Below are 54369 nucleotides of genomic sequence, written 5' to 3'. Positions count from 1 at the left end.
TTAACGGTAGGTTAATACTATTTTTGGTTTAGGAGTTTCGCTCATGAGCGAGGCAGGAAAGACGCTCGGAAACGCGACAAATGTTCGTAGCCTTGCCGACGCTGTGCGAGAAATGAAGAACGCCGCCGCAGACCGCTCCGACGTGGTGGTCGATATGCGCGAGGCGAGCCGGGCGCGCCTCGACCTGCTCGTTCAGGAGCTGGAGCCTGTCTTTGCCGAAGTGCCGAAGGACGACCCGTTCTTCGATCTGGCTATTTCTTCCGGCGAGCAGCCACGCCTTTGGATCGATGTCGTCGCCCATGTGACCATGGGGCGCGACCGGCGGACCTACCGTTTCCTGCGCGATACCCGCCTCGGGCGTGTCGTTCTGGCTGAAAGCACGGAGATCAAACCGGTGGCCGATCAGGTCACGCGCTATATCGCCGAGCGCATCGTTGAAAGGCAGCGTGCGGTTGAAGGCGAGGTGGAGGCTGTTCCACGTTCGGCGGTGGAGGAGGCCCCGGTCGAGGACACCGCGCAGTCTTCGCTTGCCTCCCTGGAGGAGAAAAAGGGCAGAACCGGCGGGGCCAAGGCCTTCTGGAGCGGGCTTTTTCTGGTGCTCCTGGGCGGTCTGGTCGGCGCGGTCGGCGTCGTTCTGGCGTTTCTGGATCGGTTGCCGGGGCTCGGAGCGATATTCTCCGGATCCTGAGGCCACTGCCAGTTGTGCTGGCGTGCCTGCTATTTGCCGGGGGAAAGAAGCGCCCCTGAAACCTCGCCGATCTCGCCATGCGGATCGGTTATGCCGCGGCGCGAAAACCTTATCTGCCAGGCTCCCGGTTCCCCTTCTATCTCGAAGAGATTGTAGTGGGCAGGCGGTTTGGCGCTGCCCAGCGCCTGACCGGCGGCGGCAACGCCCACAACGGGAACGCTCATGCCGTTTTGTCCTTCGATCCTGTGGACAGTGGGCTTGTGCGTGTGGCCGTGCAGGATGAGCTCAGCGCCATGTTTGCGGATGATCTTCTGGAAACGGCCGATACCGTAGAGCCGTTTGGCTGCGTGGGTGGCTCCGCGCACCGGCGGGTGGTGTATCATCACCACCCGAAACAGGCCGCCGGCGGCTGTCCTGTCCAACAATGCGCCGAGGCGTTTGGCCTGGGCCTTGGAAAAATGCCCGCTTGCCATGAAGGGAGCGGTGGCGCGGGCCGAGGAGACGCCAATGAGTGCAACCCGATCACGCACCCGCAGATAGGGAAAGGCTGTCCTGCCGGTTGGCGCACGGCCATCGTCGCCGGTCATGTAATCTGCCCAGGCGCGGCGACAGCGGGCAAGCGCGCCGGGTACATAGGCGTCGTGATTGCCCGGAACGACCGAAACCTTTTCACCGGGGCCCAGGCTCTCAAGCCAGAGGCGCGCGCGTTCGATCTCTTCGCGCAAGGCCAGATTCACCAGATCGCCCGTCAGGGCGATGTGATGCGGGGCGGCAGCGAGCATGTCATCCGTGATCCGGTCAATAATGCCGTGATCGAGGTTTAGCCTGCGGTTGCGTTGCCAGTTGATGTAGCCCGTTATGCGCTTGGAGGCGAGCTCCCGATAGCTTATTGCAGGGAGAGGGCCAAGATGGATGTCGGAGAAATGTGCGAGCCGGAACATATGCCGTGTGTAGAACAGGCCGAGGGCGCTTTCCAGCCCGTGGAGCCCGGTAAATGAGCCCTTCTTCCAGTTCCTCGCAGCCATATCCGCCCAGGAAACCTGCTCTGCAGGCCCGGCTCTTCCACATGTGGCTGCGCTTCAGCCGACCCATGACACTAGGCATGCGGGGTGTTGTTTTCGATGCGGCAGCGCGTTCGGTTTTCCTGGTGCGGCATACCTATGTGAAGGGCTGGCATTTCCCGGGCGGCGGGGTGGAACCCGGCGAAAGCACGGAAGCTGCCCTTGCGCGCGAACTGCTTGAGGAAGGGAATATCGAGCTGACCGGTCGCGCGGCGCTGAAATCCTTTCATTTCAACCGGATGGCCAGCAATCGCGATCATGTGGCCGTCTATTTCATCACCGATTTCAGGCAGACCCATCCGCATGTGCCGGATCGCGAAATAGCGGAGGCCCGCTTCTTCCCGCTGGACGCGCTGCCGGATGGCATAAGCGAGGGAACGAAGCGGCGCATCGACGAAATCTTCCACGGGGCGCGGGTTTCCGACGAGTGGTGAGACACGGCCTTGATACGGGCGGGGATGGGAGACAAACGCGATACGTTGGTCGGAAGCAGCTCCCCGTTTCCCCGCCTAGATCTCTAAAGCATGTCGCGATTTTTCAGATCCGCTCCCTACGCTTTAAGTTCTTGATCTTACGCAGGCCTTTATCCCGGAACCGGTTCCCACGTCCGGGAGACATGCGTTAGGCGGCCCTTGCCAGCCTCTCACGGTTGTGCGGTTCGGTGAAATCGAGTTCGGGGCCGAGTGGCACGATGCCCGTGGGGTTGGTGGTCTTGTGGCTGCCGTAGTAGTGCGCCTTGATGTGGAGCATGTCGACGGTGCCGGCTATACCGGACACCTGATAAAGCTCGCGCAGATAGTTCGACAGGTTGGGATAGTCGTCGATCCGCCGCAGGTTGCACTTGAAATGACCGACATAGACCGCGTCGAAGCGGACCAGTGTGGTGAAGAGGCGCCAATCGGCCTCCGTCAGACGGTTGCCGACAAGATAGCGCTGGCGTGAAAGACGCTCTTCGACATCGTCGAGTGCGGCAAACAGCGTCTGAAATGCTTCTTCATAGGCTGACTGGGTGGTTGCGAAACCGGTCTTGTAGACACCATTGTTGATGTCGTTATAGATGCGGGCATTGACGGCATCGATCTCTTCGCGCAGGGCCTGCGGGTGGAAATCGACCGATGCGTCGCCCCATTCGTCGAAGGCTTCGTTCAGCATCCGAATGATTTCGGCGGATTCGTTCGAGACGATGGTTTGGGTCTTCCTGTCCCACAGGACCGGCACGGTCACCCGACCCGAATAGTGCGGGTCGGCTTTGGTGTAGATCTGGTGCAGGAAATCGAAACCGTAGAGGTCGTCGCCCGTGGCGCCGTCTTCCTTGAGGAACGTCCAGCCATCCGCGCCCATATGGTGGTGCACGACGGAAACGGAAATGACGTCCTCGAGCTTTTTGAGCGTGCGGAAGATCAGCGTGCGGTGCGCCCAGGGGCAGGCAAGCGAGACATAGAGATGATAGCGGCCGGGTTCGGCCTTGAAACCGCGCTCGCGTCCCGCAGCGGGTTTTCCGTCTACCGTCACGAAATCGCGGAACTGCGAGGCGGAGCGCTCGAAACGTCCACCGCTCTTTGCGGTGTCATACCATTGATCGCGCCAAACGCCGTCGACCAGCAAACCCATAGCAATATCTCCTTCGTTCGGATCGGATGTAGGGCAAGGAAGGCGAAAACCCAACCATTCGGACCGTGAACGCATCGTCAACAATTTTCCTCCAGCGTAAATACGAGGTGGACGAGCCGAATTTTTGCTGGTAGCGGAGACGTCGCAAATTGGAGATGCGCCTGATGATCCGGTTCCTGGTGGAGCGACGACGAAAGGACTGAAGGCCCCTGGCTTGGGGCAGGCGGGCTTTTGCTTGCCGTTCACCTTTCGACACCACCGGAATTTGCCGATCATGTCCTCTGCCGACATTCTCTACCTGCCGGAACAACCGGCACACGATGCCGAAATCGACCTCATCAATGAAGAAGCTTTCGGGCCGGGGCGTTTCACGCGCGCGGCCTACAAGATTCGCGAGGGTGGGCCGCATGAGCGCTTGCTTTCCTTCGTCGCTCTTCACAAGGACGAAGTTATCGGCTCGGTGCGCATGACCTGGATCGCGGCGGGCAAGGGCAGGGCCCTCCTTCTGGGACCGCTGGCGGTGCGCCCGGCCTTCAAGAATATCGGCATCGGGCGCAAACTCGTTCACATCGCCATGGATGCGGCGCGCGAGGCCGGGGCTGGCGCCGTCGTGCTCGTGGGCGATGCGCCCTATTACGGGCCGCTCGGTTTTCAGAAAATCCCCTATGGGCAGATCGTCATGCCGCGGCCCGTCGATCCTGAGAGGCTTCTGGCCGCGGAATTGCAGGACGGCGCTGTGGCGGAGCTTCGCGGCGACGTCGTTCACGCCGCGCTGGCAGGCTAAAAGCATTTCAGCAGTCATGTGGGATCGTCTGGCGCCCGCATGATGCGGAAAAGCAAAAAACTGAGCGTCCAAAAGGACGCTCAGCGCTCTAGATCGGTTCATCGTTTCATGGAAACGCTTCTCCGCTCAATATCCCTGTTTCCGCATTTGTGCGGACGTCAGATGATTCCATCTGACTGAAGAATGCTCTAAGCCGCCGGTCTGTCCGGATGCTTTAACGTCCCTCGCGATACCACATCGCCCCGAAGGCGAAGAGCATCAGGCCGAGGGCCAAGAGGCCCGTGAAGACGGGGACACGGCGGACGGATTTCAACACGCTGTCATTGGTGGTGCGCAGGCCTATCCAGTCATTGCCGGAAGCGGCGCCGGTGCGGCGCACCGGCACGATATTGGGCAGGCCGCCGGCAAGGCGGCGTACGGACCCGCCCGTCGCACTGGCCACGGGGGCCAGCTTTTCCTCGGTTGAAACCATGTCGCCGAATTCGGGTGCGTTGACTGGGCCGACGTGAGCAAGTGTGGAAAGATCACCATTGGCGATGCGGTAAATCCCGATTTCATCCGTTTCCATACCTGCCGAGAAGCGGCCGGGGCCTGCCGCGCCCAGTTGCGCCGCGAAGGTCTTGCCCGAAGGTGTGGTTATCTCGGCAGGCGGAGCTTCATCGGCCATGGTCTGGCGGGTGATTTCCAGCCGCATGCCGCGTCCGGTTGCCGACAGGCGTTCCTCCTCCAGTTCAGGCTCCTTCATCAGCCAATGGGCGATGCGGCGATAGAGCGCCACATGCGGGCCGCCCCCTTCGAAGCCCCGCGCCCAAAGCCAACCTTGATCGGAAAGAAACATGCCGACACGCCCTTCGCCCTTGCGGTTCAGGATGAGGAGCGGCTGGTCGTTGGCACCTTGCATCACGACCTCGCCATCCGGGCGGTCGATGCCGATCAGGCGGAACCACCGGCTCCAGTGGGGAGGTTCGGACGCGGACCCTTCCAGACCGCGGGTCACCGGATGGCGCTCGCCGGTTTCGGTCAGGCGGGGATAGAAGCCCTGTTCGATCACCTGTCCGTTGGGAAGGGCGGGCAATGCCGAGATCAGCGGGGTTCTGGCAATCGACTGGTTTCCGGCGAACTCGGGGCCGGCGGCGATCAGCAGGGCGCCGCCATTCTCCACATATTCGGCGATGTAATCGTAATAGAGGATCGGTAGCACGTCGCGGTGCTGGTAGCGGTCGAAAATGATAAGGTCGAAATCGTCGATCTTCTCCACGAACAGTTCTCGCGTGGGGAAGGCGATGAGCGACAATTCGTTGATCGGCGTTCCATCCTGCTTTTCGGGTGGACGCAGGATCGTGAAATGCACGAGATCGACCGAAGCGTCGGATTTGAGCAGATTGCGCCAGGTGCGCTCGCCCGAATGCGGCTCGCCTGAAACGAGCAGAACACGCAGGTTTTCCCGGATACCGTCCACCAGCGCGATGGTGCGGTTGTTGACGTCGGTGAGCTCGCCGGGCACGGGATCGATGGCCAGTTCGACGATATTGCGCCCGGCGCCCGGAATGTCGATCTCAAGGGCGGTCTCGCGGCCGATGCGCGCTTCCTCGATGAATTTCTCCTCGCCATTGATGATGACGCGGACGTCCACCGTTCCTGTTTCATTGCCGGTCGACAGGACGCGATAGGTCATTTCGAGCGGCTTGCCGACGATGCCGAAGCGGGGCGCGCGTTCGAAACGGATGCGCCGGTCCTGCTCGTCCGGCTGGCCGGTGACGAGGCTGTGGATGGGGGCACCGAGCGCGGCGGGGGTTTCGGGAATATCGTGAACTTGACCGTCGGTGATCAGCACGGCGCCGGCAACGCGTGAGGGCGGTACATCGCGCAATGCGCCGTCGAGCGCATCGAAAAGTCGGGTCTGGGCGTTCTCGGCGGCGGAGGAGGCGCGGCCGGTTTTCACCACGCGCGTTTCAAAATCCTTGAAGCGGGCAAGACGCGCTTCCAGTTCGGTACTCGCCTTTTGCGCGGTGTCGGCGCGGTCGCCGATGGTGGTTTGGCTCTGGCTTTCGTCCACGACGACGGCGACGACGCTTTTCAGCGGCTCGCGTTCCTCGTCGAGCAGCACCGGATTTGCCAGCGCAGCCCCAATGGCGGCAAGCGCGGCAAGGCGCAGCCATGCGCCGCGTTGCCGCGTCCACAGGCCCGCCAGAGCCAATAGCGCAACCGGAATCAACAGAGCGATCAGGACGGGCCAGGAGAAGAACGGCTCGAAGCTCAGAGACCAGTTCATGCGTCAGGCCTCGCTGCGGCATTGCGGGAGGTGTCGGGGAACATCATTCCTGCCATCATCGCTATTGCCCCAGCCGCTCAAGCAGTACAGGCACATGGACCTGATCGGATTTATAATTGCCGGTCAGCATGTACATCATGATGTTGACGCCCGCGCGCAGCGCATAAAGCCGTTGCAGCGGATCGTTGGGAACCGTCGGCAGAAGCGGTTGACCGTCGGCTCCTATGGCCCAGGCCCCGGCAAAATCATTGCCCGTGATCATGATCGGAGTGACCCCGTCGCCAACGCGCACCGGCCGGTCGGTCTGGGCGGGGGCATTGAGCGAGGCCTCGACCCAAAGCGGGCTACCGCGATAGCGGCCGGGAAACTCCGGCATGATGAAAAAGGATTTCGTCAGAACGTGGTCTTCCGGCACCGGCTCCAGTGCCGGCACGTTGAGGCCAGCGAGGATTTCGCGCAGGCGCTGGTTGGACGGGCTCGTGGAACCGGAGCCGAAGCCCGTATCGTACTGGTCGCGGGTATCGAAAAGCACCGTTCCGCCGGCCTGCATATAGGCATCAATGCGGGCGACGGCTTCTTCTGACGGTATGGGGGCTTCCGGATCGATCGGCCAATAGATCAGCGGGTAGAAGGAAAGCTCGTCGGTCGCGATGTCGACACCCGCCGGATCGCCCGGTTCAAGGGCGGTCTTGGCGGCGAGGAAGCGCGACAGACCATCGATGCCGGCGCGCGTGGTGGCGTCGAGCGAGGAAAGCCCGGTCACGACATAGGCGATGCGGGTTTTGGAAATGGCCTCGATGGCCTCCATCTCGCCGGAACGTTCGGGCTGTTGACCCCTTGATTGTTGGGCCCCCGGTTGTTGGGCCCCCGGTTGTTGAGCATTGGCGCGGTCCGGTGCGGTGAATGCGAGCGCCAGTGCCACCAGGAGAAGCGAGACGGTTGCTGTGGTACGCCGCGGCTTGCGGCGCAGACCGCCGCCGAGCCACAGCACGGCCAGTGTATCAAGCGCCAGAAGCAGGAGCGCGGCAGCAAAGAGCGGGCCCTTGAGCGGCGTCTGCTCGTCGAAACCGTAGGACAGCGTGGTCATCGGGGCCTGGGCCTGCGGGCGGGCGAGGGGAGCGAGCTCGGCATCCGGCGGCAGGAGATTGTGCGCCACCACCCCCTCCTCGCTGCCATAGAGGCCGGGAGGGTTCTTGAGCGTGACGGCGGCGCTGCCCGCAGCAAGAGGTTCTGCCTCGGAAGACGGCGGCACGAGCAGGCCGCTTGCCGAGATCATCCGGTAAGGGGCGAGGGTGCGCCCGCCTTCAGCATTAGCCTCACTCGCCGCGGTGCTCTGATTGCGGGAAAGCTGCACGATCCGGCGGAGCATCTCGACGAAACTTCCTGAAATCGGCAGCGTCGACCATGTCGCCTCCGGCGTGACATGGAAGAGGACGATCTGACCTTCACCGCGCCGGACGCCGGTCACGAGTGGGGTGCCGTCGGCAAGATTGGCCCAGCTTCGCTCGACGGTGTCGGGCGAGGGTTCTGCCAGAACCTGCCGGTTCACTACCACGTCGCGGGGCGGGGCTATATCCGAGAAGGGACCATTGGCCGGAAACTCGGCAACAGGCTGAGGTTCCGTCCAGGAGAGCGATCCGCCGAGCGAACGTTCGCCCAGGCGGAGCCTTACCGGCAGAAGGTCTTCGTCATTCTCGGCGGCCGCGAGCCTCGGGCCGGCGAAACGCACGAGCGTGCCACCGCCATTCACCCAATCGACAACCGCGCGACGTGCGGTATCCGGCAGAGTGCCGACATCGGCCATGACGATGACGGCGGGCTTCTGCTCCAGAAGTTCAGGAACCGCTTCGGTCAGTTCCAGGCTTGAAGGTTCGATGAGATCGGCGAAGGGAGAGAGTGCGCGCTTGATGTAATAGAGCGGCGAGAGAAGCGGCAGCGCCTGATCGGCCTCGCTTTGCGACAGGAGCCCGATGCGCCGGCGGCGTGCATTCTCGTCAAGCACCCGCACCGCCGCAGCCTGACTTTCGCCTTCGATGCCCACGGAGACGAAGTCGTTGCGCAATTCGAAGGGAACGCGCATTTCGCCGGTGGCGCGGGTCTCGCCGGGACCGAAGGTTATGGGTGTTTCGGCCACGCGCCGGCCCCGGTCGTCGCTGGCAAAGGCAACCACCTGACGGGGAGCGTTGTCGCCGGACGCCCTTGTGGCGGTAATCTCGAAAGCGTTGGCATTGTTCTTCGCATCGGTTGCTGCAATCAGCGAGAGACGTTCGGGCGAAGCCCAGAGAACTTCGCCGGCTCCCGTGGAAAACAGCGTGTTGAAAGCGGCCTCGTCGCCTGGGGACGACAGCCCGTCCGAAAGGATCGCGACAGCTGCTCCGGGCAGATTTTCAAGGGCGCCGGCAACGCGGCCATAGATGGCCGGGCGGTTGACCGGCACGGGACGCGGTTGCGCGGCGTTCAGGCGTTCGAGCGCGGTGTCCGCATCATAGGGGCCGATTTCCTGATTCTGCTCCTCTGCCGTCAGTGCGAGGACCACCGGCTGGTTGTCGGCGCGGGCATCGGCGATGAGGCGCGCTGCGGTCGCCACGCGTTCATCCCAGTCGGGGGCGGACGCCCAGCCATTATCCATCACGATGGCGAGCGCGGCATTGCCGCTTGCCGCCTTCTCGCGTGGATTGAGCACGGGATCGGCAAGGGCGAGGATCACCAGTCCAGCCAGAAGCAGGCGCAGCAGCGTCAACCACCATGGGCTCTTGTGCGGCGTTTCCTCCCGCTTCATGACGCGGGCAAGAATCTTCAAGGGTGGAAAGGTTTCGGCCTGCGGGCGCGGAGGCGTCAGGCGCAGCAGCCACCAGATCACCGGTAGCGCGATCAGCCCCCAGAGGAGGAAGGGTTGCATGAAAGAGAGCGAAAGGAAATTCAAATCCCGCCCCCCATCGCGTGGTCGGTCGGCTCGCTCATGGCCAGATGCACAGAGACCAGAGCCTCGGATGCCGGCCTGTCCGTATGATGAACCGTATAGCTCCAGCCGAGGCGCTTGCACCATGCGGCAAGTTCCTCGCGGCGCGCGACATAGAGACGCCGGTAATCATCGGCCAGCGTTTCGGCACGGCCGGCGGTAAGTTTCTCACCCGTTTCGGGGTCGGAGAATTCGGTACGGCCCGTATAGGGAAAGCTTTCTTCTGCGGGATCGGCGATCTCGATCAGATGGGCGCGGACACCGCGTCCGGCGAGCGTGTCTAGCCAGGCGAGGGTTTCCTCCACGGGATCGAGAAAGTCGCTTGCCAGAACCATGTCGGAAAAGCGCCTGACCTGGGTCAGCTCGGGGCGTGCGGGAAGGGCCGGGACATGCATGAGCTGCGTGGCGAGACGTTCGGCACCGTTTCTCGCGGAAAACGGGTCGGTCACGCCGGGCCAGGCGATGCGTTCGCCGCTGCGCGACAGAAGTTCGCCGAGAGCCAGGACAAGCACCAGCGCGCGCGCTTCCTTCGACGTGGAGGTGAGCGATGACTGATAGAGCATGGAGGCAGACGGGTCGGACCACAGCCAAACCGTGTGAGCAGCCTCCCATTCACGGTCGCGCACATAAAGATGCTCATCGCGGGCCGACCGGCGCCAGTCGATGCGGGCGATGGCCTCGCCTTCCACATAGGGGCGAAACTGCCAGAAATTCTCGCCTATGCCGCGCTTGCGGCGGCCATGCCAGCCGGCGATCACGTTGTTTGCAACGCGATGCGCCTCAGCCAGAAGGTCAGGCATGAGTGCGGCGCGCGCACGAGCCCTGACCAGTGCATCGCCAGATGCGACCGGAGTGGAGACCTCGCCGACCCGGGCCATCAGACTTCCGTCCGCGACGGCCCGGCCATCAGTCGATCGCCTTTGCCAGGCGGCGGATCACGTCGCGAACCGTCATGCCTTCCGCGCGTGCGGCGAATGTCAGCGCCATGCGGTGCTGGAGCACGGGTTCGGCAAGTGCACGCACATCATCGACAGAAGGCGCGAGCCGTCCGTCATAGAGCGCGCGGGCGCGGGCGCACAGCGTCAGCGCCTGGCTGGCGCGTGGGCCGGGACCCCAGGCGACATGGCGGTCCGTATCCGGGTTGCCGACGCCGGGACGCGCAGTGCGGACAAGCTGCAGGATGGCGTCGACCACGCTTTCAGGCACGGGCATGCGGCGAATAAGAAGCTGTATTTCCTTGAGGCGCGCGGGCGTCAGTACATTCTTCGCTTCCGCCTCGTTGACGCCCGTCGTTTCCAGGAGGATGCGCCGTTCGGCTTCGAGCTCGGGATAGAGAATATCGACCTGCATCAGGAAGCGGTCGAGCTGCGCCTCGGGCAGGGGATAGGTGCCTTCCTGCTCGAGCGGGTTCTGGGTGGCCAGGACGTGAAAGGGCAAGGGTAGGTCATATCGCTGGCCGGCCACGGTTACATGATATTCCTGCATGGCCTGCAGAAGCGCGGACTGGGTGCGCGGGCTCGCACGGTTGATCTCGTCGGCCATCAGAAGCTGCGAGAAGATCGGGCCGGGCAGGAAACGGAAGGCGCGCTTGCCCTTCTCGTCCTGCTCCATGACTTCCGAACCCAGAATGTCGGAGGGCATCAGGTCGGGCGTGAACTGGATGCGGCGCGCATCGAGGCCGAGCACGATGCCAAGCGTTTCCACGAGCTTGGTCTTGGCAAGGCCGGGCACGCCGACCAGCAGCGCATGGCCACCGGCCAGAAGAGCGACCAGCGTGCGCTCGACCACGGCTTCCTGGCCGAAGATCACCTCGCCGACACCTTCGCGCACCCTGGCGATATCGGCCAGTGCGCGTTCGGCCTCGGCGACCATTCCCGCCTCGTTCGCCGGTGCTTCACCGGAAACGCCGTTTCTGGAAACTATGCTCATGCCGTCTCGATCCTCGCCAGAGCGCCCTGCGTCCCGCCGGGATGGCTTGGGGACGCTCTACTTGTTTGAATCCGGAGTATCTTTTCCATGCCCGAATGGTTCGATCCGGACATGGGATACCCGAGTTTTCGGGACGGCTCCTGCTGGCATGTGTATGAAACGAGTCGCACCTGCACGTCCCTTTGAGCAATGTAAAACACTGTTCTAGGCTGACAAGCGAAACAACAGTGACTATTTCGTGACCATGGACCCGAAAACAACCGACAAAGCCACAGGTCTTGCCACGGCGGCGGATGCCGCCGGATTGGAGGCGCTGATTGCGCGCGCGCCGCGCGCCGGCAGGGGGGCTGCGCCGGTCGAGCGCTGGAACCCGCCTTTTTGCGGCGATCTGGACATGGAAATCCGGGCGGACGGAACCTGGTTCTATCTCGGAACGCCGATTGGCCGGCCGGCTCTGGTGCAGCTCTTTTCATCGGTGCTGCGCAAAGATGAGGACGGCAGGACCTATCTCGTTACTCCGGTGGAAAAGGTTGGCATCCGGGTGGAAGATGCTGCCTTTGTTGCCGTCGAGATGGCGCTGACTGAGGAGAACGGGGAACCGGCGCTCACATTCCGCACGAATGTCGGGGACGTGGTGGAGGCTGGTCCCGATCATGAACTGCGGTTTGTGATCGAAGAGGAAACGGGTGGCCTGAAGCCTTATCTCCATGTGCGGGGGCGGCTGGAGGCGCTGGTTTCACGCGCTGTCATGTATGATCTGGCGGAACTGGGCGAGGAAGCCGTCGTGAATGGCGCGAACATGTTTGCGGTGCGCTCGCGGGGCATTGTCTTCCCCGTGATGCCGGTGGACGAATTGCACAGGCTTTCGGAGGGCGCATGATGGACCGGTTGCATGGCCTGGAAACATATGCCTCCTTTTCGGCCGAGGATTTCAGGCGCCGCGCCGCAGTCCAGACGGGTCCGACAGGGCCTGAGGATTATGGCGATCACCGGCTCAATCCGGATCTTCGCGACCTCATCCTGCGGCCCGGATTGCGCGAGGCGGCGGTGCTCATTCCTATCGTGGATCATGAGTTCGGCGCCTCCGTGATCCTCACCCAACGCAATGTGCATCTTCGCGATCATTCCGGTCAGGTGGCCTTTCCCGGCGGACGGATCGACCCGGAGGATGTGTCGCCCGAGGCTGCGGCGCTGCGCGAGGCGCAGGAAGAGATCGGGCTCGATCCGCAGCGGGTGGATGTCATCGGACGCATGCCCGACTACACCACAGGAAGCGGTTACCGGATCGCGCCGGTGCTCGGCATCGTGCGCCCCGGCTTTGCGCTGCACATCAATCCAGACGAGGTGGATGCTGCCTTCGAAGTGCCGCTCGCCTTCCTCATGGATCCCGCCAATCACCGGCGGGAGAGCCGGCTTTTCAAGGAGCGCGAGCGCTTCTATTACACCATGCCCTTCGGCGAGCGTTTCATCTGGGGCATTACCGCGGGGATCATCCGCACGCTTTACGAAAGACTTTATGCTTGATGGACAAGCGCCTGATTTCAGAATCGGAATGGCTCGCCGACAAGGATCTGCAAAAGCTGCTCGCAGTGCTGTCGCAGGATGGTGAGAAGGCCCGGATCGTCGGCGGAGCCGTGCGCAATACGCTGCTTGGCGAGGCCGTGTCGGATATCGACATCGCTACCACCACCCTGCCGCGCGAGACCGTGAAGCGGGCGCGCAAGGCTGGCTTTCGCACGGCGCCCACCGGCATCGACCACGGAACCATAACGGTGATCGCGAAGGGGCGTGCCTATGAGGTGACGACGCTGCGCTCGGATGTGGCAACCGACGGCCGCCGGGCAAGCGTGACCTTCGGGCGTGACTGGCAACGCGATGCTGAACGGCGAGACTTCACCATTAACGCGCTCTATGCCGAGGCGGGTGGCGAGATCGTCGATCTCGTCGGCGGCGTCGCCGATCTGGAAAGCCGGACGCTGCGCTTCATCGGTGAGGCCGAAACGCGCATTCGCGAGGATTATCTGCGCATCCTGCGCTTCTTCCGCTTTTTCGCCTGGTATGGCCGGGGCAGGCCGGATGCGGAAGGGTTGAAGGCCAGTGCGCGGCTGAAGGACGGGCTGGAAAAGCTGTCTGCCGAGCGCGTGTGGAGCGAATTGCGCAAGCTGCTCGGTGCCCCCGATCCTTCTCGCGCGCTTTTGTGGATGCGCCAGACAGGCGTTTTGACCAAGATTCTTCCAGAGACGGAGAAATGGGGGATCGACGCCATTCCTGCACTTCTGGAGAGCGAAGGCGCGCTTGGCTGGGAGGCCGAGCCGCTGTTGCGAATGGCTGCGATGCTTCCGCCCGACGCGGTGCGCATGCGCAAGCTTGCCGCTCGCCTGCGCTTTTCACGGGTGGAAACGGCAGCCCTTGTGGGCTGGGCGCTGGCTCCGGCCATCGATGCGGGGATGGATGAAAAGAGATTCAGGAAAGTCGCCTATCGCGCTGACACGAAGGGACTTTCATGGCGTTTGAAGCTGGCGTTCGCCAGTGCCCGCTCGCGTGCTGTCGGCGATGATGCTGCGCTATCGGAAGCGGCGGGATTTGCGCGCCTTCTGAAGGAGCTCGAAAGCTGGCGTAAGCCATCCTTCCCGGTCAGCGGCAAGGATTTGCTGGGAGCCGGGTTCAAGCCCGGCAAAGCCATGGGAGACAAACTCGCCGCTTTGGAAGAACGGTGGGTTCAATCCGATTTTCTGCTTAGCCGTGCTGAACTTCTTGAGAAAGCCGGGACCGTCAAAGAGGTTTGAGCGAGGGGAGGGTGGAACTTCATGTTCCACCCGACCGGTTTGCCGGACTGGTTTGTCAGGCGGCGTTTTTCGCCTCGCCGATACGCGAACGGATGGCCTCGACCATGCTTTCGCGGATCACCGTTTCGCCGTGAGCCTCACGCATATGTTCGGTCGCACGGCGGATCACTTCCGCTTCCTCATCGTGGCGGGTGTGCCAGTCGCAGCCGGGAACGAGCGAGCCGCAATGAAATTCCTTCATGGGATCAGTCCTCCTGTTCTCTCGTTGCAATGAAGCCGCACTATAACATGGAATGCGGCGATAGGTTGCCTTAACGGGTAAATGTGATCGTAATTCTACGGGCTCTCACGGCCCTGAAACTGTGAGCTTTCGGCCAGCATCGCGTCGATCTCAGCACGTATCCAGGCCTTGAAAACGCGAACCTTGGCAGGTTCCGGCCGGTTGGCTGAGGTCACCAGCCAATAGCTGAAGCGAGTGGTGGCGCGTTGCGGAAAGGGTGCGACCAGCCGGCCCGCCCTCAGCGCGTCATGGGCAAGCGTGTGCCAGGCAAGCATGACGCCCTGGCCGGCGATGGCAGCGTCGAGGCATAGAGCGGCGTCGGTGAAGGTGTCGCCTTCGGCAAGCTCCTGTTCGTCGAGGCCAAGCGGCTTCAGCCAGACATTCCAGTCGATGTTCGAATTGATGTCGCGAATGACGGGCGCTTTCAGAATATCCCGGGGGGCTTTCAACCTGTCGGTCAGCGCTGGCGCACAGACAGGGAAGATCTCCTGGGGCAGGAGCATCTCGCTGCGGACATTTCGCCAGCCGCCTTCGCCGACACGGATCGCCAGATCGATGTCCGAACTGTCGGGATTGACGAGGTCGATGGCTGCTTCCAGGCGCAGTTTCGTTTCCGGGTGTGCGCGCGCATAGGCGGCAAGGCGTGGCACGAGCCATTTCGAGGCAAAAACCGGCGCGACGGAAATGGTCAGTACCGAATCGTCATTGTGAAGCGCCATGGCGACAGCGGTGTCGAGTGTCTGAAAGCCGATGGTGAGCCGGTCGAGAAACCGCCGGCCGAGCGGGGTCGGGACGACCCCGCGTCCGCTGCGTTCAAAAATGGCGCTGCCGAGCTGGGCTTCGGTCTTGATGATCTGCTGGCTCACCGCCCCCACCGAAACGCCGAGTTCGGCGGCAGCTGCGCGCAAGGAGCCGAGCCTTCCCACCGCCTCCAGGGCGCGCAAGCCGTTCAAATGGGTGCGGTGCAGATTTTTCATATAGTTTTTCTATATAATTACACAGGCAATCTCCATTGAATTCGAGCGAAATCCTGAGAAATTTGCGCCTTAGCTGATTGTGCACTGAAAGGACGAGGCATCATGATGCAGTTTTTCTGGAATATGATCCGCTCCGTTCGTGACAGCTATCGGCAAGCTTTGGAAGCGGAGAGGGAAGAGGCGTGGCGGAACGATCCGCTGTCGCATCCTGCCCTTTCCACCATGAGCATGCGCGAACTGGCCGATTTGCCGATGCACTATCTGAGAGAGGGAACAGAGATGGAGGAAGGCGCTTCCATATCGGATGTTTCCGCGCTGGCCGCGCCTTCCCCAAAGACTATTCCGCTGCGAGCTCACCGCCCAGGAAGCCGCCCGACTGGCGTTTCCAGAGGCTTGCGTAAAGCCCGTTGCGGGCCACCAGCGCCGCGTGGGACCCTTCCTCGACGATCTGGCCCCGATCGAGCACGATAATGCGGTCGAGGGCGGCGATGGTGGAGAGGCGGTGGGCAACGGCGACCACCGTCTTACCCTCCATCAGGAGACCGAGATTGTCCTGAATAGCTGCCTCGATTTCCGAATCGAGCGCGGAAGTCGCCTCATCAAGGATCAGGACCGGGGCGTTTTTCAGCATCATGCGCGCAATGGCGATGCGTTGCCTCTGGCCGCCGGAAAGTTTTACGCCGCGCTCACCGACAACGGCGTCATAACCGGTTCTGCCCTTGGGATCGGTCACGTTCTGGATGAACTCGTGGGCCGAGGCGCGTTTTGCAGCAGCAACGATGTCGGCCTCGGTGGCTCCAGCCCGGCCATAGGCGATGTTGTCGCGGATCGAGCGGTGCATCAGCATGGGCTCCTGGCTAACGACGCCGAATTGAGCACGCAGCGAAGCCTGCGTCACCTGGGTGATGTCATGTCCGTCGAGCAGGATGCGACCGCTTTCGGCCTCGAAGAGGCGCAGCATCAGGTTGATGATCGTGGTCTTGCCGGCGCCCGATGGGCCGACGAGGGCTACCCGTTCGCCCGGTTTGATGTGCAGGTTCAGGCCTTCGATAATGCCGCTCTTCTTGCCGTAGTTGAAGGTGACGTTCTCGAAGCGTATGTCGCCTTTGGCGCGCGGCATGTCCTCAGCGCCCGCAGCATCGCGGATGGAAGGCTGCACGGAAACGACCGTGGTCGAATCCTGCACGGTGGCATAGCTGCGGATCAGGCCGTTGATGTTGAACATCATCCACCCGGACATCTGGTTGAGCCGGAAGACAAGCCCCATGGCCGCCGCAATCTCGCCGGTCGTGATGGCGTTCTCCATCCAGCGCGAGATGGCGAGCGCGAAGACCGCGGCCATCATGACACCGTTGACGAGAGCGACGGACACGCGCACGCGCGTGATGGCGCGGGTGAGCATCGTCACGGCCCTGAGGAAACCAGCCATGGCATCGCGCACATAGGCATGTTCGCGTCGTCCGCTGTCGAACAGCTTCACCGCAAGAATGTTGGTGAAGGCATCCACCATGCGGCCATTGAGGATCGAGCGCTGGTCGGCGGTCTGCCGGCCCGCATTGCGAAGAGGCGGCAAGAGGAACCAGACGATGGCCGCATAGAATGCGAGCCACACCAGCATCACGACGCCCATCATCGGGTCCAGAACGGTCAGGATGGAGGCGGCCAGGACGACGAAGGTAAGAAAGCTCCACATCGTCTGGAGAATGTTGATGATGAAATCGCCCGCCGCTTCACCGCCCTGCAGGATCTTCGTGGCGATCCGCCCGGCGAAATCGTTCTGATAGAATTCATAGGGCTGTTCGATCACCCGGCGGAACGATTGCCAGCGGACCCGCTGGTAGAAGGCGGGCACGATGACCTGCTGCTCAAGGATCGAATTGCCGATGATGACAATGGCGCGGATGACGAGCAGAAGCACAAGGAAGCCGGCGAGCTTCATCCCGTGCTCTGCGAGAAGCGTTGCGGGGGAAGCTGCGTCGAGAATATCGATGATCCAGCCGAGGCCCCAATAGAGCCCGGCGTCGACGGCGCCCATCAGGCCACCGGTGACGAGAAGCAGGAGGAAAGGCCCTTTCGCCTGCCGTGCGAAGAACAGGATGAATTCGTGCGCCTTGACTGGAAGCACCGGACGTTCCGTGTCGCCGAAGGGGTCGATCACCCCTTCGGCCGAGCGCCATAAGCCTTCCATGCGTCTGGTTTCGCGTTTGGCGTCATCGTCCTTCATTGCGCTGCCTCGCTCGTCTCCAGATCCAGAAAGCCGCCCGACTGGCGCTGCCAGAGGCCGGCGTAAAGACCGCCCCGCGCCACCAGATCGTCATGGCTGCCTTCCTCGACGATACGGCCCTTGTCCATAACCACCAACCGGTCCATCGCCGCGATGGTGGACAGCCGGTGCGCGATCGCTATCACGGTCTTGCCCTCCATCAGCCGGTAGAGGTTTTCCTGGATCGCCGCCTCGACCTCCGAATCGAGCGCCGAAGTTGCTTCATCGAGAATGAGGATCGGGGCATCCTTCAGCATCACGCGGGCAATCGCAATGCGCTGGCGCTGGCCTCCTGACAATTTTACGCCGCGTTCGCCGACATGGGCGTCGAAACCCCTGCGCCCCTTCGGATCGGACAAGCCTCCGATGAAGGAAAGCGCCTCGGCGCGGCGTGCCGCCTCGATCATCATGTCTTCCGTGGCATCGGGGCGACCGTAAAGGATGTTGTCGCGCACCGAACGATGCAGGAGGGAGGTGTCCTGTGTGACCATGCCGATATGTTCGCGCAGGCTGTCCTGCGCGACGGAGGCAATGTCCTGCCCGTCGATGAGGATCTCACCCTTTTCCAGATCGTAGAAACGCAGAAGCAGGTTGACGAGAGTGGACTTGCCGGCGCCGGAACGCCCCACAAGGCCGACCTTCTCGCCGGGCTTCACCTCGAGCGTCAGGTCCTCGATCACGCCGCCCTTCTTGCCGTAATGGAAACCGATCCGGTCGAAGGTGATCCGGCCTGCCGGAACTTCGAGCGCTTCGGCGCCGGGTTTGTCTTCCACCAGACGGGGCATGGAAATCGAGCTGATGCCGTCCTGCACGGTGCCGATGTTTTCGAACAGGCCGGACAGTTCCCACATGATCCACTGCGACATGCCCCACAACCTCAGTACGAGGCCGAGCGAAACCGCCACCGCGCCAATGGAGAGCGATCCCTGCAGCCAGAGCCAGATGCCGAGGCCGCCGACTGCGGACAGGCACAGAGAGTTGAGCACATAGAGAAAGCCGTACAGTGCTGTGACCAGGCGCATCTGCCGGTAAACTGTCTGCAGGAAGCCTGCCATGCCTTCACGTGCGAAGGAGGCTTCGCGGCGGGCGTGGGAGAACAGTTTCACCGTCTGGATGTTGGTGTAGCTGTCCACCACGCGGCCCGTCATGATCGAGCGGGCGTCTGCCTGCTGTTCAGCGACCTTGCCCAGGCGCGGAATAAAAGCGCGCATCAGGAAGACGTAGGCGATCAGCCAGCAAACCACCGGAACCGCGAGCCGCCAGTCCGACGACGCGATGATGAACAGCATGCCCGTGAAATAGACGATCACGTAATTGAGGACATCGAACAGCTTGATGACGCATTCGCGCACGGCGAGGGCGGTCTGCATCAGCTTGGTGGCGATGCGTCCGGCAAACTCGTCCTGGTAGAAAGTCATGGACTGTTTCAGCAGATAGCGATGCACCTGCCAGCGGATGCGCATCGGGTAGTTTCCCATGAGCGCCTGCTGCGACAGAAGCGAATGAAACCACACCATGGCGGGCAGCACGAAGAGCACGATGGCGGCCATGCCGATCAGCTTCCAGCCTTCGGTCTCCAGAAAGGTGGCGGGATCCTTTTGCGAAAGCCAGTCGACGATGTTGCCGAGGAAGGAGAACATCCACACTTCGGCAATGGCGATGCAGGCCATCAGAACCGCTGCGGGGATCAGGTAAGGCCATGCCCCTTTCGTATAGTGGAGGCAGAAGGCCACCAGCGTCCTGGGAGGTTCCTGCGGCTCTTCCGAGGGGAAGGGGTCGAGCCGTTTTTCAAACCACTCAAACATTCTTCGAACATTCCTTGTCGTGGCAACGCAGGTGACAAATCGATTCACCATTCGCGGCCAGTTATTTGATTTTAAGCGATCTTCCAGCGTTAGCCGGAATGGCCGCACGTGCCCCCGCAGGGGCTGATGGGCGCGCGTGAACGGTGTGATGGTTCATCTGGTGGCTGGCAAAGGAGCTGGCGCGACATCGCTGGCGGTCCTGCCCGGAATAATGGGCAGGAAGCGGATGCCAGATGAGGAAATCGGTTGTTTCGACCTTTCGGCCGGGCGTTGAAATGGTTATGCATCGAAACAGTCCTTTGAAACGGAACGAAAGTCCGGCGGAACGCGAATCGATGCTTCTTGTCTTGGAAAGTGAGCTTTTCGAACCGGGTTCGCCGTCAGGCCCTTGGGGCGCTGGCGCGGAGCCGAAGCATGTTGGTTGGTGTCATCATGTCGTGCTCCCTCGGTTCGCGTTAAAGATGCGGGGCTTATATCTGCTGTTACCGTTTTTTTCCAGTACCGTTATGCCGTTCCGATTATGCCAGTCCATACTGTGCCCCGGTGGACACACCGGCCTGCGGCTCCAGCCAAGTCAAAAGACCAAGCCAGATGCGCATCGCCCTTTATCAGCCTGATATTCCAGGCAATACGGGCGCCATCCTGCGTCTTGCCGCCTGCCTCGGTCTGACGGTTGATCTGATCGAGCCGGCGGGTTTCGACCTGTCGGACCGCAATCTGAAGCGGGCTGGAATGGACTATATAGAGCGCGCCGCCCTGCAGCGGCATGCCTCATGGGAAGTCTTCGATGAATGGCGCCGCTCGGAAGCACGCCGGCTCGTTCTCTTCACTACCCGTGCCGATGCTGCCTATACGGATTTCTCCTACGGTGAAAATGATGTGCTTCTTTTCGGGCGGGAATCGGCGGGTGTGCCTGACGACGTGCATGAGCGGTCGGACGCGCGTCTTCTTATTCCCATGAAGGCGGGTGCGCGCAGCCTGAACCTCGCAATGAGCGCCGCCATGGCTGCCGGAGAGGCTGTACGGCAGACCGGATGGCGGCGCTGACTGCTGCATAGGACTAATCGGGCATCGCCGCGCCGATTGCCTGTAGTCCGGCGATGGCGCATTGCCTGTCCTGCGACGCCGATGGCGCTCCGCCGACACCAATTCCACCAACAAGAGAATTGTCAATTCTTATGGGTAGTCCCCCTCCCAGTATGACCAGGCGGGGATCCATATCGCGCAGGCCCCTTATTTCGGGATTTGCGACGATGGCGGAAGCGAGTGTACCGGAGTCGCGCCCAAGCGAGGCGGCAGTGAAGGCCTTGCCGGTAGCAGAAGCCGTTGTATGCGGGCCGGCAGCGTCTGCGCGCACAAGGGCTGTGGTGGTGCCTTGGCGGGTGACAATGGCTACGCTCACGGCAAATCCATCGTCAGCGCATGCATCCAGTGCCGCGCGCGCCGCCTCCAAAGCCATCGTGGTTGGTAGATAATAGGTTTTGGGGAGTGGCTCGGAATAAGCTGGCTGGGCAGGGAAAAGAGCAAGAAGCAATGCTGCTTTTGAAATACGATTGAAGACCATTGGATGCTCCTGAAACAGCTTTCAGTATTTCCGGTTTTCCGGAGCTTCCAATTTTGGCCGAAGGGGGTCGGACAACAAGTCGAATGCAGCTTAAAGAAGCGGCAAAGCGGTGGGAATGCGGCAAGACACCCGTATGAAGAGGGGCAATTAGTCTGCGGTTGGCAGGCGGCGCATGGTGAACTCGATCATGTCGCCGGGGCGTTCGCACCAGCTCTCGATTTCTGTCCAATAGGCTTGCCGCGGCCAGCGTTCCAGCCATTCCCTTGCCTTGGCGCGTGCCTGCGCGCGGGGCAGGGCGAAACTCTCCCGCAGAAAGCCGTCACGGGGAAGGCGGGTTGCCTTGGCGCGGTGCTTGTCGATACTGCGTTTGAGCCCGTCGAGGGGTGGTTTTGCGGGTACTCGCACGAAAGAACTCCTTGACCCGTCGGAGAAGAAGATTAGCAACTCGCTTGTAAATTGCGAGTCAAATGTGAGGGATGCGCTTTCGGTTGCGCCCCTCAATCGGCAGGCCGGATTGCAGATGCAGCCGCCTTGCAGAGAGGACCTGAAATGGAACGACCCGAGATTCCGGCTGGCCTGCCGGACGGTATTGAAGACAAGAAGGCGGCCGCCCGCGCATGGTTCGAAGAGCTGCGGGACAGGATTTGCTCGGTGTTCGAGACGCTTGAGGACGAACTCACGGGCCCGCTTTCCAGCCGCACGCCCGGTCGTTTCGAGCGAACCCCGTGGGAGCGCGATGGCGGCGCCGGCGGTGGCGGTGTCATGTCGATCATGCATGGACGTGTGTTCGAGAAGGTCGGGGTTCACGTGTCTACGGTTCATGGTGAGTTCTCACCTGAATTTCGCAAGCAGATACCAGGTGCGGACGAAGACCCACGCTTTTGGGCCTCCGGCATTTCATTGATCGCTCATCCGCAGAACCCCAACGTTCCGGCCGTGCACATGAACACGCGTATGGTGGTGACCACCCGCCAATGGTTTGGCGGCGGAGCGGACCTGACGCCGGTTCTTGAGCGTCGACGCACACAGGAAGACGCCGATACGCAGGCGTTCCACCAGGCAATGAAGTTCGTCTGCGACCGGCATTCGGCCATCGCCGATTATGAGAAATACAAGACCTGGTGCGACGAATATTTCTTCCTGCCCCATCGTAACGAGGCGCGCGGGATTGGCGGCATATTCTACGACTGGCTGAAAAGCCCCGAGGAAAAAGGCGGCTGGGAGGCGGATTTCGAGTTCACGCGCGATGTGGGGCGCGCCTTCGCCATTGTTTATCCGCATCTCGTGCGCAAGAACTTCAACACCAACTGGACAGAAGCCGACCGCGAGGAGCAGCTCACAAGGCGTGGGCGCTATGTGGAGTTCAACCTGCTTTACGACAGAGGGACGATCTTCGGATTGAAGACGGGCGGCAATGTCGATTCCATCCTGTCGAGCCTTCCGCCGGAAGTTAAGTGGCCCTGATGCCGCGTGCCCGCCCATCATTCCGATTGATGGGTGGGGCCCGCATTTTCATTTGACCTGTCGCGCCAGACCGCATCCCATGCGGTTCGGCCAGGATTTCGCGGCGGAAAGCACATCCCGATGAAATTACCTCACATTCTTCTCGCGGTTCTCGTGGCTGCGGTCTGGGGCTTCAACTTCGTCGTGATCAAGGTGGGAATCGGAAATTTTCCGCCGCTTCTCTTTTCAGCATTGCGTTTTGCGGTTGCCGCGCTGCCGCTTGCCTTCTTCATACCGTGGCCGAAGGTATCCTGGCGCTTGGTGGCCGGTATCGGCCTGGTGCTTGGTGTGGTGAAATTCTCGCTGCTATTCTTAGGCATGGATATCGGCGTCTCGGCGGGGCTTGCCTCTCTCGTGTTGCAGATGCAGGCCTTTTTCACGGTGCTCTTTGCCTGGGCGACGCTCGGCGAAAAGCCCGGCGGAATGCAACTGGCGGGCATTGCCGTGGCGTTCGCGGGGATCGGGTTGATCGCGCTTACGGTGGATGGTGAAGTGACCCTGACCGGGCTGGCGCTGGTTGTCGCGGCAGCGGCCGCCTGGGCGGTCTCCAACCTGATGATGAAGCGGGCGGGGCAGGTGGATATGCTGCATCTCATGGTGCATGCGAGCCTTGTGCCGCCGATACCGCTTTTCCTTCTTTCGCTGATGTTCGAGGGATGGGATGCGGATTTGAGCGCTTTTCAGAATCTCTCACCCGAAGGCATCGGGGCTGTGCTCTACATCGCATTTGCGGCGACGATTTTCGGTTTTGCGGCATGGGGCATGCTGATCCGCACCTATGGGGCAGGGCGTATTGCCCCGTTCTCGCTGCTTGTGCCTATTTTCGGAATGAGCTCCTCCGCCTTGTTTCTGGGCGAAGCCTTCGGGCCGTTGCGTATCGCGGCGGCGTTGCTTGTCATAACGGGGCTCGTGCTTACCCTTGTCAGGAAACGGGGCCCACTTGCAGCGCCCGCATCATGATGGTTAGAACGCCGCTCGTCGGTTCAGGGGCGCAGGGCTGCAAGCTTCAGGCCGAACCCTATGAAGACCGTCCCGGTCAATGCTTTCAACCAGCGCTGAACCTCTGCGCGCGCGCCAAGCGTCTTGAATGACGAGAAGAGCAGAATAAGCGCAGAGAACCACAGAACGTTCAGGGTCGAATGGATGACGACCAGGGCGAAAGCCCAGAGGGTGGCGTCGGCATTTGCCGGGATGAACTGCGGAAACGCCGCCAGATAGAACATCGACACCTTGGGATTGAGGGCGTTTGTAAGGAAGCCTTCCAGACCTGCGCGCAGCAGCGTGCGACGACGTTTGGCCGGAGCCACGGCGAGGGTGGCGGGCACTCCCTTCCACGCCTGCCAAAGCGCCTTGACGCCGATGTAGCAGAGATATGCCGCCCCCAGCATCTTCACTGCGAAGAACGCGTTGGCGGATTGCACCAGGAGAATGGAGATGCCGAGGATCGACAGGGCGCCATGCACGTAGAAGGCAGCGAAGAAACCTGCGATGTTGGCAAAGCCGGCTGCCTTGCCGGAGGTTGGCACAGTCTTGGCGATCAGGACGCCATTTGGACCCGGCGACATCACGAGAAGGGTTGCAACGAGCGTAAATGTTCCAAGCTCGACCAATGTCATGCCGATTTTCCCGAAGGTTGAAGGCGCCAGTTTCTCACGGCAGGATAGGCGCTGATGCCTTTGCGTGTCGAGGCGCAAACGGCCAGCTGCATTTGGACCGCAAATGTTTGAGGACGCATGCTCAGACTACCCAATTCCATAACCGGGCTCGTTCCGCATCCCGTAAGCGGCGATACCGTACTTCAGCAGGAAATCGCTGCCGAACAGGCTTCTTCGCTTGGCCATGCGGGCAAGCGCGTCGAGAAGGCGCTCGAACGGCTTTCCGCCTATGACGGAAAAGATGAGACGCAGCAGAAAGCCCTGCTGCAAGCGGCCTCGGATGCCGTGCATGGCTATTTCATCCAGCGTGAATTGTGCGGGATGCGTAAACACGATGCCGTCATTCATGAGATGGGCATTCCGCGCCGCGTTCTGGCCCGGTTGGGTGCGCGGTAGCAAATTGCGGCCAGATTGTCTTGCATGGCTCTCGCGCAAGAACCTGAAGCAGGCGTTCATTATGTGCGGCAATTTGTGCTCTCATCGTGTTTTCCAGCTCTTGTAAAGCCGTTGAAGTGCTGACACGAGACGAAAGAGCATGCCTTGCACGGAGCTACGGATGACGGTTGCTACCATTGAAAATCGATACGGATCATTGGCGTCGAGAGTATATCATCTCGACAAGCCCATCGGTCGTTCGTTCGGTGATATTGAGTTCTACCGTGAAAGGCTGGGGAATTGTCGGGAGCCGGTGCTTGAGCCGGCCGCCGGTAATGGCCGCGTGCTGATTCCTCTACTGGAATCCGGGCTGAATATGTTCGGATTCGATGCTTCGCCGGAAATGGTGGCTTTCTGCGAAGAAGAATGCACCAGACGCGGATTCCCGACACCCGTCGATATCCAGACTTTCGAGGCTTTTTCATACGAGCATCGCTTCGAGGCAATCATCTTGCCTGCAGGTTCGTTCCAGCTGATCGTCGATCCCGCCATTGCCCTTCGTGTTCTCGACCGCTTTCGCGAAGCGCTGCTGCCTGGCGGCCGTCTGATCATCGACCTCGACCTTCTGTCATGTCTTGCGGACGCGCCGGGCCGTGCACGCCATTGGCATGATGGGCAGGATATTCTGACCCTTCAGGAAGGCTCGGTTGAACGGAATTTTATGCGGCAGACCATGCTCTCGCAGCTCCGCTACGAACTTTGGCGTGAAGGAAAGCTCGTTTCGACGGAGATGGAGCTCTTTCATTTGCGCCTTTGGGGGCTGACCGAGTTCGAACTCGCTCTTCGAATAGTTGGCTTCTCCAGCATCGCGATCTTCGGCGACTATGGGCGCGTTGCCAGGCCCGAAGAAGCGGGACAGACCATTACCTTTGAAGCGCGGGTGGGTGGAGAGCTTAGAAAATAAGAGTTTTTTACTCTTCTTTATTGATGTGTTTTCCCCGCGACAATCTGCCCTGTCGCGGTCTGCGCGTCTGGACAAGTGCAGGCGCGGCGCATAGAAACCATCGAAAAATGCCGGGGGTAGGACCGGGCGGTTTTTGCTGCGCGCAGCGGATTGCCTTTTGTTCCTTTGCAATAAAGCGACTTGCCGGCCGTCTCTGAGGTGAAAGGATCGCAGTCCCGTGAGCGCTACCGATTCGACCGAACATACTAGGCGTGATTTTCTTTACGTCGCGACAGGCGTGGCAGGTGCCGTTGGTGCTGCCGGGGTGGCCTGGCCGTTCATCGACCAGATGCGGCCGGACGCCTCGACCCGCGCTCTGGCGTCCATCCAGGTGGACGTTTCGGGCGTTGAGCCCGGCATGTCATTGACGGTGAAGTGGCGCGGTCGCCCGGTCTTTATCCGCAACCGTACGGAAAAAGAGATCGAGGAGGCGCGTTCCGTGCCTATGGCCGAGCTCAAGGACCCCGTCGCCCGCAACGAGAACCTTCCGGCCGATGCCCAGGCGACCGATATCGACCGCTCGGCGGGCGAGGGCAAGGAAAACTGGCTGGTGATGCTCGGCGTCTGTACCCATCTGGGTTGCGTGCCGCTTGGCCAGGCCGGCGATTTCGGTGGCTGGTTCTGCCCGTGCCACGGATCGCACTACGACACCGCCGGTCGAATTCGCAAAGGCCCCGCGCCGCAAAACCTGCACGTTCCGACCTTTGCATTCACGTCCGATACGGTCATCCAGATCGGCTAGTCCTGGCGAGAGGGGATTTTTATGAGCGCTGGACATTCGACCTACACGCCCAAGACCGGCCTTGGCCGCTGGATGGATGCGCGTTTGCCGCTTCCGCGTCTGGTCTATGATTCATTCGTGGCCTATCCGGTGCCGCGCAATCTGAATTACGCCTATACTTTCGGGGGCATCCTTTCCATCATGCTGGTGGCGCAGATCGTCACCGGCATCGTTCTGGCCATGCATTATGCGGCCAGTACGGAAGTTGCCTTCAACTCCGTCGAGAAGATCATGCGCGACGTCAACTCCGGCTGGCTTCTGCGCTATCTGCACTCCAACGGCGCCTCGATGTTCTTCGTTGCGGTCTATGTGCATATCTTCCGTGGTCTCTACTATGGTTCCTACAAGGCGCCGCGCGAGCTTCTGTGGATTCTGGGCTGCATCATCTATCTCCTGATGATGGCTACCGCCTTCATGGGTTACGTGCTTCCCTGGGGTCAGATGAGCTTCTGGGGCGCCACCGTCATCACCGGCTTCTTCACCGCCATTCCGGTGGTCGGCGACTGGATCCAGCAGCTCCTGCTCGGCGGCTTCGCGGTGGACAATCCGACGCTGAACCGCTTCTTCTCGCTGCATTATCTGCTGCCGTTCATGATCGCGGGCGTCGTTGTCCTGCACGTCTGGGCGCTGCATGTGACCGGCCAGACCAACCCGACCGGCATCGAGGTGAAGCAGAAGACCGACACTGTGGCCTTCACACCCTATGCGACGGTGAAGGACGCCTTCGCCATGGTCGTGTTCCTCGGCCTGTTCGCCTATTTCGTCTTCTATCTTCCGAACTTCCTCGGCCATCCGGACAACTATATCGAGGCCAACTCGCTGAAGACGCCGGCGCACATCGTTCCGGAATGGTACTTCCTGCCATTCTACGCGATCCTGCGGGCGATCACCTTCAACATCGGGCCGATCGATTCGAAGCTCGGCGGCGTTCTGGCCATGTTCGGTGCCATCGCGGTCCTGTTCGTCGTGCCCTGGCTCGACACATCGAAGGTCCGCTCGGCGGTCTATCGTCCGTGGTACAAGCTGTTCTTCTGGCTTTTCGTGATCAACGCGATCTTCCTCGGATGGCTGGGTTCGCGTCCCGCAGAGGGCACCTATGTTGCGATGGCCCAGGTCGCGACGCTGTACTACTTCCTCTTCTTCCTCGTCATCATGCCGGTTCTCGGCCTGATCGAGACGCCGCGCCGCCTTCCCAATTCCATCACGGAAGCCGTGCTTGAGAAGAAATCGTCCGCCGCAGTGCCGGCCACCGAACAGGCAAAGGGCTGAGCGAGAGAATGCGCAAGGGGATTTTCGCAATGAGGAACGTCCTTCACGGACTGGCCGCCCTGGGCCTCGGCCTGGCGGCTGCGACCTCGGCCAATGCGGCCGAGTATCCGATCAAGAAGCCTGTCGAGCAGGACTGGTCCTTCGCGGGTCCGTTCGGCACCTACGACAAGGGCCAGCTGCAACGGGGCTTCAAGGTCTATCGTGAAGTCTGCTCGGCCTGTCACTCGCTGAACCTGGTCGCCTTCCGCAACCTGGAAGACCTCGGTTACTCCGAGGAACAGGTGGCGGCGATTGCGGCCGAGTATGAAGTGCAGGACGGACCGGATGATGCGGGCGACATGTTCATGCGCGCGGCGAAGCCTTCGGATCATTTCCCGGCACCGTTCGCCAACCCTGAGCAGGCCGCCGCCTCCAACAACGGCGCTGCTCCGCCCGACTTTTCGCTGATTGCGAAGGCGCGCGCCGTGGAGCGCGGATTCCCGACCTTCGTCTTCGACGTTTTCACCCAGTATGCCGAAGGGGGACCGGACTATATCCATGCCCTGCTGACCGGCTATGGCGAAGATCCGGGCGAGCACGAAATTCCGGAAGGCACGCATTACAACCCGTATTTCATCTCTTCGGCATCGCTGGCCATGGCCCAGCCGATCACCGACGGACAGGTGACGTACGAGGACGGCTCTCCGGAGACGACAGATCAGTATGCGCGCGACGTTTCTGCATTTCTGATGTGGGCTGCAGAGCCGCATCTGGAGGCGCGCAAGTCGACCGGCTTCACGGTCATGATCTTCATCTTCCTGCTCGCCGGCCTGGTCTATCTGACCAAGCGCAAGATCTGGTCCGACCTGCACTAGGCATAGCGGGATATACAGTTTGGAAAAGGGCGCTACGGGCGCCCTTTTCTTTATGCTTCGGTTCGCTCGTCGTATCAGGCAGGCGCGTACCCGATCTCTCCTTGCATTTCTGCTTTCAAGAGGAGACCAGGTGATTTCGCCTGATGGTAAAATGCTCTAAATCGACACTGAACAATTCAATGCCGGTCACGCCTTTTTGAGGCATGCCGCTCACGATTTATCCCGCCGCAATGCCGTTGCCGACAGGGTCGGTGAGCGCGAATGACGGCGGAGAGAAAGAGGATGGCACATGACAGCTTCTCAGACCCTGCAGGAAACGCTTCTCGCAGCGATCAGGACCATTCCTGATTATCCCAAGCCTGGAATTCTCTTTCGGGATATCACGACTCTTCTAGGCGATGCGCGCGCGTTTCGGCGTTCGGTCGATGAACTCGTCCATCCTTATGCGGGTTCCAAGATCGACAAGATTGCCGGCATCGAAGCGCGCGGTTTTATTCTGGGCGGCGCGATGGCGCATCAGCTTTCCTCGGGCTTCGTGCCGATCCGCAAGAAGGGCAAGCTTCCCTATGAGACGGTACGTGTCGCCTACAGCCTCGAATACGGTCTTGATGAGATGGAGATGCACCGCGATGCGGTTTCTCCGGGCGAGCGGGTGATCCTTGTCGACGATCTGATTGCCACCGGCGGAACGGCCGAAGGGGCGGTCAAGCTGCTCAGGCAGATGGGGGCGGAAATCGTCGCAGCTTGTTTCGTTATCGACCTTCCGGACCTTGGCGGCCGCGCAAAGCTGGAAGCGCTGGGCGTGAGCGTCAATACACTGATTGCCTATCAAGGTGATTGAATATATTTGTTGATTAAATGTATTATATAATTTAGAAAGCGCCTGTATTGGCGCTTTTTTATTATGATTATAACAAATATATTTTAGAATATATAAATATGAGATCGATTTTTGTGATTTTTAACACGATATTTTTTTATGTTTTCTTCGGAGATTGCTTTGAGGATAAGGCTGTTGCGACTGCGACCGTTATCGGCTTGGAAGGAGAATCCGAGACCGCTAGGCAATGGGGGCTAACCTTTATTGGGGCGCAGAAGGCACATGATGCAGGTTTCACGGGAGCAGGTGTTCGTGTGGGAGTGTTCGATTCAGGCATTGATCTCAACCACTCTGAATTTGCGCACCGTCCTTTTGCTGGTTCCGCAGATATCGACCTGAGCCTTTTGGCGGGGCGAGTGATACCGCTTGCAGGGGACAAACAAATGCATGGAACCGGGGTTGCGGGGGTAATCGCGGCCAATCGAAATGGGATTGGTATGCACGGCGTAGCTTATGATGCTATTCCTGCTGTCACCGGTGTAGATTTGGCCGCATCTAGGTTCGATGCACAAATGGCGTTTGGGTTTGCCTATCTCGGCAGCGTTGGCGCGGAATTCAGGAATGCGTCCTTGAGCATCCGCGAAACTATACTTCCAAATATTGTGGACGAAAATTATGTGGAAGATTTCCTGCCTTTGACGTTGTTTACTCTGCGACAAGCAGCACGCGGCAGTACGATAACAATCTGGGCTGCAGGCAATTGGAGCGGAAAGCACGCCGATCTTCCTGCCCGCCTTCCATACTACTTTGCTGAACTGGAAAGCACCAACCTTGCTGTTGTTGCGCTTAATCGTTCTGGCGGACTGGCTTCCTATTCGAACATGTGCGGAATTGCTGCGGGCTGGTGCCTGGCTGCGCCAGGCGGCGATGTGGAAGCTGGTATCCTGATCCCGTATGCGGGCGATGCCAAAGCTTACGCAATGCAGGCGGGCACTTCCTTTGCGGCGCCGCATGTGACAGGGGCGCTTGCCGTGGTGCGCCAGATATTTCCTGACGCCGATTTGCGCGATCTTCGCAAGCTCATTCTCAAGACGGCTGCCGATCTGGGACAGCCAGGTGTCGATGCCGTGTTCGGTTGGGGGACACTCGATCTCGGCAATATCGTCGATACGATTGCGCCTGCTGGACGCAGCGTTTTTGCAAGCTCTGCGTGGAGCCGTCATCTGGCGATGGAGCAGATGGCGCGCATGCCATTTTCAGGCAGTTTGCAGAGAGCTGCCTCGCACGAGCAAGTCTGGATGAACGGGGGCGCGCTGCGCGCGGCCATCGATGCCTCAACCGGACTGCCAGGTGTTCAGGCGAAAGGCCTGGCGCTCTCCATGGGTGTCGATTTGATCGAACAGTCCGATCTCGTTGCCGGTTTTGGGTTCGGCTACACCCGGATGCAGACCGATGAGCTTGGCCAGGGCAATTCGGCCTCGGCAAATGGTTATCATGGTCTTGGTTATCTTCGGTGGGACGATGAACGCTGGTACGTCAAAAGCGTGGCCGGTGTCAGCTATTTTCACCAGGATCATACGCGGCGACACATTTCCGGTCTTGCGGGCACGACGTATTCGTTCAGCAACCCTGTGGCGCGCTCGAAACAAAATGCCCTTGGCCTTTTTGCAGATGTGGAAGCAGGGCGGAAAGCGGACTTTCGCGGTTTGAACACTGTCATATTCGCGCGCCTGTCCGGCGCCCATCAGCGTTTCGGGGCTGCCAGAGAAAGCGGGGCCGACATTTTGGGATACCAATTGGACGCCGATAGCATTTCAACGCTGGGCATTGGGCCGGGGATACGGGTCTCCAACCGCTTCGATCTGGGGAATTGGCAGGTCGTGCCGGAGCTTGAGCTTTCCTATAAACGTCTTCTGGGTAGCAATGACTTTTCGTCCGGCACAGCGCTTCTCAGTCGGAATATGGAAGCTCGCACGACGCCGTTGGGGCGTGACGTGTTCGATGTCGGAGCAAAGCTCGATTTTATCGTGCCAGACAGAGGTGTCACCGCGTCGTTCGGATATACGGGTTCTTTCAGGAAATCGGCCGAACAGCAAAAAGTGCAACTCGGCCTCTCCATCCAGTTCTGAGGTCAAGCCTTCAGAAGAACTGCATTCGTCATGCTCAGGACGGCGTCGCCATGTTGGTTGCGCGCTCCCGACTGCAGCGTGAGGATTTTCCATCCCGGTCGCGAGGACAGCTGCCTGTATCCGGTTGCGCAGCGGGTGAAAGTGATCTCGTCACCGGCGTAAACCGGTTTCGGCCATTTCAGGTCGGAAAAGCCGGGGGAGGGGCCGAACTCCGGCTTGGGCTCCGGGCCAGGCCAGGGCTGACGCAGCTCTTCTTCCTGCGCGATCAGATTGTATTTCATCCACATCGCGCAGGTGTGCCACCCGGAGGCGCAAAGCCCGCCCAGAAGGCTGTGGCGGGCAGCTTCCTCGTCGGTGTGGAAGGGCTGGGGATCGAACTTGCGGGCGAAGACCTTGATCTCTTCGGGGTCGAAGCTGTGCGTGCCGAGGATCACTGTTTCACCAAGGCGCAGGAAACGGTCGAGGCTCATGCGGCGGCTCCCGTTTCACGCATCGCGAAGAGAACCGGGTTCTCCATTTCCATGACCGTTTCCCCGCGCTGGTTCGTCACCTGATGGCGAAAGGTCACGATGCCGATGCCGGGGCGAGACTTAAGCGGCCTTGCGGCGATGACCGTCGTGCCGCCGGAAAGTGTGTCGCCTGCAAGCACGGGAAGTCGCCAGCGCGTTTCGGTAATTCCCGGCGAACCCTGGGCGGTCGAGTCGGCAATGAAGGCGTCATAAAGCATGCGCATGAACAGGGAACAGGTGTGCCAGCCCGATGCGGCAAGCCCGCCCAGAAGGCTCGCTTTGCCGGCCTCTTCATCGGTGTGCATCGGTTGCGCATCGAATTCGCTGGCGAAGGCGACGATCTCCTCCGCACTCACCGCTTTCTCGCCCAGGGAGATGGTGATCCCTTCCTTCAGGTCTTCGAAGGCCCACTTCTTGTCCGTCATGATACAATCCTGTTCAAGTGTGAACTTTTATGGATGGAAGGCATCTGTTGCGCAAGGACAGGATGAACACTGCCGGTGTGCGTCTTGATGAAACTATCTCACGACGTCCGTCAGCTTTGATTTCGGTATTCTTGATCCTGGCAGTGATTGCCCGGTGGGGCAGATATTTCAGAGCCAGCCGCGGCGCTTGAAATATAGAAAGGGGAGAATGGCGGAGAGAATCATTGCCAGAATGGCAAGGGGATATCCGATCGACCAGTTCAGCTCGGGCATGATCTGAAAATTCATGCCGTAGATGGAGGCAACCAGTGTCGGCGGCAGGAAGACAACCGCAACCACCGAAAATATCTTGATGATCGCGTTCTGCTCGATGTTGATCATGCCGAGCGTTGCATCAAGCAGAAAGTTGATCTTTTGCGAAAGCCCGCCGGCGTGATCGGAAAGGGAAACGATATCACGCGACAGTGTCTTGATGCGGGTGCGCGATTCCTTGTTGAGCTTCAGCGGTATCGCACTCAGGAAGCCTGATAGCCGCTGCATGGTGAGCAGGCTGTCCTGAAGCTTGGAGAGCAAATCCTCCTTGCGACCGATCCTGCGCAGGATGATCTGGAAGTTCCTGTCGCGGCGGGAAGCCTTGCTTTCACCGGGATGAAATATGCCCTGCGAAATATCGAGGATGTCCCGGCCGGTGCGTTCGAGAATGTCGGCGAGCCGGTCGACAATGACCTCAAGCAGGTTGATGAGCACCATTTCGCCGGTGCTGCAGCCAAGGGCTGCCTTTTGCGCGCGCTGTGGAAAGGTCTGGAAGGCGCGGGGCTCATGAAAACGGACGGTGACAAGCTTGCCGCCTGAAAGCACGAAGGCGACGGGCAGCATCTCCGGATGGTCGCCATCGGCATGAGCCGGCAGGGTGGCGGTCATGAAATAGGCGCTGTCCTCGGAGTAGAGGCGGCTCGAAATCTCGATTTCCTCCATCTCCTCACGGCTCGGCACAGCAATGCCCAGCCAGCCTTCGATAGCCTGTTCCTCTTCCGCGGTCGGGCTTTGCAGGTCGACCCAGACGATTGTCGCCTCGTTGGCGGGGATGTCCTCCACCACATGCAGACGTTCATTCTCAAGGACATAGGCTTTGATCACGACGCGGCTCCTTCCCCTGTCGGACACAACGGGCACCATAAGACAAACATATTACATATCGGCGCGCGCAATGGTGCGCGCCGATATCTTTGCCTCTTGTCTTATTAACGCCGGGCGTCTGAGGCCCGAAACCGGGGATCAGGTGTTGAACTTGAAGAGCATGACGTCACCGTCGGTCACCACATACTCCTTGCCTTCGTCGCGCGACTTGCCGGCTTCGCGGGCCGCCACTTCGCCGCCGAGGGTCACGAAGTCGTCGTAGCCGATGGTCTGGGCGCGAATGAAGCCGCGTTCGAAGTCGGTGTGGATAACGCCGGCTGCCTGGGGGGCCTTGGCGCCTTTCTTGACCGTCCAGGCACGGGTTTCCTTCGGGCCGGACGTGAAGAAGGTGATGAGATCGAGCAGTTCGTAACCTGCCCTGATCAGGCGGTCGAGGCCGGGTTCCTCCAGCCCCATGGCTTCCAGATATTCGGCAGCCTCTGCATCCGGCAACTGGGCCACTTCCGCTTCGATGGCCGCCGATATGACCACTGACATGGCCCCTTGCGATTCAGCCATTGCTGCAACGGCACGGCTGTGCTCGTTGCCTTCGGCCGCGTCTCCTTCCGCCACGTTGCAGACATAGAGCACGGGCTTGGAAGTGAGCAGGTTCAGCCCGCGCAGAATCTTCAGGTCCTCTGCTGCAATGCCGTCGAGCAGAAGACGTACCGGTTTGCCGTTTTGCAGAAGCTCGAGCGCTTTCTCCATCATCGGCAGGACGGTCATCGCTTCCTTGTCCTTGCCGGTGGCGCGCTTCTGTGTCTGTGCGGTGCGGCGCTCGAGGCTTTCGAGATCCGCCAGCATCAGTTCCGTCTCGACCGTCTCCGCATCGGCCACCGGGTCGATACGGCCCTCGACATGGGTGATATCGTCATCCTCGAAACAACGCAGCACATGGACGATCGCATCCACCTCGCGGATGTTGGCGAGGAACTGGTTGCCGAGGCCTTCGCCCTTCGAGGCGCCACGCACAAGGCCGGCGATGTCGACGAAGGAGATGCGGGTGGGAATGACTTCCTTCGAACCGGTTACCGAGGAGATCTTCCTCAGGCGCGGATCGGGCACCGCAACTTCGCCGGTGTTCGGTTCGATGGTGCAGAAGGGATAGTTGGCGGCCTGGGCGGCGGCCGTCTTGGTGAGCGCGTTGAAGAGCGTCGATTTGCCGACATTGGGCAGACCGACGATGCCGCATTTGAAACCCATTTCCTATTCCTTCTGGCCGAAGAGTTTTTTGAGCATGGCGGCCATGGGGCCGCTTTCGGGGAGGGGAGCCGCAGGAGCGGAGGAGCGTGCCTGCCGGATGTGGCTCTGTTTTTTCTTGGCGGGGGCTTCCTTGCCTGAGCCTGCCCGAGTTTCGGGAGCCGAGGCCTTGGTCGCGAGGCTCACGCGGTTCATGAAGCCGGAATCATCTCCTGAAACAAGCATGTCTATATTGTCGGCAATGGCCCCAAGCATGGGGTCGAGCCAGGTCTGGTCGGCCTTCGCGAAATCGCCCAGGACATGGCCGTGAACGCGTGCCTTGTCTCCCGGATGCCCGATACCGATGCGCACGCGACGGTAATTCGGGCCGCAATGGGCGTCCAGCGATTTGATGCCGTTGTGGCCGCCTGAGCCTCCGCCCGTCTTCACCCGCAGCTTGCCGGGGGCAAGGTCCAGCTCGTCATAAAGGACGATGAGATCGGCGGGGGACAATTTGTAGAAACGCATGGCCTCGCCGACCGCTTGGCCGGAGAGATTCATGAAGGTCTGCGGCTTGATGAGAAGGACCTTTTCGCCGCCTAGGCGACCCTCGGAGACGAGGGCGCTGAACTTCTTGCTCCAGGGCGCAAAGGAATGGCGGCGGAAGATGGCATCCGCCGCCATGAACCCGACATTGTGCCGGTGACCCTCATATTGCTGGCCGGGATTGCCGAGCCCTGCAATGAGCAGCATAGGTTAGCGCGGGAAGGGGAGGATTACTCCTCGCCCTCGCCCTCCTCTTCCTCTTCGGCGGCCGCTTCAGCACCTTCCGACTTGAGGCCGGCAGGCGCTGCAATCGTGGCGATGGTGAAGTCGCGGTCGGAAATGGTCGGAACCACGCCCTCGGGCAGCTTCACAGCCGAGATATGGATCGAATCGCCGATGTCGGAACCGGTCAGGTCGACTTCGATGAACTCGGGGATGGCGATTGCCGGGCAGGAGAACTCCACCTCGTGGCGAACAATGTTCAGCACGCCGCCGCGCTTGATGCCGGGTGCGGCTTCTTCATTGGTGAAGTGAACGGGAACGTTCACGGTCACCACGGTGCCCTTGCCGATGCGCAGGAAGTCGACATGCAGCGGAACATCGCGCACGGGGTCAAGCTGATAGTCCTTCGGCAGGACCTGAATCTTCTTGCCGTCGACGTCGATCGTCGCAATGGTGGTCAGAAAGCCGCCACCGAAGATCTTCATGGTCACTTCCTTGTGGGGAAGCGTGATGGAGACGGGGGCTTCCTTTTCGCCGTAGATGACGGCGGGAATCATTCCGTTGCGGCGAATTGCACGGGCGGACCCCTTACCGACCCGTTCGCGCGCCTCGGCCTTCAGCTCGTAGCTCTGATGGCTCATGGCCTATCCTTTCAATGTTGTGGAGCGCTTCCGGAAAGCTCCAGAAACGTGAAAGCCCTCCGCTTCGCGATCCGATACAGGATGGATGTAGGCTGGCTTCCGTCCGCGGTGCCTCCAAGGGTGTCTACGCGGACGCGCGGGTCTATAGCCCATGCGAGCTTGTGGCGCAAGGGCTTGCGGCCTCCTGTCCGCTTCAGTTCATGCCGAGGCGCATGGGCCTGCGTGGCTTTGAAGCTTCGGTAAAAGGCGTACCGTTGCGCTCGTCATAGGCTTGTCTGGCAGCTTCCATGCGCTGGCTGTTGACGAGCGCGAAACGGGTGAGAGCCATCAGCGGTTCGGCAAGTTCACGGCCGAAGGGGGTGAGGCTGTATTCCACGGCCGGTGGCACGGTCGGTTCCACCCGGCGCTCGATGAAACCGTCGCGCTCCAGGCCGCGCAGCGTGGCCGTCAGGACTTTTTGCGAAATGCCATGCACCTGACGCTTCAATTCGTTGAAGCGCAGCGGTCCTTCCGTCAGCCGGGTGATGATGAGGGATGTCCATTTGTCGCCGATCCGCGAGAGGATTTCGCTGATCGGGCGGCAGCTGTCGGAGATATGCCCGCCACGTGGTTTCATTAAGGTGCCTTCTTGTTTGCGCTGCACAATTGTCAGATATAGGCCCAGTTACCATTGGATACCACCGGGAATTTGAGCCCGGCGGACAGAGGACTGAAAATATGAAGAAAATTGCTGTTCTGGTCGGCTCCAATCGCAAGGAATCGATCAATCTCAAATTTGCGAAGGCTTTGGAGAAACTTGCTGGAGAGCGTCTTCAATTCGAATATGCCGATCTCGTTTCCCTCCCTATGTACAATGACGATGAGGTTCCGAACTATCCCGCTTCGGCTCAGGCTCTCAAGGATCTGATCGAAGGGGCGGATGGTGTGTTGCTCCTTACCCCGGAATTCAATCGCTCCATTCCGCCGCTTCTCAAGAACGCCATCGACTGGGCATCGCGCCCCTGGGGCAAGAATTCGTGGGTCGGAAAACCCGCGGCTGTCGTGGGCGCAAGCCCGGGCGTGATCGGTGCCGCGGCCGCCCAGGCGCATCTGCGATCCATCATGGTCGTTCTGGGAACTGTTCTGATGGGGCGTCCGGAAGTTTACCTTCAGGTGAAGCCCGGTCTGTTCGACGAGAATTTCGATATTACCGACCCGGACACCAGGAAATTCCTCGGCGATTTCGTGGACAGCTTCGTGGCCTGGGTCGAGGCCGACGCCAGGCGCTCTGCAGCCTGAGTAGTCTTTTCCAAAAAAAAGCCGGCCCTGATGGCCGGCTTTTTTGTCTTTGAACCTGATGCGTCTTCAATCGAACAGGCTTGAAACCGATTCTTCTGAAGCGGTGCGTGAGATGGCCTCGCCGATAAGGTCCGCGATGGTTATGGTGCGGATGTTGGCGGCAGCTTCCACGGCCGAACTGGGCTGAATGGAATCGGTAATCACCAGTTCCTTGAGCTTCGAGCCACTGATGCGGGCGGCCGCTCCCCCCGACAGAACGCCGTGGGTGATATAGGCAGTGACGCTTGTTGCGCCATTCGCCAGAAGAGCATCGGCCGCGTTGCAAAGCGTGCCGCCGGAATCGACGATATCGTCGATCAGCAGGCAGTCCTTGCCATGCACATCGCCGATGACATTCATGACCTCGGATTCGCCCGGACGGTCGCGGCGCTTGTCGACGATGGCCAAGGGCGCATCGATGCGCTTTGCAAGCGAGCGGGCGCGCACGACGCCGCCCACGTCAGGAGAGACCACCATGACGTTGGACAGATTGTAATTTGCCTTCACATCGCGCGCCATCACCGGGACGGCGAAGAGATTGTCGGTGGGGATGTCGAAGAAGCCCTGAATCTGTCCTGCGTGCAGATCGAGGGTGAGGACGCGGTCAGCGCCGGCCTGGGTGATGAGGTTCGCCACCAGCTTTGCCGAGATCGGGGTGCGGCCTGAGGTGCGGCGATCCTGACGGGCATAGCCGAAATAGGGAAGCACCGCCGTAATGCGCCGCGCCGAAGAGCGGCGGAAGGCATCGATCATGATGAGCAGTTCCATCAGGTGATCGTTTGCCGGATATGAGGTCGACTGAAGGACGAAAACATCCTCGCCGCGCACATTTTCCTGGATTTCGACGAATATCTCCTGATCAGCGAAGCGACGTACGGTGGCTTTGCCAAAAGAGATGTTGAGATATCGGGAGACAGCTTCCGCCAAAACCCGGTTCGAATTGCCCGCAAAGAGCTTCATGGGATGTCCTCGGAGAACGCCTTGACGCTTGACCGCGCTTTTAACGGCGTGAGGACCGAATGCAAGCTTTGCGGTGGAAAAAGTGCAGAATTCTTGATGGCGATTGATTGGCGGCTCAACCGGAGACGGCTAATTTTTTAGTCGGCTATATTTTTCTTTATCAATTATAGGCCCAAAACTTGTTTTTTCAACAGTCTTTGGAAGATTGACACTGTTCTATTTTAATACAGAATTAGTATCGTAAAAAAATGGAGCCGAGTAATGGGTGGGGTGTATCACGCGGCTTTTCCAATTTTGGATATTTCAGAAGGCTCTGAAAATTATAAAGCCGACAATTCAAGTTTCTTATTTCTGGAAAAGACACTTCTAAGGAAAATATCTCATAAAGAGCGAAGAGGGTCTTCATTCTTTTCTTGTAGAAGTTGGAGATTAGAAATTAAGCGTCTGCAAATCTCAAGCTTTCGAAATCTTAAGCAGACCGCCGATGAAAAGTCTCTTGGCCTGATCGGTGAACAGATTGGGGATCTTGCAAGCAGGATCACGAATGGTGAGCCTTATCGTTACGTCGTGCCGGTGCCGGGCGGCAGTTCACGGAAGAAAAAGAATTTCGCCTCAATCCTCGCGCCGTTCGTTGCCCGGCGCATCGGGACCGTTTCACGTGACTTGCTCGAGGGGCGGATCGAGGGCAAGCATTCCACGTCCAGCCATCCGATGCAGAGCCTGAGATTTCAGGTTTCCTGCCGCGATGACGAGGCGGGCAGGGGGCTGGTTCTGCTGGTTGACGATGTGGCGACCACGGGCGTGCATTTCTCACGCTGCGTGGAGCAGCTCAGGGAACGGGGGTACTCCGCGGTCTGCATCTCCTGGGTGTCGTAGACCCAGGCGTCTCATCCGCTCTTGCGCGACAGCCAGGTGGCAAGCTGGTTGATCGTGGTGTCGGCCACGGCTTCCATCGTGGCCGGCGTCACCGACGACCAGCCGTCGCCGCTGCCGCCGGGAGCTGCCTGCTGGCCTTGAATGCGATGAAGCCGGTTGCCCGAGGGATCGAGCACGTCCCAGACATAGATCACCGTCGTCTTGCCATCGTCTGCAATCGCGGAGAAATAGCCCTTCATTACAATCGAAGCGCCGCTTGCAGATTTGATGATGGGAATGCCCGCCTGCCGGGCGCGCGCCTCAAGCCGGCTGGACAGCGCCGGCAACACGTTTGCAGGGGCGCCGATAACCGGGGCAAACTGGATGCTTTCGGTCGTGGAAACCGTCGCCTGTGGGGTTTGCGCCAACGAGGAGGGTGCGCTGCCGACAGTCGTGCCGGGCTGCTGGGTGTCGGGCTGGGTGCCTGGCGCGGGCAGGGCCTGATCGGCCTGTGCTGCGGCAAGCCCCTGGTCGGGCGTTCGGCCCGAATTCATGTTGAGCACGCTGTCGCTGTTGCAGCCGGCCAGGACCATGGCTGCCAGGAGAGCCGCGCTCAATCCGATCCTGTATTCAGGAATGGCCCCCTCCTCATGCTTGTGGCGTCGTTTCAGGCTCTTCTCGTTCTCGGTGGGCATTTTGCCCTCAGCGTGCGATGAGGTCCAGCCCATAGCGAGACAGAGCCTCCGGTTCGGCTTCCGTCGTCAAATAAGTGCGGCCAAGACACATTGCGCTGCCGGATTCGGAATCCATGATGATCATATGCGCAAACAAGGTCATGTTCGGCGCGATTGGCTCCGGGCTACCGGAATAGAACATCTGCTGTTCCATCCAGGACGGTGCGAAGCGGGCGCCCACCGAATAGCCGCAGGCATTCAGCCGGTGCTTGGTGAGGCCATGGGCTTCCATAACGCGGGCATGGGCATCGAAGACGTCGCCGAACGTGTTACCGGGCGCCATGGCCTTCTGAACGGCCGCGAGCGCATCGCGGGCAGCTTCGAAAAGCTCCTGGTGGCGTTTGGAGACCTTGCCGGTGAGCACGGTCTGCATCATCGCCGCATGGTAATGGTGGTAGACGCCGGCCCATTCGAGCGTGAGCTGGTCGTTCTTGTTGAGCTTGCGGCGACCGGCCTTGTAGCGGCACAGCAGCGCATCCTCGCCGGATCCGATAATGAATTCATTGGCGGGGTAGTCGCCACCGCCCGCGAACACCGCGCCTTGCATGGCAGCCAGTATCCTGGCCTCGTCGCCGCCCTGCTTGATCAGGGGGAGCGCTTCGTCGAGGGCGGCATCGCCAAGTTTGGCTGCTCGCCGGGCCTTCTCGATCTCGGCCTCGCTCTTGAAGAGGCGCAAACGGCCGACCAGGTCGGAAGCATCCTCGATCTGCGCAAATGTCTGCAATTGTTCATCGAGCAGGCGCGTATTGCGGCCAGTAAGTCCGTGGGTGTCATATTCGACGCCGATGCGGGTCCCGAGCAGATCCAGGTCGTTCAGTAAATTGCGAAGGTCGATTGTCGGATTGGCGTCGAAGCGGTCCGTCCAAAGGACGATGTTCTCGATGGTGGAGGTGTGGCGTGCCTGACGCAGGTCGGCAGAGCGGGTCAACAGCGTCATCGAGCCGTCTGCCTTCACAACCAGACATTGGAAGAAGCAGAAGCCGAATGTGTCGTACCCCGTCAGCCAGTACATGCTCTCCTGCGCGAAAAGCAGCATCGCATCCAGCTTCCGGTTGGCCATCTCGATGACCAGCCGGTCGCGTCTTGCATCGAATTCCGTTTTTTCAAAGTGAAGCGCCATCAAAATGTCTCCAACACAATCGCTGAAATCTGACGTCCGTAATCGTCTTCGCCGCGATGAGTTGCACGGCGATAGGAATAAAAAAGATCTTCATCGGCATAGGTGCAACGGCCGAGCTGTGCCGCAGAGACGCCTGCCGCGACGAGGCGGGCGACCGTGTAGCCGTTGAGGTCGAAAAGATGATGATTCTCCTTGCCGGAAGGGCGGAACCAGCGGGCATTGGCAGGATCGGCTTCGATGAAGCGCCCGGCGAACTCCGGCCCGACCTCGTAATTGTTCTGGCTGATCGAGGGGCCCAGAACGGCAACGATCCGATCGCGCTCGGCGCCAAGGCCTTCCATGGCTGCGATGGTGTTTTCCAGAACGCCGGAAAAGGCACCTTTCCAGCCCGCATGGGCGGCCCCGATCACGCGGGCCTCTCCGTCTGCGAACAGGACCGGCCCGCAATCGGCGGCCAGAGCTCCCAATGCTATGCCGGGACGATCGGTCACCATTGCGTCAGCCTTTGGGCGCTCGCCGCTGAATGGTTCATGCACCACAACAGCATGCGGGGAATGTACCTGATGAACAGTCAGCAGCCTGTCTGGAGCGACGTTGAGCCAATCTGCCACGCGTCTGCGGTTTTCCGTGACGGTTGCCGGCTTGTCGCGCGAGCCGAACCCCACGTTCAGGCCCTCATAGATACCCTGCGAGATGCCGCCGGTCCGGGTGAAAAAGCCGTGCCTTATGCCGTTGTCCCGCATGCCGTCGAGCAGCGGCGAGTGCAGTGGGTCGGGCTTCGTTCTGTCAAGCATGCGCGGCCATCTCAAATTCTCTTCGTGCGGCGCGGATGGTGGGGCAGGGGCGGGGCCAAGTCAATCTGCTCGCGCAAGCGGGACAACAAGCATTTACCGAAACAATGGAGAGGCCTGTTCGAAAGGCGGCACGAGGAGGCCCGGTCGCGCGATCGCCATAACCTTGAACAGCCTGCCCATGGCTTCGGGACCGGCAAGCCGCTCGACGGCGGCGCGAATGGCTTCCTGCTCTGCCGCTCCGGCGTTTGCGCCCAGGCGTCCGGCGCGCTCCAGAAGGCCAAGGCCGAGGAGAAAGGTTCCCTGTTCCATCAGATGCGCATCCAGCCCCGCAGCGCGTGCGGTCTGGCCAAGGGCGCGGAAATCCACATAAGAGGTGAGGTCTGCCTTGCCGGGGTCGGCAAGAGGATCGGCGAAGGCATGCGCCCGCATGGCCTGTAGCGAATCTCCCACCGCAGGCGTTTCATAGCCGTAGTCGATGAACAGGCCTGCGCCGCCCTGTGCCGCAATACGGGTTGAAAGCGTGTCCATCAAGGCGGTTCGGGCGGGAGCCAGTTCGACGATGGCGCCCTCCGGGGCCGTTGCGGCGTCCTGTGGCAGAAGCCCCTGGTCGACGGTTCCGGGGCCGGCCATGAAGATGAGTTCTCCATCTTTTCCGCAGCCAATCACCCGCTCGTGCCAGCGGCCATTGCTTTTCACATATTGCCGCATGGGAATAGCGTCGAAGAGCTCGTTGCCGACGATGAAAAGCGGTCCCTCCGGCAATTCATCGATTTCTGCGCACCACAAGGGCTGGACGACGCTATGGGCAAGCGTCTTTCTTTGCACGTCGATCAGGCGGGGGCTCACTTCTATCATCGCAAAGCGGGCGTCCGTGGCCAATGAAGGGGACAGGCGTTCGAAGGTGCGCAGCATGTCCTTCATCAGTGTGCCGCGACCGGGGCCGATCTCGGCAATCAGCGGCTGCGCCGGTGCGCCCGACCCTTTCCATGCCGTATAAAGCCAGATCGCGCAAAGCTCGCCAAACATCTGGCTGACTTCAGGTGCAGTGATGAAATCGCCGGTTGCGCCGAAGGGATCGCGCGTCGTGTAGTAGCCTTCCATCGGATCGAACAGGCACATAGCCATGTATTCGGCAACGTTGATTGGCCCGGTGGCTGATATCTGAGCGCAGATGCGCTTTTTCAATCCGCTCATTCTGCTGCCGGGCCGGACCTTGCGCTTGCGCGCCACATCGCCCAAATGCCCACCAGCACCATCGGCGTTGACAGGATCATGCCCATGGTCAGCCAGCCGCCGAGAAGATAGCCGAGCTGCGGATCGGGCTCACGGAAAAATTCGACGAAGATGCGCGACAAGCCGTAGCCGCAGACGAATGCACCGGCCACGAAGCCGGGCTTTTTCAGCTTCAGGAGGCGATGGGTGAGAAGCCGCAGGACCAGGAAGAGAACCAGCCCTTCGAGTGCTGCCTCATAAAGTTGGCTGGGATGACGAGGCTCGGGGCCACCGTTGGGAAAAACAAAAGCCCATGGCAGATTGGCAGGCCGGCCCCAGAGTTCGGAATTGATGAAGTTGGCGATCCGCACGAGCCCGAGGCCGATCGGCACCACGGCCGAGACTGTGTCGAACATGCTCCATGGGCTGATGCCGCGGCGCATGGCGAAGAGGATCATCGCCAGCGTTACGCCCAGAAGGCCGCCATGGAAGGACATGCCGCCTTCCCACAGGGCAAAGATGTCGAGTGGGTTCTGCAGATAGCGGGCGAAATCGTAGAACAGGATATAGCCGATGCGGCCACCCGCCACGATGCCGACCGCTGCCCAGAGGATGAAGTCGTCGAGATCGACCGCGGTCAGCGGTGCCTTGCCGCCGGCCCAGAGCCTGTCGTTGGAGACGATGCGGCGCGCGTACCACCAGCCGAGCAGGATGCCCACGACATAACCCACGCCGTACCAATGGATTGCCAGGGGCCCAAGCCGCAGGGCCACGGGATCGATGTTTGGGAAAGTGAGCGCCGAAAAGGGCAGCATCAGCATGTCGGTCAATCTGGCCTCCAGACGCTTCGTTGGCGTTTCGAGGTATCGCGGAGCAAGATGGCGAGGTCAAGGTGTCGTGGGGGGGGGCTGGCTGCGACCGGTAACGAGGCATGTCCGACTTGCATTCGGCCGGCGAGGCCACTACGTCAGGACAGCAACGCGAGAGACGAGCCATGACCAACGGAAGCAACCGAATCTTTGACGAGTTCGCCAAACTCATGACCGATGCGGCAGGTGCTGCCCAAGGGGTGCGCCGCGAGGTCGAGACAGCTTTCCAGGCGCAGGCGGAGCGTTTCATCTCATCGATGGATCTCGTCCAGCGCGAGGAGTTCGAGGCGGTGCGCGAAATGGCGCTCAAGGCACTTGAACAGAACGCGGTGCTGGCCGCCCGCGTCGAGGCGCTTGAGGGCGAACTTGCCAAAAAAAGCGGTTCCAAGACTACAGCCGCCGATTCGAAGCCGGCGTCCACCGCCCGGACGAAAAAATAATTTTTCGTTACCGCCGCCTGTGAACGGTGTCGAAAAATCCTTGCTGGTGAGTCAGTTAGGCTTGCCGGCTTGCTCTGCGCACAGCCTGACTATCCACACGCTGACCGGCCGCTGTCAAAAAAAGGTCTGGTCACGGGACTCTGCATCAATACACTGAATTTACAGCGTGATTCGAAACGATCACGCAGTCGGGCAGGGGCGGCCCGTTGGAGTTCCGTGCGTTGTCGTTGTCGCTCCACAAAGTGTTTCACCCTTGAAACCTCTTGCGGAGAGCGTGTCTCCGCTGTGGATACTCGGTAGCGCGGGCGCGCTCCATGATACAGGAAAGCAGATATATGAGCCTTCTTGAATTCGACATGACCCGAGAGGCGCATCCGGTGGATGTGATCGAGCATGTCGCGCACACCAACGACTGGAGCTTCGAGCGTAATGGCGACGATGAGATCGCCATATCGGTGGCCGGTACGTGGACCGACTACAATGTCTCCTTTTCGTGGATGGAAGAATTCGAGGCGCTGCATGTGGCCTGCGCCTTCGACCTGAAAGTGCCCGAGAAACGTACGCTTGAGATCATGCGTCTGCTGTCGCTCATCAATGAGCAGATGCTGTTTGGCCATTTCGACCTGTGGGAGCGCGAGAACGTCGTCATGTTCCGGCAGGCGCTCGTCCTGGCCGGCGGCGTGGAGCCTACCGGCCAGCAGGTAGAGACCATGCTCAACAGCGCCCTTGAAGCCTGCGAGTGCTACTATCAGGCTTTCCAGTACGTCATCTGGTCCGGCAGCAGTGCGCAGGAAGCGTTGAACAGCGTGCTGTTCGAGACCTACGGCAACGCCTGAGGCGCATATGGCTTCGCAGAAGGCATCGGAAATCACATTCGACGATTTCCTCAAGGTCGATATTCGGGTGGGCACGGTTGTTGAAGCCGAGCCCTACCCGGAGGCGCGCAAGCCTGCCATCAAGCTGAAGATCGATTTCGGGCCGGAGATTGGCATCAAGAAGTCCTCGGCTCAGATAACCGTGCATTATACGCCCGAAGAACTGGTCGGCCGGCAGGTGGCTGCCGTGGTCAATTTTCCGCCACGTCAGATCGGCAAGTTCATGTCGGAGGTGCTGACGCTCGGTTTTTCAGACGAGGCGGGCGCCGTGGTGCTCGCGACGAACGACAAGAAGGTTCCGAACGGTAGCCGATTGCACTGACCCGTTTGTTCCCGGGAAGCGTCAAAGAAATACCACAAGTAGTTTTTAGAAGTTGCTTTCGGTGCTGGTTTCTTGCCGGTGCCGTTTTGTTTTTGTTTATGAGGTTTTTAAGTTGAATCTGTTTCAATCTGATATTTCACGACGCTCTTTCTTTTCTTCTTGTGGTGCCTCGATCGTCACAGCCTCCGTGTTTTTGAACCGGCCAAGTTTCGCTTCATCCGGGATGACGGAGGCTTTTGATAGGAAATTCATAGAGGTTGAAGCCTGGCTCGGCGGGCGACTTGGCGTGGCAATCGAGGATGTGCAGACCGGGCAGAAATGGTCCTACCGGTCCGCCGAACGCTTTCCGATGAACAGCACCTTCAAGGCGTTTGCCTGTGCGGCGATCCTGGCGCGGGCAGATGCTGGCAAGGAAGACCTTTCGCGGCGGATCGTCTTTCAGAAGGAAGATCTGGTCACTTGGTCGCCGGTTACCGAAAAACATGTTGGCGGGCGTGGAATGACGCTCCGTGAATTGTGTGCTGCCGCCTCCACGATGAGCGACAATACCGCTGCAAACCTGTTGATCGATGCGCTTGGCGGCCCGCGGGGCTGGACTGATTTCATGCGCTCGATTGGCGATGACGTTTCTCGGCTTGATCGAAAGGAACCCGACCTTACGGAGGGGACGCCGGGCGATCCGCGCGATACGACGTCACCCGATGCGTTCTTGGAGAGCCTTAAGGCCGCTGCGCTGGGGAATGTCCTGTCACCAGCGTCCCGCAGTCAGTTTATTGATTGGCTTGTCGATAATCGTGTCAGCGGATCCCTGCTGCGGGCGGGAGTTCCCAAAGACTGGAAGGTTGGTGACAGGACAGGGGCGGGAGGGCACGCAACGCGTGGCATCACCGCGATCATGTGGCCGCCCAAGCGCAAACCGATCATTGCAACCATATTTGTCACGGAGACGCGCCGGTCAATGGAAGACAGAGATGCGGCGATCGCTGAGATCGGGCGCTTCCTCAGTGGGCGCTTGAAGGCTGATTGACAGGTTTTGTTGAGAGCCCGCGCGGATCATTGTATCCGCACGGGCGCTATAATTTGCAGGCGTTCCGATCTCAGGCGATCTCGTCGTCACGCTGGTTGACGAAGATCAGCACGCCAAGGATGGCCATGTAGAACTTGAAGGCGGCGTCCTGACCGTTCCAGGTATCCGACTGCCACATCAGGAACCATTCGCCGCCAATCACCATGAAGCCGAGGAACCAGACCAGGAAACCAAGAGCGGCGCCCGCAATCGTCATGTTCTTGGCCGCCTGGAATTCCGCAGCGCTTGCGGTTCGGGCTCCGAGCATTTTGAGCCCGCCGATCAGGAGCAGCACGAATGTCAATCCTTCGCCCGCGATGATCAGCCAATAGCCCGCATGCCACAGGGCTGGCGTGCCAATGGCGCGATACATCGCCTTGTTACCGGGAAAGGTCGTGTCCATGCTGAACACGTGTTTGACGAACTCGAAATTGGAGCCGTAATCGGTGATGTTGTTGAATGTCACCATGAAAGCAAAGGCCGCAAGGGCCAAGGTCATGATGATTTTTGCGTAGCGTGAGGTCATTGCCTGTTTCCTCCTCAGTGAGCCCGGGTAAATCTGGTATCCGGATTGCGACTCAGTACTGCTACGAAAGGCTAATGGATTTTGGGAGTGTCAGAAATCGCTACGCTGCCCTTTACCGGCAACCTGGAGGAAGGCTCTTGAAGACCAAAATCGAACTGACCGCCACGGCACGCCGCAAGGCAGAGGCAGCCGGGCTTCTTGCCCGGCTTGAACGGCTGTCATTGGGCGAGGGGACTGCAAAGGGCGATTTCGTTGAACTCGTCGGAGATGGCGAGAGTGCGACCTTCATCATCCGGGCGCGCCGGTTTGTGGTTTCCGGCGATGGCAACGCCGAACTGATACTCGAACTCGATCATCCGCCACGCCCCGCATCGCGTTGACTCGCCGGGTCAGGAGGGAACGCGAATGATGGCGCGCAGGCCGCCCAGCGGGCTTTCTTCGAGCATCACGTCGCCGCCATGGCTGCGGGCAATGTCGCGGGCGATGGACAGGCCAAGTCCCGTGCCGCTTTCATCCTGATTGCGGGCCTCGTCCAGTCGCACGAAAGGCTTGAAAACATCCTCGCGCTTGTCTTCGGGAATGCCGGGGCCATCGTCATCCACGGTCACGGTCAGCGTGCCGCCGGCATTGCGGGCGTTGACCTCCACATGGGTCGCATAGCGGAACGCATTGCCGATCACATTGGACAACAGCCGCCCGAAGGCATTGGGCCGCACGTGAAGAACAGAAGGGCCGCTGATCCTGGTGGACAAGATGTTTTCACGCAGCGCGGCCTCCTCGGCGGCGCGATGAAAGAAGGCTGTCAGATCGAATTCGCCGGGATCTTCTGCCGCTTCTCCGCGCGCAAAGGCAAGGTACCCTTCGAGCATGGAGCGCATGTCCTCGATATCCTGATCGAGTGCCTCGATATCCTCCTTGCTGTGAGCAAGGGCCAGTTGGAGTTTGAATCGGGTCAGGATGGTGCGCAGGTCGTGGCTGACTCCGGTCAGCATTGCAGTGCGCTGTTCGATCTGCCGTTCGATCCGCTCGCGCATCAGCATGAACGCGCTGCCGGCGCGGCGCACCTCTTCAGCACCTCTGGGATGAAAGTCGCTCGGTGTCGGGCGGCCCTTGCCGAAACTGTCGGCGGCTTCGGCGAGTTGCAGGATGGGGCGAATCTGGTTGCGCAGGAAGGCGACCGATATGGCGATGAGCACCAGTGACGTGCCGACCATCCAAAGCAGGAAGATATGGGTATTTGAGGCATAGGCCTGGCTGCGGCGCGCAAAGACCCGCAAAACCTTGTTCTCGAGCTGAATGCGGATTTCCACAATGTTCGAGTTTCCGACCGTGTCCAGCCAGAAGGGGCGGTTGATCTGGCGGGTGATCTCTTCGCCCAGCGTCTGGTCGAGAATCGAGAAGAAGGGTTTCGGTCCGGGTGCGGGCAGGGGATCGGGCGGCAGGAGGTCGATTTTGAGAGCCAGTCGCTCCTGGGCGATGCGGATCACCTGCGCGTAGCCGTCGCTATCGGGAAATGTTTCGATCATGTCGATGATTGCCGCGATATCGCGGGTGACGGCCTGGCTGAGACGCTGGGTGACCGTCTGCCAGTGACGCTCCATGAACACGAAGGCGATGACCGATTGCAGAAGCAGCATTGGCGCGATGACGATGATGAGCGAGCGTGCGTAAAGCCGCTTGGGCATATAGCGGGAAACAATGCGCCAAAATCGACGCCATTGCCGGCGCACCGCTGCAAAAATGTATTTGGTGCGCGTGAAGGGCGTCATCCTCTCTTCAGAACCGATCTGCAACTGCGCTTTTCCGCCCGTCATCCCATGCCCGCTGGCGAGCTTCCGCCAATGACTTCATGGGCAATCCTAGAGCATTTTGCTGTCAGGTGGAATCACCCGACGTGCGCATAAATGCGGGAAAACAAAAAGATAGATCGTCCTGTGCGCGCCCTGAAGGACGTACAGGGGGCTAAAGTGTCCGTCCAGTTCAAGGAAGACGTGGCACCTTTCCAGCAAGTCATTTGCATTTGCGAGGTGGCTCTCAATACGGAGCTGTGCGATGGCGTGCGAGATGCTACTCGACGCTCAGGCGGTAGCCGATGCCGCGGACTGTCTGCAGATAGACCGGGTTGGAGGGGTCGCGCTCGATCTTGCGGCGCAGGCGGTTGATCTGCACGTCGATGGTGCGTTCCCCGACATCGGATTCCTCGCCCACCAGTTCGTGACGGGGCACAGTTTCTCCTGCCCGCTCGGCAAAAATGACCATGATCTCCCGCTCGCGGTCGGTCAGTTTGACGAGCTTACCTGTATGCTTGAGCTCGCGCTTGGCGATCTGGAAGGAGTAGGGGCCAAACACGACCTGCTCGACCTTGGGGGTTCCCTGGGGAACGCTGCGGCGCAAGATGTTGTTGACGCGCAGCACGAGTTCGCGCGGGTCGAAAGGTTTGGGCAGATAATCGTCGGCGCCCGCCTCAAGCCCGACGACGCGGCTTTCGGTTTCTGAAAGCGCTGTCAGCATGAGAATGGGCATGTTCTTCTTGTCCTTGCGCAGGGCGCGCGTGAGGCTCACACCGTCCTCGCCGGGCATCATTACATCGAGAATGGCCAGGTCGAACTCCAGCCCGTCGAGCTTGCGGCGTGCTTCGGCCGCCGTTCCGGCAATCGTGACGCGGAAGCCGTTTTCACGCAGGAAACGGTTCAGAAGACTGCGGATGCGCGTGTCGTCATCGACCACCAGCAGGTGCGGAGCATCGTCGCCCGGGACGGTCGCTTCCTTGATGTCCTTGCCGGTATCACTCATGACTTGCGCCTCCACACATCTACACTTCCCCCCGCCGCGCCAACCGATGATAACGCCTTGTCAGTCGGGACGTCCATTGGGGAGCTTGTCCATCTGCGCGCGCAGCTCGGGATTGACCATCGCACGCAGGAAGCGCTCGATCAGGGCGCTGTCCTTCAGTTGAGCTTCCTGCAGTGCCGCATGGATGCGGCGGGACTGTGGCAGGGAGAGATCGCGGGCAAGGTCGCGGCCCTTGCGTGTGGGGTAGAGCTCGCGCTGCCGGCGGTCGCGCGGGCCCTGAAGCTGGACGATGTAGCCGCTGTCGACAAGCTGCTTCAGGACGCGGGCAAGGCTCTGCTTGGTGATCCTGAGCACATCCAGCAGCTCAGCCACGGTGAGGCCCGGCCGGCGGTTGACGAAATGAAGGACGCGGTGATGGGCGCGGCCAAAACCATAGCGCTCCAGGATTGCATCCGGATCGGCTGTAAAGTCGCGATAAGCGAAAAACAGATGCTCGATGATGGCAAAATCCACGCCGTCTTCCAGCGTCAGCGGGGTTCGGATCGGCGTATCGTCGGTGTTGCTCATTGGGCTCTTATAATGCGTTTTGGAACCTGATGCGAAATTTATGTCAGTCTTGTTGACATATTTTCGGCGTATTGATAATTTTTGACAATGTTTTCGGCTTAGCGCGAACAAAAACATTTTCTGAAGGGCTTTTTACGGAACTTCCTTCAAAATTTGTGCCTTCGCGGATAGTCTTAAGCACTTGAAGGCGCCGTCCCCTCGGACGGCATTTCAATTCCAGTCCGCCCGCCGGAGGAACGGGGGCGGCAAGAGAGGTAACATGGCAGCGGTTCCTTTTGATAAGCTCGAGGGCTTTATCTGGCTCAATGGCGAATTCGTCAAATGGGCGGACGCTAAGATTCACGTACTCACGCATGGCCTGCATTATGCGAGCGCCGTGTTCGAGGGCGAGCGGGCTTATGGCGGTGAGATTTTCAAGCTCAACGAACATACGGAGCGCCTGCACGAATCGGCTCGTATTCTCGGCTTCCGCATTCCCTGGTCGGTCGAGGAAATCAACACTGCATGCCGCGAGCTTCTGGCGAAGCAGGGCTTTTCCGATGCCTATGTGCGTCCGATTGCCTTTCGCGGCAGTGAGATGATGGGCGTTTCGGCCCAGAACAACCGTATCAACCTGGCCATCGCGATCTGGCAGTGGCCGAGTTATTTCGATCCGGAGCAGCGCCTGAAGGGCATCCGTCTCGATCTGGCCGAATATCGTCGTCCCGACCCGCGTACGGCCCCCTCGAAGTCGAAGGCGGCCGGCCTCTACATGATCTGTACGCTCTCCAAGCATGCCGCCGAGGCAAAGGGCTATGCGGACGCGATGATGCTCGACTGGCGCGGCCAGGTCGCCGAGGCGACCGGTGCGAACATCTTCTTCGTGAAGGATGGCGTGCTGCACACGCCGACGCCGGACTGCTTCCTTGACGGTATTACCCGCCGCACGGTCATCGAGCTCGCGCAGCGCCGTGGTATCGAAGTGGTGGAGCGGGCCATCATGCCGGAAGAGCTGGAAGGCTTCGAGCAGTGCTTCCTTTCGGGGACCGCGGCTGAAGTCACGCCGGTTTCGGAAATCGGGCCCTATAAGTTTGAAGTGGGCGAAATCTCGCGACTGCTGATGAACGATTACGCCAATGAGGTGCGCCCCGGCTTGCGGGTAGCTGCCCAGTAATCCTGGGAAAACCTGTGGTTGTCCTTCCTCAAGGTTAGACTATTAACTGTGTCTTAATTGACTCTGGCCGGATTCGCGCTTTCATGGGTGCGCCGGCCATGAAGTCGGTCTTTGAGTGAGGGAAATAGATATGGAAGCGCTTCTTCCCATTATTGTTCAGGCAGTGGCGGGCGTAATCGGTGGTGAAGCCATCGGGACCGTCGTCAAGAAAGCTGCCATGGGGCATGGTGCAAAGATCCTGAGCGGCATCATCGGTGGTGTCGGCGGTGGCGCTTTGCTCTCCAGCATGGGGGGCGATGCCGGCGCGTTGAGCGGCATTCTCGGCGATGCAATCGGTGGTGTCGCCGGTGGCGGCGTGCTTACGGCTGTCGTCGGCGCTGTTCTCGGTGCGATGAAGAAGTAGCACCTTTTGTACAGTTCGCAACGGGCGGCCAATGGCCGCCCGTTTGCATTTGTGCGAACTGCCTGCCGTGGAACCGATTGGGTCCGGGGTTTTGGTGACACCGTATGCAAAGGCCTTCTTGTCTTTTCGTGTTTATGCGGGGAGCTGGTGATTTCACCTGGCTACAAAATGCTTTAGGGCTTGAAGAGCACTGGCGGAATGTCATCCCGGCGCCGCCTATGGAGATAGCGGCAGCCATTCTTGTCCGCACAATATAGCCAGGAGGCATTCATGGGTGCTTTGCGCGCCGGCATCGTGCCGGTCACCCCGTTTCAGCAGAATTGTACCATCCTGTTCGATGAGACCGAAAAGCGGGGTGTGGTGGTTGATCCTGGCGGGGACGTTGATCGCATTCTGGCGGTGTTGAAGGAAAACGATATTTCCATTGAGGCGATCTGGATCACGCATGGTCATATCGACCATGCGGGTGGCGCGATGGATCTTAAGGATGCTCTCGGCGTGGAGATTGTCGGGCCGCACGAGGCCGATGCGCCCTTGCTTGCCAATCTTGAAAACCAGGCGAAGAAGTTCGGGCTCAATGACCCGGTCCGCAACGCCGTTCCCGACCGTTTCCTGAAGGAAGGGGACGCTGTCTCATTCGGTGAGCATGTGTTCGAGGTGTTCCATTGCCCGGGGCATGCGCCGGGGCATGTGGTCTTCTTTAACCGCGATCAGAAGTTCGCGCATGTGGGCGACGTGCTGTTTCATGGCTCCGTCGGGCGCACCGATCTGCCGGGTGGGGATCATGCCGCATTGATCCGCTCCATCAAGGAAAAGCTGCTGCCGCTCGGCGATGAAGTCGGCTTCATTTGTGGGCATGGTCCCGGCGGGCGCTTCGGGGATGAGCGGCGCACGAACCCCTTCCTTCTGGAAGACTGAAGGTCGTCAGGGACGAGGGCTGTAGCGGCGGTGCCTTCTGCGCTTCGGCTGCGGGCAAGCTATTCGACGTCCGGATGAGGCCATTTTTGTTCCCCACCTTTGGAGGGGAGCTTCTCGCCGGTCGATTGCTCAACCGACCGGATTGCGGTCAATCATTGCAGAAAAAATCGACCTTCAATTCTGACAGCTTTGTCGGTAGGCGGCGGGAATCGGCGGAATTTTAGATCCGGCCCGTCTGTTTTACGTTGATGAAGTTCTGTCTTTCTTGTAATATACTTCCATATTCAGGAATAAATTTTTGAATTTATTTTATAATAAATATATTTTTAGAATTAATATTATAAAATTTTCTATAATCATTTCTGGAAAATCATCCTCCCGGATTTTTCGGAAAGGCCCAGAAATTCCATTTCATAAAGAAAAGGCCGGGCATGCCCGGCCTTCATTTCTTGTATCGTCGAATTTTTGAGCTCAGCGGGGCTGGCAGAAATGACGGCGACCGTCATAGCCCATGAACGTGCCTGTCCGCGCATCGAAGCTGCGGTAGCGCGACGAGCAGTAGCGGTACCACTCACCCGTCCATGGTTCCATGCCGCCACCATAATAGGCGGGGCGGGAAGGGTAGTATGTCCGTGCAGGTGCGGGGTAATAGGTGCGGCTGGGCACGGCATAATAGTCTGGCTGAGCCGGGCGATAAGGCGGGTCGATATAGACTCGCTCGCTGCGGGGTGGCGAAGCCAGGAGGCCGCCCACGATGGCGCCGGCCGCGAGACCCACAACGCCCGCTGCGATAGCGTCACTGTTCCTGTGTCGGTGGCGGTGGCCGGCATCTGCCGTGGAAACGGCGGCGAAGGTGGTGGCGGCAACGGCCAGCGAAAGCATGCCGGTCTTCAAGAAGCTCTTCATTACTGTACCTTTTCAACTCTGGTTGCTTCGGGGGATCAGCAACCTTGGCGCCGAAACTAGGCGATGCTGCCTGAATGGCATCTGAACAAGGCGGGTATGCGGCATTCAGCAAGTATGCGTCAGAACTGTTCCGTATTAGAAATGCAATTCTTGTGACATATAACGCAGGTCGGTGCCCGGGGGTTCCCTTGCTACGGATTCCGGCTTCTTCTCCGGCATTGTCCTGCCGGCCTCGCAGGGCGGTCTGATCGAACGGCTTGGAGGGGCGTGCGTTCTTTGGAGCGCTCAAAGCATGCTTGGCCTTTTGGCTCTTGTCGGACGTCCGGTGGGGACTTCCGGTCTGCAAAATACTTGAGAAGAATGGGCGGAGATTTTGCGGTGGTCCTGCCACACAGTCTGCAAGAGGGCGGAAACCGGGCCTGAAGTGCAGGAATTTGAGACCGAAAAAGAGCCCCGGCCCCAAGTGAGGGGCC

General features: G+C 60.1%; 57 protein-coding genes. 26 read left to right on the top strand and 31 right to left on the bottom strand.

Translation table 11 applies throughout. From position 1 onward, the window contains the following. Positions 1 to 43 precede the first annotated feature (43 nt). A complete protein-coding gene (locus NA8A_RS06340; RefSeq protein ID WP_009449823.1) occupies positions 44 to 688 on the top strand; it encodes a hypothetical protein in 645 nt (214 codons plus the stop codon). Between the two features lie 29 nt (positions 689 to 717). On the opposite strand, the gene NA8A_RS06335 is transcribed toward NA8A_RS06340, so the two are convergent. Beyond that, a complete protein-coding gene (locus NA8A_RS06335; protein WP_051017959.1) occupies positions 718 to 1629 on the bottom strand; it encodes a metallophosphoesterase family protein in 912 nt (303 codons plus the stop codon). 53 nt (positions 1630 to 1682) lie between these two features. Here NA8A_RS06335 and NA8A_RS06330 point away from each other — a divergent pair, with 53 nt between their 5' ends. Beyond that, complete coding sequence (locus tag NA8A_RS06330; RefSeq protein WP_040671891.1) at positions 1683 to 2183, top strand: NUDIX domain-containing protein; 501 nt, start codon at positions 1683 to 1685, stop codon at positions 2181 to 2183. Positions 2184 to 2370: 187 nt separating this feature from the next. Here the strand turns inward: NA8A_RS06330 and NA8A_RS06325 are convergent, their stop codons facing one another. Further along, entirely contained in the window at positions 2371 to 3360 is a 990-nt protein-coding gene (locus NA8A_RS06325; RefSeq protein ID WP_009449820.1) for a glutathione S-transferase family protein, read from the bottom strand. 274 nt (positions 3361 to 3634) lie between these two features. On the opposite strand from NA8A_RS06325, the gene NA8A_RS06320 reads away from it, so the two are divergent. Further along, positions 3635 to 4144 carry a GNAT family N-acetyltransferase gene (locus tag NA8A_RS06320; protein ID WP_009449819.1) on the top strand — a complete coding sequence of 170 codons (510 nt, stop codon included), beginning with the start codon at positions 3635 to 3637 and terminating at the stop codon, positions 4142 to 4144. A gap of 214 nt (positions 4145 to 4358) precedes the next feature. Here the strand turns inward: NA8A_RS06320 and NA8A_RS06315 are convergent, their stop codons facing one another. From NA8A_RS06315 to NA8A_RS06300, 4 genes are all read right to left on the bottom strand, one after another. Then, positions 4359 to 6416, bottom strand: coding sequence for a glutamine amidotransferase (locus NA8A_RS06315; protein ID WP_009449818.1), 2058 nt, complete (start codon positions 6414 to 6416; stop codon positions 4359 to 4361). A gap of 61 nt (positions 6417 to 6477) precedes the next feature. Further along, positions 6478 to 9339: a DUF4159 domain-containing protein gene (locus NA8A_RS06310; RefSeq protein WP_009449817.1), complete on the bottom strand. Its 2862-nt coding sequence runs from the start codon at positions 9337 to 9339 to the stop codon at positions 6478 to 6480. Beyond that, positions 9336 to 10253, bottom strand: a complete 918-nt coding sequence (locus tag NA8A_RS06305) for a DUF58 domain-containing protein (RefSeq protein WP_009449816.1) — start codon at positions 10251 to 10253, stop codon at positions 9336 to 9338. Before NA8A_RS06305 ends, NA8A_RS06310 begins: the two co-directional genes overlap by 4 nt. Positions 10254 to 10281: 28 nt before the next feature. Continuing rightward, complete coding sequence (locus NA8A_RS06300; protein ID WP_009449815.1) at positions 10282 to 11304, bottom strand: AAA family ATPase; 1023 nt, start codon at positions 11302 to 11304, stop codon at positions 10282 to 10284. A 244-nt stretch (positions 11305 to 11548) separates the two neighbouring features. On the opposite strand from NA8A_RS06300, the gene NA8A_RS06295 reads away from it, so the two are divergent. The 3 genes from NA8A_RS06295 to NA8A_RS06285 are packed head-to-tail and all read left to right on the top strand — an operon-like array spanning position 11549 to position 14090. Next, a complete protein-coding gene (locus NA8A_RS06295) occupies positions 11549 to 12184 on the top strand; it encodes a DUF1285 domain-containing protein (RefSeq protein ID WP_009449814.1) in 636 nt (211 codons plus the stop codon). After that, complete coding sequence (locus tag NA8A_RS06290) at positions 12184 to 12828, top strand: CoA pyrophosphatase (RefSeq protein ID WP_009449813.1); 645 nt, start codon at positions 12184 to 12186, stop codon at positions 12826 to 12828. The genes NA8A_RS06295 and NA8A_RS06290 overlap by 1 nt, the downstream gene beginning before the upstream one ends. Next, the gene (locus NA8A_RS06285; RefSeq protein ID WP_009449812.1) at positions 12828 to 14090 is read left to right on the top strand and encodes a CCA tRNA nucleotidyltransferase; all 1263 of its coding nucleotides are present in this window, start codon (positions 12828 to 12830) and stop codon (positions 14088 to 14090) included. Before NA8A_RS06290 ends, NA8A_RS06285 begins: the two co-directional genes overlap by 1 nt. 55 nt (positions 14091 to 14145) lie before the next feature. Here the strand turns inward: NA8A_RS06285 and NA8A_RS06280 are convergent, their stop codons facing one another. The 4 genes from NA8A_RS06280 to NA8A_RS06265 form a co-directional block, all read right to left on the bottom strand. Beyond that, positions 14146 to 14331, bottom strand: coding sequence for a DUF1059 domain-containing protein (locus NA8A_RS06280; RefSeq protein ID WP_009449811.1), 186 nt, complete (start codon positions 14329 to 14331; stop codon positions 14146 to 14148). Positions 14332 to 14426: 95 nt separating this feature from the next. Then, complete coding sequence (locus NA8A_RS06275) at positions 14427 to 15347, bottom strand: LysR substrate-binding domain-containing protein (RefSeq protein WP_009449810.1); 921 nt, start codon at positions 15345 to 15347, stop codon at positions 14427 to 14429. 337 nt (positions 15348 to 15684) lie between these two features. Then, positions 15685 to 17571: an ABC transporter ATP-binding protein gene (locus NA8A_RS06270; RefSeq protein WP_009449809.1), complete on the bottom strand. Its 1887-nt coding sequence runs from the start codon at positions 17569 to 17571 to the stop codon at positions 15685 to 15687. Continuing rightward, entirely contained in the window at positions 17568 to 19415 is a 1848-nt protein-coding gene (locus tag NA8A_RS06265) for an ABC transporter ATP-binding protein (protein ID WP_009449808.1), read from the bottom strand. The genes NA8A_RS06270 and NA8A_RS06265 overlap by 4 nt, the downstream gene beginning before the upstream one ends. Positions 19416 to 20006: 591 nt before the next feature. On the opposite strand from NA8A_RS06265, the gene NA8A_RS06260 reads away from it, so the two are divergent. After that, entirely contained in the window at positions 20007 to 20462 is a 456-nt protein-coding gene (locus NA8A_RS06260; RefSeq protein WP_009449807.1) for a tRNA (cytidine(34)-2'-O)-methyltransferase, read from the top strand. Between the two features lie 13 nt (positions 20463 to 20475). Here the strand turns inward: NA8A_RS06260 and NA8A_RS06255 are convergent, their stop codons facing one another. Both NA8A_RS06255 and NA8A_RS06250 read right to left on the bottom strand, forming a co-directional pair. Then, positions 20476 to 20979 carry a GlcG/HbpS family heme-binding protein gene (locus NA8A_RS06255; RefSeq protein ID WP_009449806.1) on the bottom strand — a complete coding sequence of 168 codons (504 nt, stop codon included), beginning with the start codon at positions 20977 to 20979 and terminating at the stop codon, positions 20476 to 20478. A 147-nt stretch (positions 20980 to 21126) separates the two neighbouring features. After that, positions 21127 to 21384 carry a hypothetical protein gene (locus tag NA8A_RS06250; RefSeq protein ID WP_009449805.1) on the bottom strand — a complete coding sequence of 86 codons (258 nt, stop codon included), beginning with the start codon at positions 21382 to 21384 and terminating at the stop codon, positions 21127 to 21129. A gap of 144 nt (positions 21385 to 21528) precedes the next feature. On the opposite strand from NA8A_RS06250, the gene hemF reads away from it, so the two are divergent. Together hemF and NA8A_RS06240 are read left to right on the top strand one after the other, a co-directional pair. Beyond that, the gene (hemF, locus tag NA8A_RS06245) at positions 21529 to 22443 is read left to right on the top strand and encodes an oxygen-dependent coproporphyrinogen oxidase (protein WP_009449804.1); all 915 of its coding nucleotides are present in this window, start codon (positions 21529 to 21531) and stop codon (positions 22441 to 22443) included. 120 nt (positions 22444 to 22563) lie between these two features. Beyond that, positions 22564 to 23442 (top strand): EamA family transporter, encoded by an 879-nt coding sequence (locus NA8A_RS06240; RefSeq protein ID WP_009449803.1) that lies wholly within the window; start codon positions 22564 to 22566, stop codon positions 23440 to 23442. Between the two features lie 23 nt (positions 23443 to 23465). On the opposite strand, the gene NA8A_RS06235 is transcribed toward NA8A_RS06240, so the two are convergent. Further along, positions 23466 to 24098, bottom strand: a complete 633-nt coding sequence (locus NA8A_RS06235; RefSeq protein WP_009449802.1) for a LysE family translocator — start codon at positions 24096 to 24098, stop codon at positions 23466 to 23468. Between the two features lie 117 nt (positions 24099 to 24215). Between NA8A_RS06235 and NA8A_RS06230 the strand changes: the two genes are divergently transcribed. The 7 genes from NA8A_RS06230 to NA8A_RS06200 all read left to right on the top strand — a co-directional run bounded on the left by NA8A_RS06230 (position 24216) and on the right by NA8A_RS06200 (position 31368). Continuing rightward, entirely contained in the window at positions 24216 to 24533 is a 318-nt protein-coding gene (locus tag NA8A_RS06230; protein ID WP_009449801.1) for a DUF6665 family protein, read from the top strand. 160 nt (positions 24534 to 24693) lie between these two features. Beyond that, positions 24694 to 25476 (top strand): class I SAM-dependent methyltransferase, encoded by a 783-nt coding sequence (locus NA8A_RS06225; protein ID WP_040671889.1) that lies wholly within the window; start codon positions 24694 to 24696, stop codon positions 25474 to 25476. A gap of 217 nt (positions 25477 to 25693) precedes the next feature. Further along, the gene (petA, locus tag NA8A_RS06220; protein ID WP_009449799.1) at positions 25694 to 26257 is read left to right on the top strand and encodes a ubiquinol-cytochrome c reductase iron-sulfur subunit; all 564 of its coding nucleotides are present in this window, start codon (positions 25694 to 25696) and stop codon (positions 26255 to 26257) included. A gap of 21 nt (positions 26258 to 26278) precedes the next feature. Further along, complete coding sequence (locus NA8A_RS06215) at positions 26279 to 27565, top strand: cytochrome b (RefSeq protein WP_009449798.1); 1287 nt, start codon at positions 26279 to 26281, stop codon at positions 27563 to 27565. A 29-nt stretch (positions 27566 to 27594) separates the two neighbouring features. After that, on the top strand, positions 27595 to 28419 hold the full coding sequence (locus NA8A_RS06210; RefSeq protein ID WP_040671976.1) for a cytochrome c1: 825 nt from the start codon (positions 27595 to 27597) through the stop codon (positions 28417 to 28419). A 289-nt stretch (positions 28420 to 28708) separates the two neighbouring features. Beyond that, positions 28709 to 29260: an adenine phosphoribosyltransferase gene (locus NA8A_RS06205; RefSeq protein ID WP_009449796.1), complete on the top strand. Its 552-nt coding sequence runs from the start codon at positions 28709 to 28711 to the stop codon at positions 29258 to 29260. Between the two features lie 47 nt (positions 29261 to 29307). Then, positions 29308 to 31368: a S8 family peptidase gene (locus tag NA8A_RS06200; RefSeq protein ID WP_009449795.1), complete on the top strand. Its 2061-nt coding sequence runs from the start codon at positions 29308 to 29310 to the stop codon at positions 31366 to 31368. A 2-nt stretch (positions 31369 to 31370) separates the two neighbouring features. Here the strand turns inward: NA8A_RS06200 and NA8A_RS06195 are convergent, their stop codons facing one another. The 7 genes from NA8A_RS06195 to NA8A_RS06165 form a co-directional block, all read right to left on the bottom strand. Further along, a complete protein-coding gene (locus NA8A_RS06195) occupies positions 31371 to 31838 on the bottom strand; it encodes a MaoC family dehydratase (RefSeq protein WP_009449794.1) in 468 nt (155 codons plus the stop codon). Next, complete coding sequence (locus tag NA8A_RS06190; protein WP_009449793.1) at positions 31835 to 32302, bottom strand: MaoC family dehydratase; 468 nt, start codon at positions 32300 to 32302, stop codon at positions 31835 to 31837. Before NA8A_RS06190 ends, NA8A_RS06195 begins: the two co-directional genes overlap by 4 nt. 168 nt (positions 32303 to 32470) lie before the next feature. Continuing rightward, positions 32471 to 33439 (bottom strand): magnesium transporter CorA family protein, encoded by a 969-nt coding sequence (locus NA8A_RS06185; RefSeq protein WP_009449792.1) that lies wholly within the window; start codon positions 33437 to 33439, stop codon positions 32471 to 32473. 138 nt (positions 33440 to 33577) lie between these two features. Beyond that, positions 33578 to 34681 (bottom strand): redox-regulated ATPase YchF, encoded by a 1104-nt coding sequence (ychF, locus tag NA8A_RS06180; RefSeq protein WP_009449791.1) that lies wholly within the window; start codon positions 34679 to 34681, stop codon positions 33578 to 33580. Positions 34682 to 34684: 3 nt separating this feature from the next. Then, the gene (gene pth, locus NA8A_RS06175) at positions 34685 to 35410 is read right to left on the bottom strand and encodes an aminoacyl-tRNA hydrolase (protein ID WP_009449790.1); all 726 of its coding nucleotides are present in this window, start codon (positions 35408 to 35410) and stop codon (positions 34685 to 34687) included. Positions 35411 to 35433: 23 nt separating this feature from the next. Then, positions 35434 to 36066 carry a 50S ribosomal protein L25/general stress protein Ctc gene (locus NA8A_RS06170; RefSeq protein WP_009449789.1) on the bottom strand — a complete coding sequence of 211 codons (633 nt, stop codon included), beginning with the start codon at positions 36064 to 36066 and terminating at the stop codon, positions 35434 to 35436. A gap of 193 nt (positions 36067 to 36259) precedes the next feature. Beyond that, positions 36260 to 36682 (bottom strand): winged helix-turn-helix transcriptional regulator, encoded by a 423-nt coding sequence (locus tag NA8A_RS06165; RefSeq protein WP_009449788.1) that lies wholly within the window; start codon positions 36680 to 36682, stop codon positions 36260 to 36262. A 101-nt stretch (positions 36683 to 36783) separates the two neighbouring features. Here NA8A_RS06165 and NA8A_RS06160 point away from each other — a divergent pair, with 101 nt between their 5' ends. Then, entirely contained in the window at positions 36784 to 37344 is a 561-nt protein-coding gene (locus tag NA8A_RS06160) for an NADPH-dependent FMN reductase (RefSeq protein WP_009449787.1), read from the top strand. Positions 37345 to 37410: 66 nt separating this feature from the next. On the opposite strand, the gene NA8A_RS06155 is transcribed toward NA8A_RS06160, so the two are convergent. Further along, positions 37411 to 38343 (bottom strand): ribose-phosphate pyrophosphokinase, encoded by a 933-nt coding sequence (locus NA8A_RS06155; RefSeq protein WP_009449786.1) that lies wholly within the window; start codon positions 38341 to 38343, stop codon positions 37411 to 37413. A 261-nt stretch (positions 38344 to 38604) separates the two neighbouring features. On the opposite strand from NA8A_RS06155, the gene NA8A_RS25065 reads away from it, so the two are divergent. Then, positions 38605 to 39219, top strand: coding sequence for a phosphoribosyltransferase (locus tag NA8A_RS25065; RefSeq protein WP_143087876.1), 615 nt, complete (start codon positions 38605 to 38607; stop codon positions 39217 to 39219). An 11-nt stretch (positions 39220 to 39230) separates the two neighbouring features. On the opposite strand, the gene NA8A_RS06145 is transcribed toward NA8A_RS25065, so the two are convergent. The 5 genes from NA8A_RS06145 to lgt all read right to left on the bottom strand — a co-directional run bounded on the left by NA8A_RS06145 (position 39231) and on the right by lgt (position 43879). Beyond that, positions 39231 to 39893: a hypothetical protein gene (locus tag NA8A_RS06145; RefSeq protein ID WP_240532746.1), complete on the bottom strand. Its 663-nt coding sequence runs from the start codon at positions 39891 to 39893 to the stop codon at positions 39231 to 39233. 7 nt (positions 39894 to 39900) lie between these two features. After that, positions 39901 to 41052 (bottom strand): M24 family metallopeptidase, encoded by a 1152-nt coding sequence (locus NA8A_RS06140; RefSeq protein WP_009449783.1) that lies wholly within the window; start codon positions 41050 to 41052, stop codon positions 39901 to 39903. Continuing rightward, entirely contained in the window at positions 41052 to 41846 is a 795-nt protein-coding gene (pgeF, locus tag NA8A_RS06135) for a peptidoglycan editing factor PgeF (protein ID WP_009449782.1), read from the bottom strand. Before pgeF ends, NA8A_RS06140 begins: the two co-directional genes overlap by 1 nt. Positions 41847 to 41939: 93 nt before the next feature. Then, entirely contained in the window at positions 41940 to 43040 is a 1101-nt protein-coding gene (locus tag NA8A_RS06130) for a class I SAM-dependent methyltransferase (protein WP_040671886.1), read from the bottom strand. Continuing rightward, positions 43037 to 43879: a prolipoprotein diacylglyceryl transferase gene (gene lgt / locus NA8A_RS06125; protein WP_009449780.1), complete on the bottom strand. Its 843-nt coding sequence runs from the start codon at positions 43877 to 43879 to the stop codon at positions 43037 to 43039. Before lgt ends, NA8A_RS06130 begins: the two co-directional genes overlap by 4 nt. Positions 43880 to 44052: 173 nt before the next feature. Between lgt and NA8A_RS06120 the strand changes: the two genes are divergently transcribed. The 4 genes from NA8A_RS06120 to bla all read left to right on the top strand — a co-directional run bounded on the left by NA8A_RS06120 (position 44053) and on the right by bla (position 46591). Further along, positions 44053 to 44367 (top strand): accessory factor UbiK family protein, encoded by a 315-nt coding sequence (locus NA8A_RS06120; RefSeq protein ID WP_009449779.1) that lies wholly within the window; start codon positions 44053 to 44055, stop codon positions 44365 to 44367. 335 nt (positions 44368 to 44702) lie between these two features. Further along, a complete protein-coding gene (locus NA8A_RS06115; RefSeq protein WP_009449778.1) occupies positions 44703 to 45203 on the top strand; it encodes a type III secretion system chaperone family protein in 501 nt (166 codons plus the stop codon). Between the two features lie 7 nt (positions 45204 to 45210). Next, entirely contained in the window at positions 45211 to 45564 is a 354-nt protein-coding gene (locus NA8A_RS06110) for a tRNA-binding protein (RefSeq protein ID WP_009449777.1), read from the top strand. Between the two features lie 61 nt (positions 45565 to 45625). Continuing rightward, positions 45626 to 46591: a class A beta-lactamase gene (bla, locus tag NA8A_RS06105; RefSeq protein ID WP_240532745.1), complete on the top strand. Its 966-nt coding sequence runs from the start codon at positions 45626 to 45628 to the stop codon at positions 46589 to 46591. Between the two features lie 70 nt (positions 46592 to 46661). Here the strand turns inward: bla and NA8A_RS06100 are convergent, their stop codons facing one another. Continuing rightward, positions 46662 to 47156 carry a DUF2165 family protein gene (locus NA8A_RS06100; protein WP_009449775.1) on the bottom strand — a complete coding sequence of 165 codons (495 nt, stop codon included), beginning with the start codon at positions 47154 to 47156 and terminating at the stop codon, positions 46662 to 46664. Positions 47157 to 47293: 137 nt separating this feature from the next. Here NA8A_RS06100 and NA8A_RS06095 point away from each other — a divergent pair, with 137 nt between their 5' ends. Then, positions 47294 to 47536: a hypothetical protein gene (locus NA8A_RS06095; protein WP_009449774.1), complete on the top strand. Its 243-nt coding sequence runs from the start codon at positions 47294 to 47296 to the stop codon at positions 47534 to 47536. Positions 47537 to 47545: 9 nt separating this feature from the next. On the opposite strand, the gene NA8A_RS06090 is transcribed toward NA8A_RS06095, so the two are convergent. The 3 genes from NA8A_RS06090 to NA8A_RS06080 all read right to left on the bottom strand — a co-directional run bounded on the left by NA8A_RS06090 (position 47546) and on the right by NA8A_RS06080 (position 50516). Further along, on the bottom strand, positions 47546 to 48925 hold the full coding sequence (locus tag NA8A_RS06090) for an ATP-binding protein (RefSeq protein ID WP_240532744.1): 1380 nt from the start codon (positions 48923 to 48925) through the stop codon (positions 47546 to 47548). Positions 48926 to 49223: 298 nt separating this feature from the next. After that, positions 49224 to 49949 carry a response regulator gene (locus tag NA8A_RS06085; RefSeq protein WP_009449772.1) on the bottom strand — a complete coding sequence of 242 codons (726 nt, stop codon included), beginning with the start codon at positions 49947 to 49949 and terminating at the stop codon, positions 49224 to 49226. 60 nt (positions 49950 to 50009) lie between these two features. Next, on the bottom strand, positions 50010 to 50516 hold the full coding sequence (locus NA8A_RS06080) for a MarR family winged helix-turn-helix transcriptional regulator (protein WP_009449771.1): 507 nt from the start codon (positions 50514 to 50516) through the stop codon (positions 50010 to 50012). 259 nt (positions 50517 to 50775) lie between these two features. On the opposite strand from NA8A_RS06080, the gene NA8A_RS06075 reads away from it, so the two are divergent. The 3 genes from NA8A_RS06075 (at position 50776) to NA8A_RS06065 (ending at position 52990) form a co-directional block, all read left to right on the top strand. Beyond that, positions 50776 to 51669, top strand: coding sequence for a branched-chain amino acid aminotransferase (locus NA8A_RS06075; RefSeq protein ID WP_009449770.1), 894 nt, complete (start codon positions 50776 to 50778; stop codon positions 51667 to 51669). A gap of 130 nt (positions 51670 to 51799) precedes the next feature. Next, positions 51800 to 52072 (top strand): hypothetical protein, encoded by a 273-nt coding sequence (locus NA8A_RS06070; protein WP_009449769.1) that lies wholly within the window; start codon positions 51800 to 51802, stop codon positions 52070 to 52072. A gap of 270 nt (positions 52073 to 52342) precedes the next feature. Continuing rightward, positions 52343 to 52990 (top strand): MBL fold metallo-hydrolase, encoded by a 648-nt coding sequence (locus tag NA8A_RS06065; RefSeq protein WP_009449768.1) that lies wholly within the window; start codon positions 52343 to 52345, stop codon positions 52988 to 52990. A 471-nt stretch (positions 52991 to 53461) separates the two neighbouring features. Here NA8A_RS06065 and NA8A_RS06060 read toward each other — a convergent pair whose 3' ends face one another. Further along, the gene (locus tag NA8A_RS06060; RefSeq protein ID WP_009449767.1) at positions 53462 to 53896 is read right to left on the bottom strand and encodes a BA14K family protein; all 435 of its coding nucleotides are present in this window, start codon (positions 53894 to 53896) and stop codon (positions 53462 to 53464) included. Between the last annotated feature and the right edge of the window lie 473 nt (positions 53897 to 54369).

The organism is Nitratireductor indicus C115 (assembly GCF_000300515.1).
Taxonomy (GTDB): Bacteria; Pseudomonadota; Alphaproteobacteria; order Rhizobiales; family Rhizobiaceae; genus Nitratireductor; species Nitratireductor indicus.
The sequence above is the reverse complement of the archived record's forward strand: the minus strand, read 5'-3'. Positions and strand labels throughout refer to the sequence as shown.

Excerpts from the sequence above, each read along its gene's own strand:
- NA8A_RS06165 (WP_009449788.1), bottom strand. The coding sequence starts at position 36,682 with ATGAAACCACGTGGCGGGCATATCTCCGACAGCTGCCGCCCGATCAGC.
- NA8A_RS06190 (WP_009449793.1), bottom strand. The coding sequence starts at position 32,302 with ATGACGGACAAGAAGTGGGCCTTCGAAGACCTGAAGGAAGGGATCACC.
- NA8A_RS06075 (WP_009449770.1), top strand. The coding sequence starts at position 50,776 with ATGGCAGCGGTTCCTTTTGATAAGCTCGAGGGCTTTATCTGGCTCAAT.
- NA8A_RS06235 (WP_009449802.1), bottom strand. The coding sequence starts at position 24,098 with ATGACATTGGTCGAGCTTGGAACATTTACGCTCGTTGCAACCCTTCTC.
- NA8A_RS06110 (WP_009449777.1), top strand. The coding sequence starts at position 45,211 with ATGGCTTCGCAGAAGGCATCGGAAATCACATTCGACGATTTCCTCAAG.
- NA8A_RS06145 (WP_240532746.1), bottom strand. The coding sequence starts at position 39,893 with ATGCCCACCGAGAACGAGAAGAGCCTGAAACGACGCCACAAGCATGAG.
- NA8A_RS06080 (WP_009449771.1), bottom strand. The coding sequence starts at position 50,516 with ATGAGCAACACCGACGATACGCCGATCCGAACCCCGCTGACGCTGGAA.
- NA8A_RS06205 (WP_009449796.1), top strand. The coding sequence starts at position 28,709 with ATGACAGCTTCTCAGACCCTGCAGGAAACGCTTCTCGCAGCGATCAGG.
- NA8A_RS06295 (WP_009449814.1), top strand. The coding sequence starts at position 11,549 with ATGGACCCGAAAACAACCGACAAAGCCACAGGTCTTGCCACGGCGGCG.
- NA8A_RS06195 (WP_009449794.1), bottom strand. The coding sequence starts at position 31,838 with ATGAGCCTCGACCGTTTCCTGCGCCTTGGTGAAACAGTGATCCTCGGC.
- NA8A_RS06280 (WP_009449811.1), bottom strand. The coding sequence starts at position 14,331 with ATGAAGGAATTTCATTGCGGCTCGCTCGTTCCCGGCTGCGACTGGCAC.
- NA8A_RS06255 (WP_009449806.1), bottom strand. The coding sequence starts at position 20,979 with ATGGTCTTCAATCGTATTTCAAAAGCAGCATTGCTTCTTGCTCTTTTC.
- NA8A_RS06140 (WP_009449783.1), bottom strand. The coding sequence starts at position 41,052 with ATGGCGCTTCACTTTGAAAAAACGGAATTCGATGCAAGACGCGACCGG.
- NA8A_RS06270 (WP_009449809.1), bottom strand. The coding sequence starts at position 17,571 with ATGAAGGACGATGACGCCAAACGCGAAACCAGACGCATGGAAGGCTTA.
- NA8A_RS06240 (WP_009449803.1), top strand. The coding sequence starts at position 22,564 with ATGAAATTACCTCACATTCTTCTCGCGGTTCTCGTGGCTGCGGTCTGG.
- NA8A_RS06100 (WP_009449775.1), bottom strand. The coding sequence starts at position 47,156 with ATGACCTCACGCTACGCAAAAATCATCATGACCTTGGCCCTTGCGGCC.
- NA8A_RS06260 (WP_009449807.1), top strand. The coding sequence starts at position 20,007 with ATGCGCATCGCCCTTTATCAGCCTGATATTCCAGGCAATACGGGCGCC.
- pth (WP_009449790.1), bottom strand. The coding sequence starts at position 35,410 with ATGCTGCTCATTGCAGGGCTCGGCAATCCCGGCCAGCAATATGAGGGT.
- NA8A_RS06090 (WP_240532744.1), bottom strand. The coding sequence starts at position 48,925 with ATGACGCCCTTCACGCGCACCAAATACATTTTTGCAGCGGTGCGCCGG.
- NA8A_RS06160 (WP_009449787.1), top strand. The coding sequence starts at position 36,784 with ATGAAGAAAATTGCTGTTCTGGTCGGCTCCAATCGCAAGGAATCGATC.
- NA8A_RS06130 (WP_040671886.1), bottom strand. The coding sequence starts at position 43,040 with ATGAGCGGATTGAAAAAGCGCATCTGCGCTCAGATATCAGCCACCGGG.
- NA8A_RS06120 (WP_009449779.1), top strand. The coding sequence starts at position 44,053 with ATGACCAACGGAAGCAACCGAATCTTTGACGAGTTCGCCAAACTCATG.
- NA8A_RS06330 (WP_040671891.1), top strand. The coding sequence starts at position 1,683 with ATGAGCCCTTCTTCCAGTTCCTCGCAGCCATATCCGCCCAGGAAACCT.
- NA8A_RS06225 (WP_040671889.1), top strand. The coding sequence starts at position 24,694 with ATGACGGTTGCTACCATTGAAAATCGATACGGATCATTGGCGTCGAGA.
- NA8A_RS06210 (WP_040671976.1), top strand. The coding sequence starts at position 27,595 with ATGAGGAACGTCCTTCACGGACTGGCCGCCCTGGGCCTCGGCCTGGCG.
- hemF (WP_009449804.1), top strand. The coding sequence starts at position 21,529 with ATGGAACGACCCGAGATTCCGGCTGGCCTGCCGGACGGTATTGAAGAC.
- NA8A_RS06155 (WP_009449786.1), bottom strand. The coding sequence starts at position 38,343 with ATGAAGCTCTTTGCGGGCAATTCGAACCGGGTTTTGGCGGAAGCTGTC.
- pgeF (WP_009449782.1), bottom strand. The coding sequence starts at position 41,846 with ATGCTTGACAGAACGAAGCCCGACCCACTGCACTCGCCGCTGCTCGAC.
- NA8A_RS06265 (WP_009449808.1), bottom strand. The coding sequence starts at position 19,415 with ATGTTTGAGTGGTTTGAAAAACGGCTCGACCCCTTCCCCTCGGAAGAG.
- NA8A_RS06230 (WP_009449801.1), top strand. The coding sequence starts at position 24,216 with ATGCTCAGACTACCCAATTCCATAACCGGGCTCGTTCCGCATCCCGTA.
- lgt (WP_009449780.1), bottom strand. The coding sequence starts at position 43,879 with ATGCTGATGCTGCCCTTTTCGGCGCTCACTTTCCCAAACATCGATCCC.
- NA8A_RS06335 (WP_051017959.1), bottom strand. The coding sequence starts at position 1,629 with ATGTTCCGGCTCGCACATTTCTCCGACATCCATCTTGGCCCTCTCCCT.
- NA8A_RS06060 (WP_009449767.1), bottom strand. The coding sequence starts at position 53,896 with ATGAAGAGCTTCTTGAAGACCGGCATGCTTTCGCTGGCCGTTGCCGCC.
- NA8A_RS06340 (WP_009449823.1), top strand. The coding sequence starts at position 44 with ATGAGCGAGGCAGGAAAGACGCTCGGAAACGCGACAAATGTTCGTAGC.
- NA8A_RS06070 (WP_009449769.1), top strand. The coding sequence starts at position 51,800 with ATGGAAGCGCTTCTTCCCATTATTGTTCAGGCAGTGGCGGGCGTAATC.
- ychF (WP_009449791.1), bottom strand. The coding sequence starts at position 34,681 with ATGGGTTTCAAATGCGGCATCGTCGGTCTGCCCAATGTCGGCAAATCG.
- NA8A_RS06290 (WP_009449813.1), top strand. The coding sequence starts at position 12,184 with ATGGACCGGTTGCATGGCCTGGAAACATATGCCTCCTTTTCGGCCGAG.
- NA8A_RS06315 (WP_009449818.1), bottom strand. The coding sequence starts at position 6,416 with ATGAACTGGTCTCTGAGCTTCGAGCCGTTCTTCTCCTGGCCCGTCCTG.
- NA8A_RS06320 (WP_009449819.1), top strand. The coding sequence starts at position 3,635 with ATGTCCTCTGCCGACATTCTCTACCTGCCGGAACAACCGGCACACGAT.
- NA8A_RS06085 (WP_009449772.1), bottom strand. The coding sequence starts at position 49,949 with ATGAGTGATACCGGCAAGGACATCAAGGAAGCGACCGTCCCGGGCGAC.
- NA8A_RS06325 (WP_009449820.1), bottom strand. The coding sequence starts at position 3,360 with ATGGGTTTGCTGGTCGACGGCGTTTGGCGCGATCAATGGTATGACACC.
- NA8A_RS06215 (WP_009449798.1), top strand. The coding sequence starts at position 26,279 with ATGAGCGCTGGACATTCGACCTACACGCCCAAGACCGGCCTTGGCCGC.
- NA8A_RS06275 (WP_009449810.1), bottom strand. The coding sequence starts at position 15,347 with ATGAAAAATCTGCACCGCACCCATTTGAACGGCTTGCGCGCCCTGGAG.
- NA8A_RS06300 (WP_009449815.1), bottom strand. The coding sequence starts at position 11,304 with ATGAGCATAGTTTCCAGAAACGGCGTTTCCGGTGAAGCACCGGCGAAC.
- NA8A_RS06285 (WP_009449812.1), top strand. The coding sequence starts at position 12,828 with ATGGACAAGCGCCTGATTTCAGAATCGGAATGGCTCGCCGACAAGGAT.
- NA8A_RS06065 (WP_009449768.1), top strand. The coding sequence starts at position 52,343 with ATGGGTGCTTTGCGCGCCGGCATCGTGCCGGTCACCCCGTTTCAGCAG.
- NA8A_RS06170 (WP_009449789.1), bottom strand. The coding sequence starts at position 36,066 with ATGAGCCATCAGAGCTACGAGCTGAAGGCCGAGGCGCGCGAACGGGTC.
- NA8A_RS25065 (WP_143087876.1), top strand. The coding sequence starts at position 38,605 with ATGGGTGGGGTGTATCACGCGGCTTTTCCAATTTTGGATATTTCAGAA.
- NA8A_RS06115 (WP_009449778.1), top strand. The coding sequence starts at position 44,703 with ATGAGCCTTCTTGAATTCGACATGACCCGAGAGGCGCATCCGGTGGAT.
- NA8A_RS06305 (WP_009449816.1), bottom strand. The coding sequence starts at position 10,253 with ATGGCCCGGGTCGGCGAGGTCTCCACTCCGGTCGCATCTGGCGATGCA.